The 56,679-nt window shown below is 66.9% G+C and carries 46 protein-coding genes and 2 pseudogenes (2 of these 48 running past the window's edge); 19 read left to right on the forward strand and 29 right to left on the reverse strand.

Going from position 1 to position 56,679, the window contains the following annotated elements:
* The 5 genes from V6W80_RS05540 to V6W80_RS05560 all read right to left on the reverse strand — a co-directional run.
* Window positions 1–822 carry the 5' portion of a sigma-54-dependent transcriptional regulator gene (locus V6W80_RS05540; RefSeq protein ID WP_160923668.1) on the reverse strand. Its footprint begins 516 nt before the window's first position, so 822 of the gene's 1,338 nt are visible here — the first part of the coding sequence; the start codon lies at window positions 820–822; the stop codon falls past the left edge of the window.
* Window positions 807–2,252: a sensor histidine kinase gene (locus V6W80_RS05545; protein ID WP_338546118.1), complete on the reverse strand. Its 1,446-nt coding sequence runs from the start codon at window positions 2,250–2,252 to the stop codon at window positions 807–809. Before V6W80_RS05545 ends, V6W80_RS05540 begins: the two co-directional genes overlap by 16 nt.
* Window positions 2,253–2,325: 73 nt before the next feature.
* Window positions 2,326–3,477 carry an L-talarate/galactarate dehydratase gene (locus V6W80_RS05550; RefSeq protein WP_338546120.1) on the reverse strand — a complete coding sequence of 384 codons (1,152 nt, stop codon included), beginning with the start codon at window positions 3,475–3,477 and terminating at the stop codon, window positions 2,326–2,328.
* Window positions 3,478–3,500: 23 nt separating this feature from the next.
* Window positions 3,501–4,856: an MFS transporter gene (locus V6W80_RS05555; protein WP_338546122.1), complete on the reverse strand. Its 1,356-nt coding sequence runs from the start codon at window positions 4,854–4,856 to the stop codon at window positions 3,501–3,503.
* A gap of 87 nt (window positions 4,857–4,943) precedes the next feature.
* The gene (locus V6W80_RS05560; protein WP_338546124.1) at window positions 4,944–5,978 is read right to left on the reverse strand and encodes a LacI family DNA-binding transcriptional regulator; all 1,035 of its coding nucleotides are present in this window, start codon (window positions 5,976–5,978) and stop codon (window positions 4,944–4,946) included.
* Between the two features lie 145 nt (window positions 5,979–6,123).
* Between V6W80_RS05560 and V6W80_RS05565 the strand changes: the two genes are divergently transcribed.
* The 3 genes from V6W80_RS05565 to V6W80_RS05575 all read left to right on the forward strand — a co-directional run bounded on the left by V6W80_RS05565 (window position 6,124) and on the right by V6W80_RS05575 (window position 9,701).
* Complete coding sequence (locus V6W80_RS05565) at window positions 6,124–6,729, forward strand: LysE family translocator (RefSeq protein ID WP_338546126.1); 606 nt, start codon at window positions 6,124–6,126, stop codon at window positions 6,727–6,729.
* A gap of 21 nt (window positions 6,730–6,750) precedes the next feature.
* On the forward strand, window positions 6,751–7,608 hold the full coding sequence (locus V6W80_RS05570; protein WP_231356664.1) for an AraC family transcriptional regulator: 858 nt from the start codon (window positions 6,751–6,753) through the stop codon (window positions 7,606–7,608).
* Between the two features lie 119 nt (window positions 7,609–7,727).
* Window positions 7,728–9,701 carry a BCCT family transporter gene (locus tag V6W80_RS05575; RefSeq protein ID WP_184291614.1) on the forward strand — a complete coding sequence of 658 codons (1,974 nt, stop codon included), beginning with the start codon at window positions 7,728–7,730 and terminating at the stop codon, window positions 9,699–9,701.
* 71 nt (window positions 9,702–9,772) lie between these two features.
* Here V6W80_RS05575 and V6W80_RS23960 read toward each other — a convergent pair whose 3' ends face one another.
* From V6W80_RS23960 to V6W80_RS05595, 5 genes and pseudogenes are all read right to left on the reverse strand, one after another.
* Entirely contained in the window at window positions 9,773–10,480 is a 708-nt protein-coding gene (locus tag V6W80_RS23960) for a methyl-accepting chemotaxis protein (protein ID WP_430707801.1), read from the reverse strand.
* Between the two features lie 201 nt (window positions 10,481–10,681).
* A pseudogene (locus tag V6W80_RS23965) lies at window positions 10,682–11,773 on the reverse strand (cache domain-containing protein); the annotation flags it as partial.
* Window positions 11,774–11,970: 197 nt separating this feature from the next.
* Entirely contained in the window at window positions 11,971–12,726 is a 756-nt protein-coding gene (locus tag V6W80_RS05585; protein WP_338546129.1) for a carbon-nitrogen hydrolase family protein, read from the reverse strand.
* A gap of 230 nt (window positions 12,727–12,956) precedes the next feature.
* Complete coding sequence (gene bglX, locus V6W80_RS05590; RefSeq protein ID WP_338546131.1) at window positions 12,957–15,236, reverse strand: beta-glucosidase BglX; 2,280 nt, start codon at window positions 15,234–15,236, stop codon at window positions 12,957–12,959.
* Between the two features lie 148 nt (window positions 15,237–15,384).
* Window positions 15,385–16,662: a glucarate dehydratase family protein gene (locus tag V6W80_RS05595; protein WP_338546133.1), complete on the reverse strand. Its 1,278-nt coding sequence runs from the start codon at window positions 16,660–16,662 to the stop codon at window positions 15,385–15,387.
* Window positions 16,663–16,848: 186 nt separating this feature from the next.
* Here V6W80_RS05595 and V6W80_RS05600 point away from each other — a divergent pair, with 186 nt between their 5' ends.
* Window positions 16,849–18,510 carry a VRR-NUC domain-containing protein gene (locus V6W80_RS05600; RefSeq protein ID WP_338546135.1) on the forward strand — a complete coding sequence of 554 codons (1,662 nt, stop codon included), beginning with the start codon at window positions 16,849–16,851 and terminating at the stop codon, window positions 18,508–18,510.
* Window positions 18,507–20,780: an ATP-dependent DNA helicase gene (locus V6W80_RS05605; protein WP_338546136.1), complete on the forward strand. Its 2,274-nt coding sequence runs from the start codon at window positions 18,507–18,509 to the stop codon at window positions 20,778–20,780. The genes V6W80_RS05600 and V6W80_RS05605 overlap by 4 nt, the downstream gene beginning before the upstream one ends.
* 317 nt (window positions 20,781–21,097) lie before the next feature.
* On the opposite strand, the gene V6W80_RS05610 is transcribed toward V6W80_RS05605, so the two are convergent.
* Window positions 21,098–21,481, reverse strand: coding sequence for a glyoxalase superfamily protein (locus V6W80_RS05610; RefSeq protein WP_338546137.1), 384 nt, complete (start codon window positions 21,479–21,481; stop codon window positions 21,098–21,100).
* A gap of 242 nt (window positions 21,482–21,723) precedes the next feature.
* Between V6W80_RS05610 and V6W80_RS05615 the strand changes: the two genes are divergently transcribed.
* A complete protein-coding gene (locus tag V6W80_RS05615) occupies window positions 21,724–23,358 on the forward strand; it encodes a glucan biosynthesis protein D (RefSeq protein WP_017642457.1) in 1,635 nt (544 codons plus the stop codon).
* 90 nt (window positions 23,359–23,448) lie between these two features.
* Here the strand turns inward: V6W80_RS05615 and V6W80_RS05620 are convergent, their stop codons facing one another.
* The 5 genes from V6W80_RS05620 to V6W80_RS05640 form a co-directional block, all read right to left on the reverse strand.
* Window positions 23,449–24,183: a GGDEF domain-containing protein gene (locus tag V6W80_RS05620; RefSeq protein ID WP_184291600.1), complete on the reverse strand. Its 735-nt coding sequence runs from the start codon at window positions 24,181–24,183 to the stop codon at window positions 23,449–23,451.
* Entirely contained in the window at window positions 24,180–24,569 is a 390-nt protein-coding gene (locus V6W80_RS05625) for a DUF1987 domain-containing protein (RefSeq protein ID WP_307773948.1), read from the reverse strand. The genes V6W80_RS05620 and V6W80_RS05625 overlap by 4 nt, the downstream gene beginning before the upstream one ends.
* A gap of 19 nt (window positions 24,570–24,588) precedes the next feature.
* On the reverse strand, window positions 24,589–25,152 hold the full coding sequence (locus V6W80_RS05630; RefSeq protein WP_026084006.1) for a SiaB family protein kinase: 564 nt from the start codon (window positions 25,150–25,152) through the stop codon (window positions 24,589–24,591).
* A 5-nt stretch (window positions 25,153–25,157) separates the two neighbouring features.
* Window positions 25,158–26,384, reverse strand: a complete 1,227-nt coding sequence (locus tag V6W80_RS05635) for a SpoIIE family protein phosphatase (protein WP_017642453.1) — start codon at window positions 26,382–26,384, stop codon at window positions 25,158–25,160.
* Between the two features lie 112 nt (window positions 26,385–26,496).
* Window positions 26,497–28,641 carry a polysaccharide biosynthesis tyrosine autokinase gene (locus V6W80_RS05640; RefSeq protein WP_338546138.1) on the reverse strand — a complete coding sequence of 715 codons (2,145 nt, stop codon included), beginning with the start codon at window positions 28,639–28,641 and terminating at the stop codon, window positions 26,497–26,499.
* A gap of 560 nt (window positions 28,642–29,201) precedes the next feature.
* Between V6W80_RS05640 and V6W80_RS05645 the strand changes: the two genes are divergently transcribed.
* Complete coding sequence (locus V6W80_RS05645) at window positions 29,202–30,779, forward strand: hypothetical protein (protein ID WP_338546139.1); 1,578 nt, start codon at window positions 29,202–29,204, stop codon at window positions 30,777–30,779.
* Between the two features lie 37 nt (window positions 30,780–30,816).
* Window positions 30,817–32,088, forward strand: a complete 1,272-nt coding sequence (locus V6W80_RS05650) for a hypothetical protein (protein ID WP_338546141.1) — start codon at window positions 30,817–30,819, stop codon at window positions 32,086–32,088.
* On the opposite strand, the gene V6W80_RS05655 is transcribed toward V6W80_RS05650, so the two are convergent.
* On the reverse strand, window positions 32,085–33,296 hold the full coding sequence (locus tag V6W80_RS05655; protein ID WP_338546143.1) for a YeeE/YedE family protein: 1,212 nt from the start codon (window positions 33,294–33,296) through the stop codon (window positions 32,085–32,087). The genes V6W80_RS05650 and V6W80_RS05655 overlap by 4 nt on opposite strands.
* Before the next feature lie 188 nt (window positions 33,297–33,484).
* Between V6W80_RS05655 and V6W80_RS05660 the strand changes: the two genes are divergently transcribed.
* Together V6W80_RS05660 and V6W80_RS05665 are read left to right on the forward strand one after the other, a co-directional pair.
* Entirely contained in the window at window positions 33,485–34,621 is a 1,137-nt protein-coding gene (locus tag V6W80_RS05660) for a DUF1615 domain-containing protein (protein ID WP_338546145.1), read from the forward strand.
* Window positions 34,622–34,761: 140 nt separating this feature from the next.
* Window positions 34,762–35,115, forward strand: coding sequence for a hypothetical protein (locus V6W80_RS05665; RefSeq protein WP_017642447.1), 354 nt, complete (start codon window positions 34,762–34,764; stop codon window positions 35,113–35,115).
* A gap of 3 nt (window positions 35,116–35,118) precedes the next feature.
* Here the strand turns inward: V6W80_RS05665 and V6W80_RS05670 are convergent, their stop codons facing one another.
* From V6W80_RS05670 to V6W80_RS05685, 4 genes are all read right to left on the reverse strand, one after another.
* Entirely contained in the window at window positions 35,119–36,198 is a 1,080-nt protein-coding gene (locus V6W80_RS05670) for an SMP-30/gluconolactonase/LRE family protein (protein ID WP_160923688.1), read from the reverse strand.
* A 120-nt stretch (window positions 36,199–36,318) separates the two neighbouring features.
* Window positions 36,319–37,566, reverse strand: a complete 1,248-nt coding sequence (locus V6W80_RS05675; protein WP_338546146.1) for a GGDEF domain-containing response regulator — start codon at window positions 37,564–37,566, stop codon at window positions 36,319–36,321.
* Window positions 37,567–37,687: 121 nt separating this feature from the next.
* Window positions 37,688–38,941, reverse strand: coding sequence for a sensor domain-containing phosphodiesterase (locus tag V6W80_RS05680; RefSeq protein WP_064307309.1), 1,254 nt, complete (start codon window positions 38,939–38,941; stop codon window positions 37,688–37,690).
* A gap of 83 nt (window positions 38,942–39,024) precedes the next feature.
* Entirely contained in the window at window positions 39,025–40,782 is a 1,758-nt protein-coding gene (locus V6W80_RS05685) for a putative bifunctional diguanylate cyclase/phosphodiesterase (RefSeq protein ID WP_338546148.1), read from the reverse strand.
* Between the two features lie 235 nt (window positions 40,783–41,017).
* Between V6W80_RS05685 and V6W80_RS05690 the strand changes: the two genes are divergently transcribed.
* Both V6W80_RS05690 and V6W80_RS05695 read left to right on the forward strand, forming a co-directional pair.
* Window positions 41,018–41,695, forward strand: a complete 678-nt coding sequence (locus tag V6W80_RS05690; RefSeq protein WP_064307307.1) for a haloacid dehalogenase type II — start codon at window positions 41,018–41,020, stop codon at window positions 41,693–41,695.
* A 77-nt stretch (window positions 41,696–41,772) separates the two neighbouring features.
* Window positions 41,773–43,074: a leucine-rich repeat-containing protein kinase family protein gene (locus V6W80_RS05695; RefSeq protein ID WP_242455137.1), complete on the forward strand. Its 1,302-nt coding sequence runs from the start codon at window positions 41,773–41,775 to the stop codon at window positions 43,072–43,074.
* On the opposite strand, the gene V6W80_RS05700 is transcribed toward V6W80_RS05695, so the two are convergent.
* Complete coding sequence (locus tag V6W80_RS05700; protein WP_093250421.1) at window positions 43,071–43,763, reverse strand: aspartate/glutamate racemase family protein; 693 nt, start codon at window positions 43,761–43,763, stop codon at window positions 43,071–43,073. The two genes, V6W80_RS05695 and V6W80_RS05700, sit on opposite strands and share 4 nt — an antisense overlap.
* A gap of 183 nt (window positions 43,764–43,946) precedes the next feature.
* Here V6W80_RS05700 and V6W80_RS05705 point away from each other — a divergent pair, with 183 nt between their 5' ends.
* Entirely contained in the window at window positions 43,947–44,138 is a 192-nt protein-coding gene (locus V6W80_RS05705; protein ID WP_338546151.1) for a hypothetical protein, read from the forward strand.
* A 91-nt stretch (window positions 44,139–44,229) separates the two neighbouring features.
* On the opposite strand, the gene V6W80_RS05710 is transcribed toward V6W80_RS05705, so the two are convergent.
* Window positions 44,230–45,036 carry an SDR family NAD(P)-dependent oxidoreductase gene (locus V6W80_RS05710; protein ID WP_017642438.1) on the reverse strand — a complete coding sequence of 269 codons (807 nt, stop codon included), beginning with the start codon at window positions 45,034–45,036 and terminating at the stop codon, window positions 44,230–44,232.
* 122 nt (window positions 45,037–45,158) lie between these two features.
* Here V6W80_RS05710 and V6W80_RS05715 point away from each other — a divergent pair, with 122 nt between their 5' ends.
* Complete coding sequence (locus V6W80_RS05715; protein WP_173148479.1) at window positions 45,159–45,374, forward strand: DUF3820 family protein; 216 nt, start codon at window positions 45,159–45,161, stop codon at window positions 45,372–45,374.
* Here the strand turns inward: V6W80_RS05715 and V6W80_RS05720 are convergent.
* Both V6W80_RS05720 and V6W80_RS05725 read right to left on the reverse strand, forming a co-directional pair.
* Window positions 45,371–45,823 carry a GNAT family N-acetyltransferase gene (locus tag V6W80_RS05720; protein ID WP_017642436.1) on the reverse strand — a complete coding sequence of 151 codons (453 nt, stop codon included), beginning with the start codon at window positions 45,821–45,823 and terminating at the stop codon, window positions 45,371–45,373. The two genes, V6W80_RS05715 and V6W80_RS05720, sit on opposite strands and share 4 nt — an antisense overlap.
* 2 nt (window positions 45,824–45,825) lie before the next feature.
* Window positions 45,826–46,047 carry a hypothetical protein gene (locus V6W80_RS05725; RefSeq protein WP_017642435.1) on the reverse strand — a complete coding sequence of 74 codons (222 nt, stop codon included), beginning with the start codon at window positions 46,045–46,047 and terminating at the stop codon, window positions 45,826–45,828.
* A gap of 1,462 nt (window positions 46,048–47,509) precedes the next feature.
* Here V6W80_RS05725 and V6W80_RS23970 point away from each other — a divergent pair.
* The 3 genes and pseudogenes from V6W80_RS23970 to V6W80_RS05735 form a co-directional block, all read left to right on the forward strand.
* Window positions 47,510–47,569, forward strand: a pseudogene (locus V6W80_RS23970) (hypothetical protein); the annotation flags it as partial.
* Between the two features lie 186 nt (window positions 47,570–47,755).
* Window positions 47,756–48,454: a methyl-accepting chemotaxis protein gene (locus V6W80_RS23975; RefSeq protein WP_430707802.1), complete on the forward strand. Its 699-nt coding sequence runs from the start codon at window positions 47,756–47,758 to the stop codon at window positions 48,452–48,454.
* A 69-nt stretch (window positions 48,455–48,523) separates the two neighbouring features.
* Window positions 48,524–48,937 carry a VOC family protein gene (locus tag V6W80_RS05735; protein ID WP_017642433.1) on the forward strand — a complete coding sequence of 138 codons (414 nt, stop codon included), beginning with the start codon at window positions 48,524–48,526 and terminating at the stop codon, window positions 48,935–48,937.
* Between the two features lie 13 nt (window positions 48,938–48,950).
* On the opposite strand, the gene V6W80_RS05740 is transcribed toward V6W80_RS05735, so the two are convergent.
* Window positions 48,951–49,301: a 4a-hydroxytetrahydrobiopterin dehydratase gene (locus tag V6W80_RS05740; protein ID WP_173148483.1), complete on the reverse strand. Its 351-nt coding sequence runs from the start codon at window positions 49,299–49,301 to the stop codon at window positions 48,951–48,953.
* Window positions 49,302–49,464: 163 nt separating this feature from the next.
* Here V6W80_RS05740 and acs point away from each other — a divergent pair, with 163 nt between their 5' ends.
* Both acs and V6W80_RS05750 read left to right on the forward strand, forming a co-directional pair.
* Window positions 49,465–51,423 carry an acetate--CoA ligase gene (gene acs / locus V6W80_RS05745; RefSeq protein WP_017642431.1) on the forward strand — a complete coding sequence of 653 codons (1,959 nt, stop codon included), beginning with the start codon at window positions 49,465–49,467 and terminating at the stop codon, window positions 51,421–51,423.
* Window positions 51,424–51,706: 283 nt separating this feature from the next.
* Window positions 51,707–52,669, forward strand: a complete 963-nt coding sequence (locus V6W80_RS05750; protein ID WP_338546156.1) for a GlxA family transcriptional regulator — start codon at window positions 51,707–51,709, stop codon at window positions 52,667–52,669.
* 23 nt (window positions 52,670–52,692) lie between these two features.
* On the opposite strand, the gene V6W80_RS05755 is transcribed toward V6W80_RS05750, so the two are convergent.
* The 3 genes from V6W80_RS05755 to V6W80_RS05765 form a co-directional block, all read right to left on the reverse strand.
* Window positions 52,693–55,254 (reverse strand): bifunctional diguanylate cyclase/phosphodiesterase, encoded by a 2,562-nt coding sequence (locus V6W80_RS05755; protein WP_338546158.1) that lies wholly within the window; start codon window positions 55,252–55,254, stop codon window positions 52,693–52,695.
* Between the two features lie 176 nt (window positions 55,255–55,430).
* Window positions 55,431–56,111 (reverse strand): hypothetical protein, encoded by a 681-nt coding sequence (locus V6W80_RS05760; protein WP_338546159.1) that lies wholly within the window; start codon window positions 56,109–56,111, stop codon window positions 55,431–55,433.
* A 60-nt stretch (window positions 56,112–56,171) separates the two neighbouring features.
* Window positions 56,172–56,679 carry the 3' portion of a short chain dehydrogenase gene (locus tag V6W80_RS05765; protein WP_017642427.1) on the reverse strand. 92 nt of this gene lie beyond the right edge of the window, so the window shows 508 of its 600 coding nt (coding positions 93–600); its start codon lies beyond the right edge, outside the window; the stop codon is at window positions 56,172–56,174.

A 56,679-nucleotide genomic window follows, 5' to 3' on the forward strand; every position in this document is an offset into this window, starting at 1 on the left:
GGTGGCCGCTACCAGCCGCACGTCCAGGCGCACCGGCGCGCCGCCCACCGGGGTCACCTCGCGTTCTTGCAGGGCGCGGAGGATCTTGGCCTGCATCGGCAGCGGCATGTCGCCTATCTCGTCGAGAAAGAGGGTGCCGCCCTGGGCTTCGCGAAAGGCACCGAGGCGATTGGCGGTGGCCCCGCTGAAGGCGCCGCGCACATGACCAAAGAGTTCGCTTTCCAGCAGGTCCGGCGGGATGGCCGCGCAGTTGACCGCGACGAAGGGCGCCCCGCGTCGCTTGCCGTGCTCGTGGATGGCGCGGGCCACCAGCTCCTTGCCGGTGCCGGTCTCACCGGTGACCAGCACCGTGGCCTCGCTGTCCACCAGACGGCCGATGGTCTTCTGCACCTGACGCAGGGCATCGCTGCCGCCCACCAGGGTGTGGCCTTCGACCGTGGCCGGCGGCGCCGCAGCGGGACCGCGCTGGGCGGTCATGCCGGCCAGCACCCGGATCAGGTCATCGCGACCGATGGGCTTGGTGAGGTGGTCGAAGGCGCCCAGGCGCATGGCCTCGATGGTGTTGCCGGCGCTGGCGAAGGCGGTCAGCACCGTGACCGCCGGCGGCTCGGGCAGGGCGCGGATGCGCGCCAGTACCTCCAGGCCATCCAGCCCGGGCATGCGCAGGTCGAGCAGCACGGCGTCCACCGTCTCCTGCGCCAGGAGCCGCAAGCCCGCTTCGCCTTCTTCGGCCTGCAGCACCCGGTAGCCCTGGTCCGCGGCGGTTTCCGCCAGGGCGTCGCGCAGACCGGCGTCGTCGTCGATGATCAGCAGGGTTGGCATGGCAGGAGGATCTCGAAGCGGGTGGGGACGGAAGGTTCGATCAGGCGCGCCTCGCCGCCGTGGGCGCGGGCGGTCTCGCGGACCAGGGCCAGGCCCAGGCCGGTGCCTTCGGGGCGACCGGTAACGAAGGGCTCGAAGAGCTGGGCGCGCAACTCGGCAGGCGGGCCCTGGCCTGCGTCTTCCACCGCCAGCACCAGCCAGTCGCCGCGCCGGCTGGCGTCGAGGCGGATCTCGCTGGCGGCCGGGGCGGCCTGCAGGGCGTTGAGCAGCAGGTTGTCCAGGGCACGACCCAGGGCGTCGCGGTCGAAATAGCCCTGCTCGACGGCCACCCTGGCGGTCAGGTGGATACCACGTTGGACCGCCTGGTCTTCGTGACCGGCCAGCACCTCGCGGCAAAAGGCCGGGAGCTCGACGGTGGTCGGTTGCAGTTGTAGCGGCTGGGTGAGGTCCAGCAGGCGACGCAGCAGGCTGTCGAGGCGGGTGACCTGCAGCAGGATGGCGTCCAGCGCGCGCTGCTGACGGCCGCTGTCGCCGACCAGGGCGTTCTCGGCCTTGAGGCGCATGGCGGCCAGCGGATTGCGGATCTCGTGGGCGACCCCGGCGGCCACCCGACCGAGGACCGCCAGCCGCTCACTGGCATGCACCTGGGTGGTCAGCCGCTGGGCTTCGCTGCGGGCCTGGGCCAGGCGCTGGCCGGCCTGGTTGAGCGCCGTCAGCACCTGATCCAGCTCGCGTTCGCCGGTGAGGGCGAGGGTGGGCAGGTCGTGGCTGGCGCTGGCTCCCAGATCGCGCTCGACTCGCGCGACATGCCGCGACCACTGCCAGGTGAGTCGACCGAGCAGCAGGGTGGCGGCGAGCATGGCCAGCAGCAGCAGACCTAGGCCCAGTTTCAGCTGGCGCTGACCGCTGCCCTCGGCGAAGGTCAGGCGGGTCAGGGTCCAGGCGGCGAGATCGGGGATGGGGCCGGACAGCGGGCAGGCGGCGACCAGCACCGTGGCGCCGTCCGCGCTGAAGCTGTCGCTCAGGCTGCGCGCCTCGGCCAGGGTCGCGGCGGAGAGATCGGCCAGGTGCTGGCGTTCGGCAGCGGTCAGAGTGAAGGGACTGGCATCGGCCAGGATCCCGGCCTGTTCCTGCCAAAGGCCACCGGCCATGCCGCGATAGCGCAGCAGGGCGACACTGGCCACGCCGGCGAGACTGCGCTGCAGTGTCGGATCGGCGAGCCCGGCGGTGGGTCCGGACCAGCCGTTGCTGTAGAAGCGGTAGCTGCTGGCGATGGCCTGGCAGGCCTGCTCGGCTTCCACCGTGGCCTGGCCGAGCTGGGCGCTTTCCGACTGGCGCAGCAGCAGGATCATCAGCCAGCCGACCCCGACGGCCATGCCGCCGAGCATCAGCAGCAGGGCAATCAGACGACTGCGCAGCGATCCGAACATGGGCGTTCTCTATCCAGGCCTTGGCCTGGATAGAGTGCCACACCCCGGCGGAGTTCGAGTGCCAGAGCGGGTATCAAGCGCGCCGGCCGAATTCCGCTTCCTGCGCCGTCCAGTCGGGTACCCGCTCGCTCAGGGACAGCCCGAGCCCCGGACGGGTCGGCACCTGCATCCGCCCGTCACGGGTTTCCAGGCGTTCGTTGAACAGCGGCTCCAGCCATTCGAAGTGTTCCACCCAGGGCTCGGTGGGATAGGTGGCGGCCAGGTGCACGTGCAATTCCATGGCGAAGTGCGGCGCCAGCATCACACCGGCCTGCTCGGCCAGGGCAGCCACCTTGAGGAAGGGCGTGATGCCACCGACCCGTGGCGCGTCGGGCATCAGGAAGTCGGCGCCGCGCAGGCGGATGAATTCCTGGTGCTCGGCGATGCTGGTGAGCATCTCGCCGGTGGCGATGGGGGTGTCGAAGGCCGCGGCCAGGGCGGCGTGACCTTCGGCGTCGTAGCAGTCCAGCGGCTCCTCGATCCAGATCAGGTTGAATTCTTCGAAGCGCCGGCACATCCGCTGGGCGGTGGGTCGGTCCCATTGCTGATTGGCGTCGACCATCAGCGGGAAGCTGTCGCCCAGGTGGTGGCGCACGCGGGCGACGCGCTCCAGGTCCAGGGCGCAATCGGGCTGGCCGACCTTGAGCTTGATGCCGCCAATGCCTTTCTCGCGGGAGCGATCGGTATTCACCAACAACTGCTCCAGCGGCGTATGCAGGAAGCCGCCGGAGGTGTTGTAGCAGCGCACCGAGTCGCGCTGGGCACCCAGCAGGCGTGCCAGGGAGAGGTTGGCGCGACGGGCCTTGAGGTCCCAGAGGGCCACGTCGAAGGCACCGATGGCCTGGGTGGCGAGACCGCTGCGACCCACCGAGGCGCCGGCCCAGCAGAGCTTGGTCCAGAGTTTCTGGATGTCGCTGGGGTTCTCGTCGAGCAGCACCGGGGCGATTTCCCGGGCGTGGGCGAACTGGCCGGGGCCACCGGCGCGCTTGGAATAGCTGAAGCCCAGGCCGCGCTGGCCGTCGCGGGTTTCGATCTCGACGAAGAGGATGGCGATCTCGGTCATCGGCTTCTGCCGGCCGGTGAGCACCTTGGCGTCGCTGATGGGGGTGGCCAGCGGCAGGAACACGGAAGCCAGGCGGACCCAGGCGATGCGGTCCTGGTCGGCGCTGTAGGCGATATCGGTCATGGGGAAGTCTCCGGGGTGAGGGATCAGGGACGGGTTGCAGGCAGGGCGTCGGCGGTGGCGGCTGGCTCGTCGTTGAGTTCGCCGAGGTCCAGGCGCTTGAGCGGGCCGACGATGACCAGGTAGGAGAAGGCGCCGAGCAGGCCCATGGCGGCGACGTAGGTGAGGGCCACGTCGAAGGAGCCGAGCTGGTTGATCATCAGGCCAATCGCCAGTGGGGTGACGATGCTGGCGATGTTGCCGCAGAAGTTGAAGAGCGCGCCGCTCACGCCCATGGCGCGCTTGGGCGAGACGTCGCCGACGATGCACCAGCCGAGGTTGCCCACGCCCTTGGCGAAGAAGGCGATGGACATCACCAGGGTGACCAGGGCGATGGACTGGGTGTAGTTGGCCACCACGATGCTGCTGGAGAGCAACAGGCCGACGATGATCGGCGTCTTGCGCGCGGCGGTCAGGCTGTAGCCGCGGCGCAGCATGCCGTCCGACCAGAGTCCGCCGAGAACGCCGCCCAGGCAGCCGGCCACCGGCGGGATGGCGGCGATCAGACCGACCTTGAGCATGGTCAGCCCCTTAGCCTCGACCAGGTAGGTGGGAAACCAGGTGAGAAAGAACCAGGTGATGGTGGTCAGGCAGAATTGCCCCAGGTAGATGCCCAGCATCATGCGATTGCCGCTGATGGCCTTGAAGGTGCGCCAGCTGAAGGGCGCCCGGGTGTCGCCCAGGTCGGGCAGGCCGCCGCCAGCCTCGATATGGTCCAGCTCGCTCTGGCTGACGCGTCTGTCATGCCGGGGCTCCTGCACGGTGGCGAACCACAGCAGGCCGATGAGGATGCCGGCGCCGCCGGTCCAGAAGAACACGTGCTCCCAGCCGAACTGGTTGAGCAGGATCACCATCAGTGGCGTGAACACCGCCAGGGCGAAATACTGCGCCGACTGGAAGATGGCGGTGGCCAGGCCGCGCTCCTGGCACGGGAACCACATCACCGTGAGGCGGTTGTTGGCCGGAAAGGCCGGCGACTCGGCCACGCCCATGAGAAAGCGCAGCACGAACAGCGCCAGCAGGGCCGAGGAGAAGAGGCCGACGTAGCCCTGCAGGAAGGTCAGCGCCGACCAGAGGATCAGGCTGGCGCCCAGCACCAGTCGGGAGCCGAAGCGATCGAGCACGATGCCGCCGGGAATCTGCATGGCGGTGTAGGCCCAGCCGAAGGCCGAGAAGGCGAGCCCCATGGCCACGGCGTCGAAACCGAGGTCGTGACGCATGGCCGGTGCAGCGATGGAGAGGGTGGCGCGGTCGACGTAGTTGAATACCGTCACCAGAAAGATCATCGCCAGGACGAGATAGCGGACGCGAGTGCGCCGCGACGGCTCAGGGGAAGTGCGCATTGTTATTGTCCTTTTCAGCGGGCAAAGCCGGCGGCGAGGCCGGCACCTGCAGGAGGACGCTAAGCTGATTACGCAATCATTCAAGCGTCAGCGAGTGCTCTCGCGCATGACCAGTTCGAAGCCGGTATCCCGTTTTCGCGGGGCCTCCGCACCCGCCAGGCGGGCAAGCAACACCGCGGCGGCATGGGTGCCCATTTCGGCACCGCGGACATCGACGGTGCTCAGCGCTGGGAGCAGATGGGCGGCGCTGGCCAGGTTGCCAAAGCCCATCACGGCCAGCTCCGCCGGTACGCGCAGGCTGCGGGCATGGGCTTCGGCGAGTACCCCGTGGGCGAGGGTGTCGGAGCTGCAGACCACCACTTCGGGACGGGCGCCGATCTCGAGCAGGCGGGCCAAGCCCTGGCGACCCAGTGCCGGGGTGGCCGGCGGTGGTAGGCTGACATCGGCTGGCGCGGCCAGTCCCTGGCGGGCCAGTTCGGCACGAAAGGCATCGCGGCGCAGCCGCCCCCGGGGATCGTCCAGGGTCAGGCTGGCGAAGTGGCGATAGCCGCGCGTCAGTAGCTGTCGGGCGATGGCCTGGCCCACCGCCTCATGGGAAAAGCCCACCAGCATGTCCAGCGGTCGCTCGCCCTGGTCCCAGCACTCCACCAGCGGAATGCCGGCCTGGGACAGGCGCAGCCGGCTGGCGGCGGTGTGCAGGGTGCCCGTGAGCACCATGGCGTCGGGACGGCGGCGCAGCAGGGCGGCCACTAGCTGCTCTTCGCGTTCGGCGGAATAGTCAGTCAGGCCCAGCAGGGTCTGGTGGCCGGCCTTGGTCAGGGTCTGCATGAGCGCCTGCACGGTGTCGGCGAAGATGGAGTTGACGATGGTGGGTACCAGGATGGCGATCAGCCGGCTCTCTTGGGGCGCGCTGCCGGCGATGAGCATGGCCGGCTGGTAGCCGCTCTCGCGTACCGCGCGAAAGACCTTTTCGCGCAGTGCCGGACGGACGATCTCCGGCTGGTTGAGGGTACGCGAAACGGTGATCGGCGAGACCCCGGCCAGGCGAGCCACGTCCTTGAGGGTCGGCGGCTTGCCATCGGGACGGCCCCGCCAGAGCAGGGTGCTGCGATCGCTGGACAAGGGAGATCTCCACGACAGGCGAGGGAAAGCGGGATTCTGCCGAGTCATACGATGACTCTCAAGGCGGAAGAGCCACAAACGTACAAGCCAGGGCAGGGCGCGCTGGCTAGCCTGGGCCTCTCCCTAGAACTCCGGCAGGTGCCCCTTGGAAATCGTCCTCTATGCCCTGAGTGTCATGTACAGCCCCGGCCCGGTCAACGCCCTGGGCCTAAACGCCGGTCTGCAGGGCCAGGCCCGGCGCGCCCTGGGTTTCCATCTCGGCGTTGGCTGCGCCATGCTGCTGCTGTTTCTCGGCCTGGGTTATGGCGGTGCTGCCCTGGTGTCTGCCCGGATGCTGCCGTGGCTGGCCCTGGCCGGCGGCGCCTACAGCCTGTACCTGGGCTATCGTCTCGCCAGGGCGACGCCGACGGTCGCGACCGACGCCGAGGGGACACAGGATGCGCGGCTGAGCTTTCTGGGCGGACTGCTGATGCAGGGACTCAATCCCAAGGGTTGGCTGGCCGTGCTGCCCATCGCCACGGTGATGTTTCCGGCGGCCCAGGTGACCGGCGCCAAGATCGCCCTCTGCTCGCTGCCGCTGGCCATCGCCGCTGGCGGGGCGCCGGCCTGCTATGCGCTGCTGGGCAGCCTGCTGGGTCGCACCCTGCTGCGCGGACGGGGCCTGCGCTGGGTGAATCGGCTGCTGGGGTTGAGCCTGGTAGGCTGTGCCCTGTTGCTGTTCCACGATGCCTACCGCGACCTGCTCAGCTGATCGCCGCCCGGGAGGTTGGCCATGACTTCGACATCCGCCCTGCCTTCGCCCCGCGACTGGGTCCGGCATACCCCGCTGGATGACCGCCTGGAATCCATCGAGGCCTTTTTCAGCGGTCATGCCTTCGATCCCCATCGCCATGCGACCTATGCCATCGGGCGTACCCTGGCCGGGGTGCAGAGCTTTTCCTATCGCGGTGCCAAGGCCAGCAGCCTGCCGGGCGAGACCATGGTCTTTCACCCGGACGAGGTCCACGATGGCCGCGCCGGTGCCGCCTGCGGCTTTCGCTATCGGATGCTCTATGTACCGCCGGCCCTGGTGCAGGACATCCTCGGCGGACGGCCCTTGCCCTTCCACCGCGAGGGCGTTTCCCTGGATCCACGGCTGGCGCGGGCCACCGATGCGGTGTTCGCCACCCTTGACGAGCATGCCGATGCCCTGGGGCGCGACGATGCCCTCTATGGCCTGGTCGCCACTCTCGCCGAGGTCTGCCAGACCTGGCCCAGTCGCGGGCGGGTGGATTTCGCCGCCGCGCTGCGGGCGCGTGAATACCTGGAGGACCATTTCGACCAGGCCGTCTCCCTGGATGATCTGGCCCGCTGCGCTGGCCGAGATCGCTGGAGTCTGACGCGGGATTTCCGCGCCTACTTCGGCACCAGTCCCCATCGCTACCTGACCCTGCGGCGCCTCGATCGGGTACGGCTGCAGGTACGTCTGGGTCGAGGGCTGGCCGAGGCCGCCGTGGCGGCGGGCTTCTACGACCAGAGTCACATGACGAAACATTTCCGTCAGGCCTTCGGAATGGCTCCAGCCCGTTGGTTTCGTGAGCTGGCCAGACCGCCCGTCGCGTCTGCTACGGATAGTGCACCCGGCCATTAGCGCCGCAACGATCACGACGGTCTCGTTCAGCGGCATGCACTGTTCAATGGGCGCCGCCAGCGAAACGATCAGGGCCGAGGACAGTCAACCTGTGCGCACTTCATAAACAGGAGCCCTCTATGACCGGCCAGGGAGAATCTGCCGCTCGTCCCACCTTCAGTCCTCCGGTCTTCTGGACCTCGACGCTGCTGCTACTGGTGCTGGTGCTCTATGCCAGTCTGTTCCAGGCCAATGCCCAATGGCTGTTCGCCGCCATCCAGGGCTGGATCATCACCAACCTCAGCTGGTTCTACATCCTCGCCGTGGCCATCATCCTCGGCACCGTGGTGTTTCTCGGCATGAGTCGCTATGGCGACATCAAGCTCGGCCCGGACCACAGCGAACCGGACTACGCCAACACCACCTGGTTCGCCATGCTGTTTTCCGCCGGCATGGGTATCGGCCTGATGTTCTTCGGCGTCGCCGAGCCGGTGATGCACTTTCTCAATCCGCCCTATGCCGATGGCCAGACGGTGGACGCCGCCCGCCAGGCCATGCGCATCACCTTCTTTCACTGGGGCCTGCACGCCTGGTCGATCTACGCCATCGTCGCCCTGATCCTGGCCTACTTCAGCTACCGTCACGGCCTGCCGCTGACCCTGAGATCGGCGCTCTATCCCCTGATCGGCGAGCGCATCTACGGACCTATCGGCCACGCCGTGGACATCTTCGCTATCATCGGCACCGTGCTGGGCGTCGCCACCTCCCTGGGCTTTGGCGTGTCGCAGATCAACACCGGCCTGAACGTGCTGTTCGGCGTACCGGTGTCCACCCCGGTGCAGATCGGTCTGATCGTGATCACCACGGCGCTGGCCACCCTGTCGGTGGTCTCCGGCCTGGACAAGGGCGTACGGCGCCTGTCGGAACTCAACCTGGGCCTGGCGGTGCTGTTGATGCTCACCGTGATCATCCTCGGCCCCACGGTGCTGATCCTGCAGACCTTCGTCGAGAACACCGGCGGCTACCTCAGCGAGATCGTCAGCCGCACCCTCAACCTCAACGCCTATCGACCCACCGACTGGATCGGCGGCTGGACGCTGTTCTACTGGGGCTGGTGGCTGGCCTGGTCGCCCTTCGTCGGGCTGTTCATCGCGCGCATCTCCCGCGGGCGGACCATCCGCGAATTCGTCTCCGGCGTGCTGCTGGTACCGGCCGGTTTCACCCTGCTGTGGATGACGGTGTTCGGCAACACGGCGATCCACATGATCCTCACCGAAGGCATCACCGATCTGGCCGCCGCGGTATCCCAGGACAGCTCCCTGGCGCTGTTCGCCTTTCTCGAACACTTCCCCTTCGCCAGCGTGATTTCCATGGTGGCCATCGTCATGGTGGTGGTGTTCTTCGTCACCTCGGCCGATTCCGGCGCCATGGTGGTGGACATGCTGGCTTCCGGTGGCCAGGACCAGACCCCGGTCTGGCAGCGGGTGTTCTGGGGTGCCAGCATGGGCCTGGTGGCCATCGCGCTGCTGCTGGCCGATGGCCTGAAAGCCTTGCAGACCGCCACCATCGCCAGTGCGCTGCCATTCACCATCGCCCTGCTGTTCAGCATGCACGGCCTGCTAAAGGCTCTCAAGCTGGACGCCACCAAGCGTGGCCTGCGCCATCAGTCGCTGAGTCTCACTCCGCCCACCACCCGCACGCCGGGTGGCTGGCAGCGGCGCCTGCGCGGCCTGGCGATGTTTCCCCGGCGCAGCCACGTGGTGCGCTTCATCGGCGAGGTCGCCAAGCCGGCCTGCCTGGCGGTGGCCGAGGAATGGCGCAAGCAGGGCTACGTCTGCGGTGTGGAAGACCGTGACGATGGTGGGGTGCGGCTGTACATCGGTCCGGCCGAGCAGCCCGAGTTCGTCTATCAGGTAAGACCCCATGCCTATGCCATGCCCAGTTTCGTCATGGGCAGCGAGCCGGGGGAGGAGCGCAAGTACTTCCGCGCCCAGGTCTATCTGCGCGAAGGCGGTCAGGACCATGACGTCATGGGCTGGTCGCGCGAGGACGTCATCGGCGACATCCTCGACCAGTACGAACGCCACATGCACTTCCTGCATCTGGTGGGCTGAAACGCGAACCGGGCCTTGCGCCCGGTCCGCCGATACCCGAAGACCGCTGCCGACCCGGCAGCGGTCTTTTTCTATTTCACCCGGAAACGCCGGACCACGGCGATCAACTGCTCGTTGGACGACTGCACCGCCGCGGTGCTCTCGGCGGTGCGCTGACCGCTGGTGACCAGGTCGTCGACCATGTGGCGCACGGCGACCATGTTCTGGTTGATCTCGCCGGCCACCACGCTCTGCTCTTCGGCCGCCGCAGCGATCTGGGTCGACAGGTCGCTGATGCGCACCACCGAGCCGTTCATCTCGTCCAGGCCAGCAGTGACCTCGCGGGTCTTCTCGGCGGTGCTCTGGCAGCTGCTCTTGGTCACTTCCATGGCCGCCACGGCGGAGCTCACGCCCTGCTGCAGCCGGCCGAGCATCTCGTTGATCTCGGCGGTGCTCTGCTGGGTACGGCCGGCCAGGGCGCGCACCTCGTCGGCCACCACCGCGAAGCCCCGACCCTGCTCGCCGGCCCGGGCCGCCTCGATGGCGGCGTTGAGCGCCAGCAGATTGGTCTGGCCGGCGATCTCGCCGATCACCCCGAGGACATCGTTGATGCGCTGGGCATCGCTCTGCATGGCCTGCACCTTGAGGGTGGCGTCTTCCACCTGATCCACCAGGGCCAGGACGCTGGCCGAGGCCTGCTGGACCACCGCGCGGGAACGCTCGGCCTGGCCATTGGCGGCCTGGGTGAGGGTGGCGGTGTCGCTGGCGCTGCGTGCCACGGAATCGGAGGTGGCGCTCATCTCGGTGATGGCGGTCACCGCCTGGTCGGTCTCGCTGGCATGCCGGGCCAGGATGGCGCCGTTCTGCTGGGCCTGGCCATGAAGTTGCTTGAGGCCGGTGTCGATGCGGTCGGTGGCGTCGCCCACCTCGCCGATCAGCCGCTGCAGATAACCGATGAAGCCGTTGACCGCGCCCGCCACCGCATCCACTTCATCGTGGCCGTGCACTGGAATGCGTCGGGTCAGGTCGGCATCACCGGCGGACAGGGATTCGATGTTGCGTTGCAGCAGGCCCAGGCGCCCCATCAGCTTGCCGAGCGCCAGCACCATGATGCCCACCAGCAGCAGGACCAGCGGCAACTGGATCGCCGCCAGGGTCTTGAGGATGCCGGTGTTGGTCGCCGCGATAAGCGAGGTGGGCAGCGCCGTGGCCAGCAGCCAGGGCGTGCCGGCCAGCGGGCGCAGGAAGAAGGTGTGGGGCGTGCCGTGCTCGTCGACATAGGTGTCGCGCACCACCGCCTCACCCTTGAGCTTGCCGAGGTTCTGCTGGATGGCGGCGACGAAGGGCGAACGGGCGGCATAGGCCGAGACGTTGTTCAGAATCTGCGAATCGCCGAGTTCGCTGAGGTTGCTTAGGATCTTGCCATCGGCTTCGACGATCATCATGTCGGTGTCGTCGAGTTCCTTGCGCAGCTGCTCCACTAGCGGGTTGAAGAAGCCCAGGGTCAGGTCGACGGTCGAGACGCCAAAGGCCTTGCCGTCGCGCTGGATGGCCATGGCGCAGTTGGTGCGCGGCTCGGCGCTGGCGGCGTCCTTGTAGGCGGCGGCCCAGACGCACTGGCCGGCGGGGCCCTTGAGGCCGGCCTGGAACCAGGGCTGCTCCCAGTAGTTGAGCGACTCGGGCGAATTCCAGTGGGTGTTGACGATCAGCTTGCCGCTGGCATCGCGGTGATAGAAGGTGCTGAACTTGTCGCGGCCCTGTTCGCGCTGGTTGGGCAGCGGCCAGATGCCGCCGCCGAACACCTTGGCATCGCCATACTGGTCCACCAGGCCAGGCAGTACCCGGTCGATGGCGGCGCTGTCCAGCAGCGGTATCGTCTGGGTGATGGAGCGCTGCTGCGCCTGGATCTGATTGAGTTCGCGATAGATGCGGGTACCCACCTCGTTGACCCGGGTGAGCACGGCGGACTCGCCGGCGGCGACCAGGTCCGGGGTCACCCAGAGGCGGATGCCGATGATGGTGGCCGCGAGGGTCGCGCCGATGAAGCCGAGAAAGATCAGAGTGTAGCGGGTCCGAATGGTGGTCAAGGCCATGATGTCGCTCCTGCGGTTACAGCGTCGTTCACGCTGCGAAAGGCATCCTTGGCGGTGTTCTGGACGAGGATGTCAGAGCCTTATCGGCGTCTGATGTGTGACCTTTAGCCGCAGGAAGGGACGAGATATCAAATCGCTACCAGGGTCGCAACGTGACCCGCCAGCCGCTTTGCAGTCAGCGGATCTTCCTGCACGGATCAGGCCGGCAAGGCGCAGACTTCACCCTGCCAGTCGTCCGCTACCCGCCGAACGAGCACCAGGCAGGCGCCGTCTCCCGGCGCTGCGATCAGGCACTGGCCGTCGGCCTGCCAGAAGGCACTGCGGCCCACGCAGGCATAGCCACCGGTGGGTGCGCCATGATTGGCCATGAGCACCGGCATGCCCAGCCGCCGGGCATGGCCAGCCAAGAGGGCGCTGTCGCTGGAATAACCGGTCGGGCCGATCACCGCCGAGGCCAGATAGAGATCGGCGCCCCGGGCGCGGGCGGCATCGGCATGGGCCGGATGGTTGCTGTCGGCGCAGATGGCCAGGGCGGCTTGCAGGCCCTGCACCGCCAGCAACTCCCCGCCGTTGCCGGGCACGAAAGGCGGTGCCTCGCCCGGATGCAGGTATTGCTTGGTATGGACGCGACAGCTACCGTCCGCGCCCAGGATCAAGGCGCCTATCTGCAATCCTGCCGCACCCTGGACCGGCGCCCCGACCACGGCCGTGAGCCCGGCCTTGCTGCAGGCTTCGCGCAGCGGCAGCAGCTGCGTATCGTCGGGTTCCAGCGCCAAACCCGTCGCCAGCGCCGGTTCATAGCCGGTCAGAGATAACTCGGGAAACAGCAGGAGATCCGCCCCAGCCGCTGCGGCCGCGGCGACGAACGCCAGATGGGTGCGCAGATTGGCGGCGAGATCGCCGGCGACTGACGCGGATTGGGCAGCGGCGAGGGTCAGGCTGAGCGCATTCACCGGGACTCCGAAGGCGTGTGGAAATCATTATTCATGTCACTAATCAACGCTATAGCGGAGATCCGCTTCGGGGCCGGCTACGCGGTTGAGCTCGGCGCGGTGCTCGATGACCAGTCGGTGTAGATAGCGCTTCGTAGCTAGGGTCGAGCGTAGCCAAGCCCAACAGGCTAGATTCAAGGCGCTCGCCCTCACCCCAATCCTCTCCAGGGGGAGAGGGAGGAAAGCGGTGCTTACAACAGTGTGAAACTCCCCTCGCGCACCCGCTCCGAATCAAGGCCGACCATCACCTTGAATTCGCCCGGTTCCGAGACCAGCTTGAGGTCATTGTTGTAGAAGCGCAGGTCCGCCTCGGTGATGGGGAAGTCCAGCTCGCGGCTCTCGCCCGGTTGCAGCATCACCTTCTGGAAGCCCTTGAGCTCCTTGACCGGTCGCGCCAGGGAGGCGGTCACGTCGTGCAGATAGAGCTGCACCACGGTGGCGCCGGCGCGGTCGCCGGTGTTCTTGACCGTGACCCTAGCAGTCAGGGTGTCGCCCTGCTTCAGGGTGGCACTGGACAGCTGCGGCGCCGAGACGTCGAAGGTGGTGTAGCTCAGGCCGTAGCCGAAGGGGTAGAGCGGACCGTTGACGATGTCGAAGTAGCGCGAGGTGTACTTGTTCGGCTTGGCCGCGTCGAAGGGCCGGCCGCTGCTCAGGTGGTTGTAGTACAGCGGCACCTGGCCCACTTCGCGGGGAAAGGTCATGGTCAGCTTGCCGGACGGGTTCTGGTCGCCGAACAGCACATCGGCCACGGCGTTGCCGCCCTCGGTGCCGGGGAACCAGGCTTCCAGCAGGGCGTTGGCCTGCTCCTGTTCCCATTCCAGGGCCAGCGGGCGGCCGTTCATCAGCACCAGCACCAGCGGCTTGCCGGTGGCCTTGAGCGCCTTGATCAGCTCACGCTGGGTGTCGGGCACGCTGATGCGGGCGCGGCTGGAGGCCTCGTGGGCCATGCCCTGGGACTCACCGACCACGGCCACCACCACCTCGGCCTGGCGTGCCGCGGCCACGGCTTCGGCGATCATCTCGCCGGCGCTGCGCGGATCCACCGCGACCGCGGGTTCATAGGAGTTCAGATAGGCCAGCACATCGCGGTCGTCCAGCAGGTTGGCGCCCTTGGCATAGAGCACCTTGCCCTGACCGGCCACGGCGTTTTCCAGGCCGCGGCGGATGGAGACGGCCTGGGCGGCCACGCCGGCGGCGGACCAGTTGCCCATGACGTCGCGCGGACTGTCGGCCAGCGGACCGACCACCGCCAGGGTGGCGCCCTTGCGCAGCGGCAGCACGGCCTTTTCGTTCTTCAGCAGCACCAGGCTCTCGCGCGCCACCTGGCGCGCCTCGGCGCGGTGTAGGCGCGATTCGGCGTTGGTGTCGACCGGATCCTGACCCTGCAGGCGGCGATAGGGATCGTCGAACAGGCCCAGGCGGTACTTGGTCAGCAGCATGTCGCGCACGGCCTGGTCGATCTCGGCCTGGGTCACCTTGCCGGCCGCCAGCAGGGCGGGCAGCTGCTTGCCGTAGACGTCGTCGTGCATGTTCAGCTCGACGCCGGCCTTGAGCGCCTGCTCGGCGGCGTCGCGGGTGTCCTTGGCCACCCCGTGCAGGACCAATTCGTTGATGGCGCCGTGATCGCTGATCAACAGGCCCTGGTAATTCCAGTCCTTGCGCAGCAGGTCCTGCAGCAGCCAGCGATTGGCCGTGGCAGGAACGCCATTGATGCTGTTCAGGGCCACCATCACCGCGCCGGCACCGGCCTCGGCGGCGGCGCGATAGGGCGGCAGGTAGTCCTGCATGAGCCGCTGCGGACTCATGTCGACGTTGCTGTAGTCGCGCCCGGCTTCCACCGCGCCGTAGCCGCCGAAGTGCTTGATGCTGGCCATGAGGCTGTCGGGGGCGCGCAGGTCGTTGCCCTGGTAGGCGTGCACCAGGGTGGCGCCGATGCGTGAGGTCAGCCAGGTGTCTTCGCCGAAGGTTTCCGAGGCACGGCCCCAGCGCGGTTCGCGGGTGACGTCGACGGTGGGGGAAAAGGTCAGGTCGAGGCCGTCGGCGGCCGCCTCGATGGCGGAGATGCGTCCGCTGGTGGCGATGGCGTCGAGATTCCAGGTGCTGGCCAGGCCCAGGTTGATGGGGAAGATGGTGCGCATGCCATGGATGACGTCATAGGCGTAGAACAGCGGGATCTTCAGCCGGCTGTGCACGACCTGGTCCTGCATCTGGCGGATGTCGGGACGGGTCACGGTGTTGAACATGGCGCCCACCTTGCCGGCGCGGATGTCCGCCATGATGGCTTCCTTGGGATAGTCCGGCCCGACGCTCACCAGATTGAGCTGACCGATCTTTTCCTCCAGGGTCATCTTCGCCAGCAGGGCGTCGACGTAGGCGCGTGCCGGATCGGCGTCTTGCGCCGGGGCGAGGGTGGCGCCGATGGCCAGGCCCAGGCCGAGCATGAGTGCGGTGAGGCGTGGTGCGTTCGACATCTTCCCCGGATTCCCTGTGCGTACTTTCTCGTTGTTCTTGAGCACCCTTGTGCCGAGGGGATTGTACAGCCGGGAAGCGGGGATGCGGAGCCGTTGACGGCCGGCGGGGGAGCCGGTCGTCAGGGGCGGAGGGGAGGGCGGACGGGGCCTAAAAACGCGGTTTGCGGGTTTCCCAGTCCGGCTGGTACTTGCGCATCTGGCGCACGTCGTCGCGGCTGCGGATGTCGATGGCGAGAAACTGCTCGTGCAGCTTGGCCAACTGGTCCTGATCCAGCTCCACGCCCAGGCCGGGGGCGTCGGTGATCGCCACGCAGCCGTTGCGGATCGGCAGCTTGCCGCCCTGGATGACCTCTTCGTCCTCTTCCTGCCAGGGGTAGTGGGTGTCGCAGGCATAGGCGAGATTGGGAACGGCGGCGGCCACATGGGTCATGGCCATGAGGCTGATGCCCAGGTGCGAGTTGGAGTGCATGGAGACGCCCAGACCGAAGGTGTCGCACATCCGCGCGAGGATCTGGGTATCTCGCAGGCCGCCCCAGTAGTGGTGGTCGGCGAGCACGATCTGCACGCTGTTCTGGGCCACGCTGCGGCGGAATTCGTCGAAGTCGGTGACCACCATGTTGGTGGCCAAGGGAATGCCGGTGCGCCGATGCAGTTCGGCCATGCCGTCCAGACCCGGGGTCGGGTCCTCGTAGTACTGGAGGTCGCCCGCCAGGACCTCGGCGATGCGCAGGGAGGTTTCCAGCGACCAGTTGCCGTTGGGGTCGATGCGCAGCGGTGCCTCGGGAAAGGCCTGGCGCAGCGCCTTGATGCAGGCCGCTTCGTGATCCGGGCCAAGCAGGGTGCCGGCCTTGAGCTTGATGCTCTGGAAGCCGTTCTCCTCGATCATCCGCGCGGCCTGGGCCACCACCTGCTCGGGGCTGATGGCCTCGCCCCAGCGATCGGGCTTGTAGGTCGCGTCGATGTGCTCGGCGTACTTGAGGAACAGGTAGGCGCTGAAGGGGACTTCGCGGCGCACCGCGCCACCGAGCAGCTCCACCAGCGGAATGCCCAGGGAACGTGCCTGGAGATCGAGGAAGGCCACTTCGAAGGCGGAATAGGCATTGGCCACCTGCTTGCTCGGATGGGAGCCAGGCGCCAGCTCCGCACCGGCCACCACGCCGTCGGCGAGACTGGCGACGGTTTCCACCACCCGCGCGCGCAGGCCGTTGAGGTCCCAGGCGGAAAGGCCGACCAGGCTGCCTTCCATGGCCTTGAGCACTGCCAGCACCGGGGCGTCGCCGTAGCTTTCGCCGAGGCCGATGTGGCCGTTGTCGCCCTCCACCTCGATGATGGATCTCAGCGCATAGGGTTCATGGATGCCGCTGGCGTTGAGCAGCGGGGCATCGCGAAAGGCGATGGGGGTGACTTTGATGCGTTTGATCTTCACGCTCAGACTCCTGGACTTGTAATTATGAGGACTGTCTTTGTCAGTCATCGTATGACTACTGGTCGGGTTCTTCAACCTTGACGTCGCACGACTACCTGGGATGAACGACCGCGCATCGCTTGAGGGTTGCCCGCTCCGGTCGGGGCTGGATAAATAGCCAGCCGCTTGCCTATTGCCCGTGTCGTCATGAACGCTCCGCTCGAAGATCCCCTCTACTATCTGCACAACTTCCAGCGGGTACTGGACTGGGTCGCCCTGCGCTATCCCGATCTGCTCGACGACCACGAGCAGGGTTTCATCGCGGCCTTCGCCGACTTGCCACAGCCCTCGCGGGCATTGCTGGTGCGCCTGGTGATGCGCAAGGGCGAGGTGTTCCGCGCCAGCAAGCTGGTCTACGGCGAGATCGGCTGCCCGCGTGCCGCCGCCTTGCCGCTGGTGGAGCTTGGCTGGCTGCTTTCCGATCCCGAATTGCACCTGATCGAACTCTTCGCCCTGCTGCGCAAGGAAGAACTGCTCGGCTGTTTCGGCAGCCGCCTGCCCAAGGCCGGCCGCAAGGAAGACTGGCTGGCCCGCCTGGAAGCCGAACAGGCCACGCCCCTGGCCTTCAGCGGCTGGGCCGGCACCGTGCCCGAGCTGGTGGAGGAGGGCGTCTGGCGGCTGACGCTGATGGATCTCTGCGATCGCCTGCGTCTGCTGTTCTTTGGCAATCTGCACCAGGACTGGACCGACTTCGTGCTGGCCGACCTGGGCATCTTCCAGTACGAGACGGTGGCCTTCAGCGCCGAATCCCGCGCCTTCGGCCAGCGCCAAGAGGTGGACGCCTATCTGCACATCCAGCGCTGTCGCCAGGCCCTGCGCGACGGGCTACCGGCCGCCGAGCTGCTGCCGCTGCTGCCCGCCGAGCGCTTTGCCAACACCTGGCTGGAGTTGCGCCGCGGCAAGCTGCTCCACGAACTGGCGCAGCACCACGAACGCCTTGGCGAGCTGGCCCAGGCGCAGGCGCTCTATGCCGCCTCGGCGCATCCCGAGTCGCGTATCCGCGCCCTGCGCATGCTCGAACGCCTGGAGGACTGGCCCGCCGCCCAGGCTCTGGCGGAAGTCATCGTCGCCGCGCCGGCCCATGACGCCGAACGCCAGCAGGTGGCGCGCATCCTGCCGCGGCTGGTGCGCAAGCAGGGTGGCCCACCCAACAAGCGCCGCCCGGCCAGCCCGGTGGAGCGGCTCGACTTCGAGCTAGTCAACGACGGCCTGCGCCGGGTCGAGTGGCTGGTGCGCGAGCACCTGGGCCGCGACGAGGCGCCGGTGCACTATGTGGAAAACACCCTGCTCACCAGCCTGTTCGGCCTGCTGTGCTGGGACGCCATCTTCCTGGCCATCCCCGGCGCCTTCTTCCACCCCTATCAGCGCGAACCGGCCGACCTGCGCCTGCCGGGCTTTCGCGAACGCCGGGCCGAGGCCTTCGCCGCCTGCCTGGCGCGGCTGGACGACGGCTCCTACGCGGCGGTGATCCGCGAGCGTTTCGCCGCCAAGCGCGGTCTGGCCTCGCCCTTCGTCGCCTGGGGCATCCTCGGCAGCGACTTGCTCGACCAGGCCCTGGCCTGCCTGCCAGCGCGGCACCTGCGCCTGTGCTTCGAGCGACTGCTGGAAGATCCGGACAACAACCGTACCGGCTTGCCCGACCTGATACAGTTCTGGCCGGCGGAAGGCCGCTACCGGATGATCGAGGTCAAGGGCCCGGGCGACCGCCTGCAGGACAACCAGCGCCGCTGGCTGGACTTCTTCGCCGCCCATGACATCCCGGTCAGCGTCTGCCACGTGCAATGGCAGGTGGCCGCGACCTCCGCATGAGCTATCGCATCGCCGTTCGCGCCCTCTGCGAATTTACCGCCAAGGCCGGCGACCTGGACCTCAGGTTCACCCCGTCGCCCACCGCCCTGGAAGGTATCGAAGGCCACCAGCGGGTGGCGGCGCGGCGCGGTCCCGGCTATGAGCGCGAGGTCAGCCTGCAGGGCGACTTCGAGGACCTGCAGGTGCGTGGTCGCGCGGACGGTTTCGATGCCGCCGCCAATCGCCTGGAGGAGATCAAGACCCACAGGGGTAGCCTGGAACGCCAGCCGGGCAACCATCGCCACCTGCACTGGGCCCAGGCCAAGGTCTATGGCCATCTGCTCTGCCAGGCCCGCGAGCTGCCGGGGCTGACCCTGGCGCTGGTCTATTTCGACATCGGCAGTGGCGCGGAGACCGTCTTCACCGAAGCCTGGACGGCGGCCGATCTGGCCGAGCACTTCGCCTTGCAGTGCTCGCGCTTTCTCGCCTGGGCGCGCCAGGAGCTGACCCATCGTGCCAAGCGGGATGAGGCGTTGGCGACCCTGGCCTTTCCGCATGCCGACTTTCGCCATGGCCAGCGGCCGCTGGCGGAAGCCGTCTACAAGGCCGCCAGCGTCGGCTGTTGCCTGCTGGCCCAAGCGCCCACCGGCATCGGCAAGACGGTGGGCACCCTGTTCCCGCTGCTCAAGGCCATGCCGCGGCAGAACCTGGACCGGCTGTTCTTTCTCGCCGCCAAGACCCCCGGCCGCGCCCTGGCCCTGCATGGGCTGGAGTCCCTGGCCGCACCGGTGCGGGTGCTGGAACTGGTGGCGCGGGACAAGGCTTGCGAGCACCCGGAACTGGCCTGCCATGGCGAGTCCTGTCCGCTGGCACGAGGCTTCTACGACCGACTGCCGGCCGCCCGCGCCGACGCCCTGGCCGAACCCATGCAGTTGACCCGGGCGCGGGTGCGGGAGACCGCCCTGGCCCATGAGGTCTGCCCCTACTACCTGGCCCAGGAACTGGCGCGCTGGAGCGACGTGGTGGTGGGCGACTACAACTACTATTTCGACGGCAGCGCCATGCTCCATGCCCTGGCCCAGACCCAGGAGTGGCGAGTCGGCGTGCTGGTGGACGAAGCCCACAACCTGCTCGACCGCGCCCGCGGCATGTACAGCGCCAGCCTCGACCAGCGCCGCCTGGCCGCCGGCAAGAGCGTGGCACCACCGGCAATCGCCAAGGGCCTGCAGGCGCTCAATCGCGAATGGAACCGCCTGCACAAGGAGCAGCAGGTCGACTACCAGGTGCAGGCGGAATTGCCCGCCGCCTTCCTCACCGCCCTGCAACGGGTGGTGGGTCTGCTCACCGAGCATTTCGGCGAACCCGGCCAGCCCCCGGCGCCGGAGTTGCAGACGCTGTTCTTCGACCTGTTGCAATTCATGCGCCTGGGCGAGACCTTTGGCGATCACTCGCTGTTCGATGTCACCCTGCTCAAGGGCCGCGGCAAGGCCCAGTCGCAACTCAACCTGCGCAACCTGGTGCCGGCACCCTTCGTCGGTCCGCGGCTGGCGGCGGCCCACAGCTGCACCCTGTTCTCGGCCACCCTGATCCCCCAGCACTTCCACCGCGACCTGCTCGGGGTGCCGGTCGGCAGCGCCTGGGTGGACGTGGCCTCGCCCTTCGCCGCCGAGCAGCTGGAGGTGCGCCTGGTACGGCTTTCCACCCGCTACGCCGATCGCGCCGCCTCCCGCGCGCCCATCGCCGCCCTGATCGCCAGCCGTTATCGCCAGCGACCGGGCAACTACCTGGCCTTCTTCAGCAGCTTCGACTACCTCGACCAGGTCGCCGAGGCCCTCGCCGAACTGGCGCCCGACGTGCCCCAGTGGCGGCAGTCCCGCGGCATGGACGAAGCTGCCCGCCAAGCCTTTCTCGACCGCTTCCAGGCCGATGGCCGTGGTATCGGTTTCGCCGTGCTGGGTGGCAGTTTCGGCGAGGGCATCGACCTGCCCGGCGACCGCTTGATCGGCGCCTTCGTCGCCACCCTTGGCCTGCCCCAGCTCAATCCGGTCAACGAACAGCTGCGCCAGCGCCTGCAACGGCGCTTTGGCGATGGCTATCGCTACGCCTACCTCTATCCGGGCCTGCAAAAAGTCATCCAGGCCGCCGGCCGGGTGATCCGCACCGTGCAGGACCGCGGCTGCCTCTATCTCATCGACGATAGATTCACCCAACCCGAGGTCAGAGCGCTGCTGCCGAGTTGGTGGCAAGTGGAGGAGGGGGCGGTGCCCACGGGCGAACCTGCGCCCGCTTGAAGGCTACCGAGGTCATGGCCGCCCGCCGATGCAACTGATCCTATGGCACTCCGGTGTTTTGTTGATCGCGGGCATGGGCCGCTCCTACGATTACATCGAGCCTGTAGGAGCAACTGCCTTAGCCGTTATTGGGGTGCACCAGTTGTAGAGCCGTAGCGTGGAAAACGGCGCAGCCTTTTCCACTGGGGACTTCGTGGCGAGGGCGCCCTCACCCCAACTCTCTCCCGAGGGGAGAGGGAGCCATCCGCGCAGGCGGTCATCTCCATCATCGAGCCTGTAGGAGCGGCCCATGGCCGCGATCACCGTACAGCCGTTGCTTAGGCCTCCGGCGTCTCCTCGCAAAACCTCAATCGATTACCAAAGGGATCGGCGATCTCCATCACCAGACCCCAGGGCAATTCCTGGATGTCTGGCCGGGCGAATCCGTAGTCCTTGGCCAGCAACTCGGCCTGGAAGGCGCGGATGCCGGTCATGCGGACGAAGACCGTCGAACCCGGACAGGCGTCGCCATGGTGGCCGGATAGGTGCAGGCGTAGGCCGGCGCGCTCGACTTCGGCATAGAGCGGCAATCCCGGCTCGAAGCGATGCTCCCAGACCAGGCGGAAGCCCAGGAAGCTGCAGTAGAATTCACGCGCCTTTTCGTCATCGAAGCTGCGCAGGATGGGGCTGGGTTGCCCGAAGGCGACGGTATCGATGGACATGGCGGTACTCGACAGGCGCAGAAAGCGCGGTGGGGCTGAGCGCCGGGGTACACCTTTGGCGCTGCCCGGCAACCCGAACTGTGATCCGGAAAGCTTTGGTAACCCCTCTGGCAGGCCAGAGCGTGCGCTAGGCTGCAGTTCACCGGTGCGATGGCGAACCTATCCGGGTATCGTGCATTCTTTTTCTCTCTGGCGGTTCGGCTGGGCCGAATCTTTTCATCCTTAGTGACCAAGGTTGATCCATGCAGCGTCGACACCTGCTCAAAGCGTCCCTGGCCCTGGCGGCCTACACCGGCATTCCCTCCACCGGGCTGTTCGCCCTTCAGGCCTTCGCCAATCCGGCCAATGGCGACGGCCAGGCCTTCGATTTCGACTGGCTCAAGCAGCACGCCAAGGAACTGGCCGGTAAGGCCTATCAGCCCACCGCCCAGCAACTGCCCGACACCCTGGCGAAGATGACACCCCAGCAGTTCAATGCCATCGGCTACGATGCCCAGCATTCGCTCTGGCATGACCTCAAGGGCCAGCTGGACGTGCAGTTCTTCCACGTCGGCATGGGCTTCAAGACCCCGGTGCACATGTATTCGGTGGACCCCAAGACCAACGAGGCCAAGGAAGTCCACTTCCGCCCCGAGTTGTTCAACTACAACGACAGCGGCGTCGACAAGAGCCAGCTCAAGGGCGACCTGGGCTTTGCCGGCTTCAAGCTGTTCAAGGCGCCGCACCTGGCCCAGTACGACATCGTCTCCTTCCTCGGCGCCAGCTATTTCCGCGCCGTGGACAAGACCCGCCAGTACGGCCTTTCGGCTCGCGGCCTGGCCATCGACACCTATGCCGAGCGGCCCGAGGAATTCCCCGACTTCACCAAGTTCTGGTTCGTCACCCCGAACAAGAACAGCACCCGCTTCGTGGTCTATGCGCTGCTGGATTCGCCCAGCGCCACCGGCGCCTATCGCTTCGACATCGACTGCCTGAACGACCGGGTGGTGATGGACGTGGACGCCAACGTCAATGCCCGCCGCGACATCAAGCAACTGGGCATCGCGCCCATGACCAGCATGTTCGGCTGCGGCACCCACGAGCGCCAGACCTGCAACACCTACCACCCGCAGATCCACGACTCCGACCGCCTGGCCATGTGGAAGGGCAACGGCGAGTGGATCTGCCGCCCGCTGAACAATCCGCCCAAGCTGCAGTTCAACGCCTTCAAGGACGACAGCCCCAAGGGCTTCGGCCTGGTACAGACCGACCACGAATTCGAAAGCTACCAGGACGTCATGGTCCGCTACGACCGCCGGCCGAGCCTGTGGGTCGAGCCCACTTCCGCCTGGGGCGAGGGCGCCATCCAGCTGCTGGAGATTCCCACCACCGGCGAGACCCTGGACAACATCGTGGCCTTCTGGGCCCCGGCCGAGACCATCACCGCCGGCAAGTCGCTGCACTATGGCTACAAGCTGCACTGGAGCGCGCTGCCGCCGGTGAGCACGCCGCTGGCGCGGGTCAACGCCACCCGTTCCGGGATCGGCGGCTTCCCCGAGGGCTGGGCGCCCGGTGAGCATTGGCCCAAGGTCTGGGCACGGCGCTTCGCCATCGATTTCAATGGCGGCGGCCTGTCGTTCCTGCCCGAAGGCACCGGCATCGAGCCGGTGGTGACCGTCACCGACGGCAAGGTGCAGGATTTCCACGTGCTCAAGATCGACGAGATCGGCGGCTACCGGGTGATCTTCGATTGGTACCCCACCAGCGACAAGGCCGATCCGGTGCAGATGCGCGCCTTCATCCGCACCCAGGATCGCGCTCTGAGCGAGACCTGGTTGTACCAGTACTTCCCGCCGGCCGCCGACCAGCGCCGTTATCCGGACTGGAAGCAGTCCTAAGCGACCGCTATGAAAAAGCCGCTGCGCCCTTTCGGCGCAGCGGCTTTTTTGTGTCCGGGAGCCGGACGGCTGGCGAGACGGCGGAGCTCGTCAGTCAGCCAGCACCACCTGATTACGGCCGCCGCGCTTGGCCCGGTAGAGCGCCGCGTCGGCCAGCCCATAGGCGAGCTCGAATTCGGTACCCGGTGGATTGAGACTGAGGCCGAAGCTGGCCGTCACCGGCGCCGGGCCGGTCGCCTCCTGGGCGATGCGCTGGCGCAGCCGCTCGGTCATGGTCAGGGCCTCGTCCCGTGCCAGGGTCGGCAGCAGCACGGTGAATTCCTCGCCACCCACCCGGCCGACGATGGCCGGCGCCTGGACGAGCTCCTGCAGGCAGCGGGCGATGGCCTGGATCACCCGATCGCCCGCGGGATGGCCGAATTCGTCGTTGATGCGTTTGAAGTGGTCGATGTCCAGCACGATCATGGCGCCGCCGTTCCGCCGCAGGGCCTGACCGGCCTGGTCGATGACCGCGCCGCGATTGAGCACTCCGGTGAGGGCGTCATGCGTGGCCCGGTATTCCAGTTGCTGGGTGAGGGTCTGCAACTGCTGGTTGAGGGCGTTCATCTCGCGTTCGGCGCGGTCGCTGCGGGCGATCAGCCGGCGCGTCTCGCGCATCAGGCGTTCGAAATGCAGCGTCAGGTCGCCCAGCGCCGCCCGGTAGCGCTCGGCGTCGGCATCGTCGGCCACATAGAGGGCGCGCGCGGCCTGCAGCACTCCGGCCTCCTGCTCGAACAGATCGGGTCCGGGGTCGGCCGGGCTGTAGCGCCTGACGCTGGCGGTCATGCCGGCAGCTCGGGATGCTCGACGAAGGTCAGCGCCTGGAAGTCCAGTCGCAACTCTTCGCCGAATTCCTGGATGGTCTCGTCCTCGGCGTCGTAGTACCAGTGCAGCTCCACCCGATTGCCGGCCTGGGCCGCCTGGTCCAGGGCGTCGAACAGGGTGAACAGCATCTTGGTGCTGGAGCTGTTGAAGTAGGCGAGGGCGACATGCACTCGGATGCTGACGCCCTGGCGCTGGTCGAGATAGGCCCGCAGGGATTCGATCACCGGCAGGTAGAAGGCCGCGGCGTTTTCCGGAAAGGATTCGCCCTTGAGCCAGAGTTCGTCCTCGGTAAAACGGAAATCCACCTCTGGAGAGGTGGGCGTGGGAGCGATGAACATGGTGTCCATACGAAGTTGGAGCCCCTGATCAGATGATGGCTTTCAGGCAGAACAGGGTGGTGCCCGGCGTCTGCGTGGAGGGATGGAAGGCGAACTCCAGGGGCGCGCTGGCATCGCGCGCCATGGTCAGGAAGCCGAGGCCGGCACCCTTGCTGTCGACCGGGGTCTCGGCGCGCAGGGATTCGCGATAGGCCTGCTTGATCTGTTCCAGCGACATGCTGCACAGCGGCTCGAGCCGTGCGCGCAGGGCGTCGACTTTGTCGCTGGCGATGGGATTGGCACAGAGCATCTGGTAGTTGCCGTCCTGGCGGGTGATACAGACCGAACCCTGACCCAGCTTGGCGTCCGCCAGGGCGTCCGGGGGCAGGGCATCGGCGGAATAGTGCAGGACGTTCTGTGACAGTTCGATGAAAGAGGAAAACAGCTTGCGCCGGGTGGCGCCGCTGATCCCTTCGAATTCCAGTTGCAGCTTCACCACCTCGGCCATGGCGGCGACGATGCCATGGGAGAAATAGCCGTGGTGATAGAAGATCACGTGCTGCTGTTGGGCGATTTCGAGAAAGGCGCCGTTCGCGGTAAAGGAGGCGGTCATGTCGGTCAGGCCACGCGAATGCAAAGGAAGGTGAGGTCGTCGCGGCGGAGTTCGTCGCCTTGCCAGCGGGCGAGGTCCGCGCTGAGTTGCTCGCAGAAGACGGCGGTGGGCGCCGTGCGCGATTCGGTCAACCGGGCCAGGGCGCGGCGCTTGCCAAAGGAGGTGCGCCGCGGGCCGCCGATCTGGTCGATCAGGCCATCGGTGGTGGCGAACAGCAGGCTGCCCGGCTGCAATGGCAGGGTGGTGGCGGGCCAGCACTGCTCCAGTGGGCTGTCGGCGTAGCCGATGCCCAGGCGCAGCGGCGCCAGGGTCAGTACCTCGGCGGCGTCGGGCGCCAGCAGGTAGAGCGGCATGCGGGCGCCGGCGTAGGTCAGGCTATGGCTGCGGCTATCCACCCAGAAGCAGGCCAGATCCAGGCCATCGTTGGACTCGGAGATGCCGCCGGACTGCCCCAGCATCGCCTTGACGCTGCCGTTGATCGCCGCCAGCAGCGCCGAGGGATCGCGCGGCCCCAGCTGTTGCAGGGCCTGGGTCAGGGACGCCGAGGCGATCAGGGTCATGAAGGCGCCCGGCACGCCGTGGCCGGTGCAGTCGGCGATGGCGCCGAACCAGCCGTCCTCATGCTGGGCGAAGTGATAGAAGTCGCCGCCGACCACGTCGCGCGGTTCCCAGACCAGGGTGGCGTCCTGCTCCATCACCGCCAGGGCCTCGCGCGAGCTGCGCAGCATGGCCCGCTGGATGACGCTGGCGTACTCGATGCTGTGCATGATCTGGCGATTCTTCTCGGCCTGCAGGTCCGAGACGATGCGCATCAGCTGCACGCCCAGGCCGAGGCCGACGAAACGGCCCTCGCGGGTGACGATGAAGCCGTCGGCCAGCACCTTTTCGCCCACCTCGACGGTCCGGCGGGTCAGCTCCTCGATGGACAGGCCGGCGTCCACCACCAGCGGCTCCTTGTCCATGAAGGCGATGCAGCTCTTGCGATCATAGACTTCGCGGTGATACGGCTTGCTCATCTGCGAGAGGAAGATGTCGCGATTGATGAGCCCGATCGGCCGGTCGTGCTCGACCACCGCGAGACTGGTGATCTCGCGGCGTTCGTTGAACAGGTCCATGACCATGGCGTTGGTGTGCTCGGCCTCGACCGCGGGCCATTGGGTGCAGAGGTCGAGGGCGCAGCGTTGGCCGGGGCGGGTGGCGGAGCGCGCGGAGGGCAGGGGAGCGGACGACATCGATACGAATCCGTTCTCGGGAGGTCGATGCAGCCTAGGGGCTCCGTGTTGAGCTTTGATGACAGGAGGTGGCCAGGCGCCAGCATCGCGCTGGGCCTGGCCAGGGGGTGGGTCAGCCGGTCAGCACGCCCAGAGCTGCGCGCGTGAACGGCGGTGGCGGGACGGCATTGAGCACCGCGCCCTGCAACGCCAGACCGCTATGGGCGAACTGGCGCTGGGTCGCCTCGATCTCCTTGGCAGTGTTGCAGCCGTGGCGTGACACCAGCAGGCAGGTGCCGGCCTGAGCGGCCAGTAGCACAGCGTCGGTCACCGCCAGCACCGGCGGGGTGTCGAGGATGATCAGCTCGTAGTCCTGCTGCAGGCCGCGCAGCAGCTCGGTGCAGCGTGCGCTCATCAGCAACTCGGCCGGGTTCGGCGGGCGGATGCCGCCCACCAGGCAATCCAGGCCAGGTATCGCCGTGGGCTGAATCGCCTGCTCGGGGGTCGCCAGGCCGGCCAGCACCTCGGCGAGGCCCGGGCGGCGAGCCAGCTGCAGACGGCGGTGCAGGCGCCCACGGCGCAGGTCGGCATCCACCAGCAGCACTCGCGTTCCACCTTCGGCCAGCACCCGGGCCAGTTGTACGGCCACCGACGATTTGCCGGCGGCGGGACTGGCACTGGTGATCAGCAGCAGGTCGTTGCGCGCCTCGGTGCGAGCGAAGGCCAGGCTGGTGCGCAGGATCCGCAGGGCTTCCTGGTAGCCGCTGTCGAGCGGCGTCTGCAACGGTCCGCCGAGCTGGCGGCCTGGCGCCAGGGGCAGTTGCGCCAGCACCGGCAGGCCCAGATTCTCCAGGCCCTCGGCGTCCTCGATACCGCGCTCCAGGCTGGCGCGCAGGTATACCCAGGCGGCGCCGGCCAGGCAGCCGAACAGCAGGGCGCTAAGGATCAGCAGGGGCTTCTTCGGGTAGACCGGCGCAATCTGGGTGTAGGCGCTGTCGATGATGCGCACGTCGCTCACCGTACCCGCCCGCACCACCGACAACTCTTGGATGCGCTTGCTGATCAGTGCATAGACCTTGTCCGCCGCCTCCACTTCGCGCTGCAGGCGCAGCACCTCCTGCTGGGTCTGCGGCAGCTGGCCCAGGCGCCGCTGCAGGACCTGGCGCTCGCGATTCAACACCTGGCGGCGCGCCAGCAGGGTCTGGTACAGCGGATGGGTAGTGGTGAAGCGCAGCGCCAATCCGAGGCGCTCCATCTCCAGGGCCGACAGCTGACCGTCGAGCTCCACCGCCTGACGCAGCAGGCTGCGCCCCTCCGCGCCGATGGCGATGGAGCCCCGTTGCCGCTGGTAGCCGTCCAGGGCCTGGCGACCGGCACTCAGGCGCTGGTTCACCCGTGGCAGCTCCTGGCTCAGAAAGGCCAGTTGCTGGGTCGACTCGTCGGCATTACGGGTCACGTCCTGGCGCACATAGGCCTCGGTGATGCCGCGCAGGATACGTTGCGCCTGCTGCGCATCAGTACCCTGCAGCTTGATCGACAGGATCCCCGAGCGCTTGCCGCGTTCGCTGACCATGAGGCGCTCCTGCAGCGCCTGGATGGCGACCCCACGGCGCTGCTTGACCAGGATGAATTCGGTGCCCGGATAGGCGTGCAGCTGGGCGATGTCCAGCTGTAGCTCGCCGGCGCTGGCCGGCTGGCCCAGGCGGCCCTCCAGCAGGCGTTTGCCCTGGGCATCGCTCAGCAGGAAGCGATCCGGGGCTTCGGCGGTGAGGATTAGCGGCTGGCCATAGAGTGCAGCGGGTACGTTCAGGCTGGCGATGGCCAACTGCTCACCGCCCCAGCCGAACCGGGCGAGGCCGAAGCGCGGCGGGGCCACCGCGTCGCTGGTCCTTTCGTGGCGGCGAGCCAGCCAGTCGCCCAGCAGCGGCAGGCGCCGCGGGGTGACGCTCAGGTCCAGGCCCTCGGCGTCCACCACCTCGCCGACCACCCGCCGCGAGGTGAGCAGCTGCATCTCGGTGATGGCTTCCGGCGGCGGCAGGGGGCGGCCATTGTCGGACTCGTCCAGGCGCACGATGCCGCGCTGGTATTCGATCTGCACGGTCGCCACCGCCTGATAACGCGGCGCGGCGAGTTGGGTATAGGCCACACCGAGCAGGGTGCAGAGGGCCACGCAAGCCAGCAGGCTGCGGCGATGGCGCCAAAGGGCGGCGCAATAGCGGGCGAAACCGATGTCCGCGGCCTGGGCGGCGGCGGGTGGAGACTGATGCGACTGGTCCATGCAGGAGCGGGCCTTGGGCAGGTACGGAAGAGGACAGCCGTCGCGGCCGATGCCTGTCCAGAAAGACAGCGATCGGCGAACCGGGGTCAGGATCTTCACACCAGGCTGGGCACAGCTGGAAACGCCAGGCGCTGGATCGGGGATCCGCGCCTTGTCGGCTGGAGTGCTGCGTCGACTCTAAGCGAAAGCAAAAGCCAAAAATGTGACACCCCGTGCAGAACGCGACGGATGCCGGCTTGGCAGCGTCAAGGTGCTAAGGCAGTCTTCTTTGCGACCTGTCATGCCTGCCGACGACGCACCCTGGCAGGTCCTGTTCGTCGTCCCCACGCGGGGTCGTCGAGCCAGTCTTCGTGTTGAGCGGCGTCGCCCCTTGCGACGCCGTGTTCCTGACGGCTTCTTGAATGTAGTCAGCGGTTGAAGCCCGGTTACCCGCCCGCGCGGCCTCCTTGGTCTGCGTGGGCGGTCTTGCACCGGTTGTACCAGGCCTGCGGAAGAGGGCGCCTGGTTCTTCACTGCCCTGGACGGCGTTCTCGACTGCATGGCTGTCAGGAGACAGGACAATGAGCGTGGTATCTGACGTTACCCATCCCGGAGTCGGGGTGGGACGGTGGCCGTTCTGGCTGGGCGGTCTGGCGGTCGGCCTGCTGTTGCTGATGGCCCTGCTGTGGCGCCTGCCGGATTTCCGTGACGGCACCGGGGCGCAGAATCTCGAAGCCAGCTACCACGTCCTGCTCAGCCTCAATGCCCTGGACGAATCCGGCGTGGCCCGGCACTGGTGGTTGCCCACGGTGACCCTCGGCGGCAGTCACGACCGGCAGGTGTCCTGGGGCGCGACCATCCCTACCCATAGCGGCGACTACGTCTACACCAGCTTCAGCAGCTACGGCTTCCTGGCGGCCTATCTCGGCCTCAAGGCCGCGGGCCTCTCGCCTTCGCTGCACAGTCTCGCGCTGTTCAACGCCGCCCTCGGCGCCCTGACGGCGCTGCTGTTATTTCGCCTGCTCTATCTGGTGCTGCGCAGCCACGGCGCCACCCGCGCCCTGGCCGCCACCGGCTCGGTGTTGAGCTGCCTGATCGCGATATTCAGCCGCGAGGCGCTGTTGTCCCAGGGCCTGCTCTACTGGGTGCAGAGTTTCTACCAGGTGCTGCTGCTGGCCAGCCTGCTGACGCTCTTCCACTACCTGCAGGCGCCGGCGCGCCAGCGCAGCCGGCTGGGCTGGCTGCTGGCCGGGCTGGTGTGCTTTGGCGCCCTGACCGAATGGACCGGCTATGTCTTCGGCGGCGGGCTGGTCGCGCTGTTCTGGCTGCAGCGCCGGCAGCTGCCGGAAGGCCAGCGCCTGGCCTGGCGCCTGGCCTTCGCCACGGCGCTGGCCGGGCTGCTGGTGCTGCTGCACTACAGCCTGGCGGCGGGCCTGTTGCCGACGCTCAAGGCCTTTGCCCGACGTTTTCTCGCCCGCAGTCCGAACAATGCCCACCTGACTGACTTTCTTGCCGGCTATGGCCTGTCCTTCGGCCTGTTCCTGGCGGCCGTGGCCATTGCCCTGGGGGTGCTGGTCTGGAAGCGCCGGAGCCTGAGCTGGCCACGCAGCACCGTCCTGCTGCTGGCGGCCGCCAGCGTGCCGCTGCTGGAAAATCTGCTGCTGCTGCAGCACGCCACCCAGTTTTCCTTCGACCGCCTCAAGTTCATCTTTCCCGCCGCGCTGCTGCTGGGGCTGGCCTTTGTTGCCCTCAAGACTCCGGGGCGCGCCCTGCTTGCGGTGCTGCTGGTGGCGGCCGCTCTGCAGAATGGCCAGACCTATCGCCAGGATCTCGCCGGCTATGCCGGTTGGAGCGCCATCGACCGGCAGAACCAGGCGCTGGTCGGTCTGGTGCAGGGGCAGGTCGCATTGGATTGCACCCTCATCTCCACCGACATGTCGGTGCGCGGCTACGCCAACCTGCTGTTCCACCGCAGCATCCACGAATTGCAGCGCCAGCCGTTGGACTACCACGGCGAGCCGGGGGCCTGTGGCGGACTCTATCTGGAAGGCCGGGATTTTCGCGTCGACCTGCCCGAATACACCCGCGCCCGCCTGAGTCTGGCGGACGGCCGCCAATTGACCTACGCCAAGGTCGAGGGTGACTGGCGCCTGCAATGAATGCCTTATCCATGAACACGCTGCGAGGAAACCGGGCATGCCGGGTACGCTGATCAATCGACTGAGTTTTCTGGCCCTGGGTGGCCTGATGGTCCTGCAGTTCGGCGTCTTCGAACAGAGCCCGACCAATCCGGTGGGCATCCGCTACGTGGGCGAAATGTACCTGGCGATCTGCCTGGGCTTCTTCGCGCTCTTCACCCTGAGCACCTGGCACCGGCCCCAGCGCGACTATCGCCTGCTGATGGGCTTCTGCCTGTTTTCCACGGCGGTGTTCGTCGGCCTCCCGGCGGTGTTCGCCCAGCTGTTCTGGGGGCAGCCGCTGGTCTATGGCCTCATCGAGGAGCGGCGCGTGCTCTACTGCTTCAGCGCCTTTCTGGTGCTCTACCTGGCCAAGCGGCTGAACGCCACCCAGTTCGAGAATCTGATCATCCTGGTGGGGCTGCTCTCGGCGCTGCTGTGCTGGCTGTCCTACTTCAAGATGCTGCCCGATCTACGCGAGGAGGTGAAGGATCTCAGCCGCCCCGGACGGGCGTCCACGGGCGCGGGCGCCATCTTCTTCGGCTACTTCATCTGCATCTACTTCGCCGGTCGCGGGCGTTCCTTCATCGACGGCCAGTTGCGGCCCAAGCTGCGTCACGGCCTGCTGGCGCTGTTCTTTCTGGCGACCATCGTGGTGGTGCTGCAGACCCGCCAGCTGATCGTGGTCTGCCTGGTGTTCACCATCCTCGCCCTGCGCGCGCGCCTGGTGGGACCGGCACTGTTCGGCGCCATCATCATCGCGCCGCTGATCCTCTATCCGCACCTGCTGGAAACCCTCGGCTTCAACCTGGATTTCTATGCGCGCTCGGTGCAGGAAGGCCCCACCGACAACGTCCGGGAAAACACCATTTCCCAGATCATCAACCACCTGCAGCTGTACAACGGCCTGCCCAGCGGCAGCCTCAGCCTGATGTGGAACGATGGCTTCAAGCCGATCTTCGGCGATTACTTCTTCCTCTCCGACGTCGGCATCTTCGGCACCGTGTTCCGCTTCGGCTTCCTGTCCATCCTGGTCATTCCCATCGGCCTGGCGATCCACTACCTGGTGGCGCGCAAACTGAGCCGTGACCTGGAATTCACTCTGGCGGTGTTTCTCGCCTTCATGACCATCTGGCCGCTGCAGGGCCTGTTCGAATACCAGGGCACCGCGGCCCTGCTCTTCGTCATGCAGGCGCTGAAGACCTACCACGGTGCGCCCCAGTATGGGGTGGTGATTCTGCCGGAGCGACCGGGGGCGCTGCCGCCCGGTCGCCAGGTCTTGCCGGTCTAGCAGCCGGTCAGGCGCTCCACCCGACGCTCGCCGGGAAAGAAGAAGGGGCGCAGGCGCACGCCCAGGCTGTTGCCGAAGAAGGCCGCCACCAGCCACAGCCAGCCATGCAGGCTGCCCGAGGCGATGCCGCTGAAATAGGCGCCGATGTTGCAGCCATAGGCCAGGCGCGCGCCATAGCCCAGCAGCAGGCCACCCAACACTGCCGCCACCAGCGACCGCGCGGGGATGCGCAGGCTCGGGGCGAAGCGCCCGGCGAGGCCCGCCGCGGCCAGGGCGCCCAGCATGATGCCAAGGTTCATCACGCTGGTGACGTCGAACCAGAAGGGCTCGGCTAGGGCTCGGGCATTGGCCGGTTGCTGCCAGAAGGCCCAGCCGGAGACGTCCAGCCCGAGCAGGCCGGCACCCTTGGCACCCCAGAGGGCGAAGGCCGAGGTGACGCCCCAGGGGCGACCGGCCAGGGCCAGGGTGACGAAGTTGAGCACGGCCAGGGCGATGGCGCCCCAGACCAGCGGCCAGTTGCCGCGTAGTAGGCGCGCCGCGCCCTGGTGTTCACCGGGTACCGTGACTTCCAGGCGGCCATGGCGACGGCGCTCCAGCACCACCGTGGCCGCGGCGATCAGGGCGAACAGCGCCAGGCTGACCAGGATGCCGGGCAGCACGCCCAGGCGGGTCACCAGGGAAGTGGGTGGCAGGCTGGGCAGGGCGAACCACCAGCCCAGGTGCTGGGTGGCGATCAGCGAACCGATGACGAAGAATAGCAGGGTCACCAGCATCCGCGCATTGCCGCCGCCGGCGGTGAACAGGGTGCCGGAGGCGCAGCCACCGCCCAGTTGCATGCCGATGCCGAACAGGAAGGCGCCGATCACCACCGAGGTGGACAGCGGCGAGACGTTGCCACGGACCGCCTCACCGAACAGGCTGCCGGCACCGAGGACGGGAAAGAACAGCAGCACCGCCAGGGCCAGCATCACCATCTGCGCCCGCAGACCGGCGCCGCGACGGTCGAGGATGAACACTCGCCAGGCCGAGGTGAAGCCAAAGGCGGCGTGATAGAGGGTCAGGCCCAGGGCGCCGCCGAGCAGCAGCAGCAGGGCCTGACGACCGCCCACGGCCTGGTTAAGAAAGACCATGCCCACGGCGAGCAGGCCGGTGGCCCAGAGCGCCGCCCAGGGCAGCTGAGGAGAGGAGAGCGTGGAAGTCTGCTGCATTAGGGTTCCGGTATATTCGAACTAAAGTCCGACAATTTTAGTAGGACTTGTTGGGGAATCCCAGCGACTACCCTGCTTTGGTTGAATGAAAAGGTTACATCGATATAGCTAGAAGTTATTGATGGTTTAGGGCAGCCGTTTGCCCTGGGATGTGGTCAAAGCGGCCAAAGGAATCCTCTGGAGTCGCCGTGTCCGCTGCTGTCGCCCTGTCCGTTCCCGTTTTGCCCAGGCTGTCGCGACTACGCGGCTGGACCGCCCTCGCCGCTGCGCTGGTCCTGGCCGGTTGCAGCCTGACGCCCACCTCCCAGGGACCCACCCGCTCGCCAGCCGAGGTGCGTGCCGAGCTCCTGCGCCTGCTGCCCGCCAAGGTGGTGGACCGTCAGGGCTGGGCCAGTGACATCCAGACCGCCTTCAGCGCCCAGGGCCTCGAGCCCTCGACGGATAACCTCTGCGCCGTGCTGGCCGTGGCGGAGCAGGAGTCCACCTACCAGGTCGATCCGCCGGTGCCGGGGCTGGGACGCATCGCCCGGGAGGAGATCGACAGACGCGCGGCGCGGGCCTATGTGCCCCAGCTGCTGGTGCGCACCGCGCTCAACCTCGACTCACCGACCGGCAAGACCTACGCTCAGCGCCTGGACAGTGCCCTTACCGAGCGCGAGCTGAGTCTGATCTTCGAAGACTTCATCGCCATGGTGCCCCTGGGCGGCCAGCTGTTCGGGCGCTTCAATCCGGTACGCACCGGCGGCCCCATGCAGGTCAGCATCGACTTCGCCGAGGCCCATGCCCGCGGCTATCCCTATGACCGCGACGGGTCCATCCGCCACGAGGTGTTCAGCCGCCGGGGCGGTCTCTATTTCGGCACCGCGCATCTGCTGGGCTATCCAGCGGACTATTCCACGCCGCTGTATCGCTTCGCCGATTTCAACGCTGGCTGGTACGCCAGTCGCAACGCGGCCTTCCAGAGTGCGGTGAGTCGGGCTACCGGGATGAAGCTGGCGCTGGACGGCGATCTGGTGGTGCCCGGCTCGCGCACCCAAGGCGAGACCGAGCGGGCGGTGAATCGCCTGGCGCCGGCCCTGGGCATGAGCGACATCGCCATCCGCCATGACCTGGAGGCGGGGGAGTCCGAAGACTTCGCCAAGACTGATCTCTATGCCAAGGTCTATGCGCTGGCCGAGCGCAAGGCCGGACGCAGCCTGCCGCGCGCCATGCTGCCGGGCATCACCCTGGAAAGCCCCAAGATCACCCGCACCCTGACCACCGCCTGGTTCGCCCAGCGAGTGGAAGAGCGCTGGCAGCGCTGCCGGGGCCGCGCCGCCCGCTGAGCGGGGCAGGGGGCCGAACGGCGCTTTCCGGACGATGAGGGCCGGGGCGACCTATGGCAATTGGCCAGACTATTGCCCTACCATGAGGAGATGAAGCGGCCTCGTGCCGTACGGTTCTGGTGTAGTCCCTAGAGGTCCAGATGACCGATATCCCCGGCTCCCGGTTGACGCTCGTCGTCGACCAGCCCACCCCCTCGGCCCGCCATCGGCTGCCACCCCGCGAACAGGCCAAGGCCCTGCGCCTGCTGCGCACCCTGGGCCTCGAGGCCGATACCCCGCCCGAGCTGGTGCTGGCCTGGCTGGAACGCCGCGACGGCGGCTGCTCGCTGCCGGAAGCGGCGCGCCAGATCGGCCTGGGCAACTGGCTGGGGATCACCACCAGCCTGGCCGACCTCACCCAGAATCTGGCGCGCTTCGAAGCGGCCTATGCCCTGGACAGTGTGCTCGACTCCCTGACCACCCTGGTCGAGCAGTCGCCGCCCGAGTCCCGCTAGCGGCTAGAGCCCGGCACCGCGGATATTGACGTAGAGGCTATACAGCGAGTGGGAGCCGGCCATGAACAGCCGGTTACCCTCAGGTCCTCCAAAGCACAGGTTGGGGCAGCGCTCCGGCAGGTGGATATGCCCCAGCGCCTTGCCGCTGGGATCGAACACCCGCACGCCATCGAGCACCTCGGGCTTGGCCGCCGGGGCGCCACTGCTGCCCCAGCCGCACCAGAGATTGCCCGCCACGTCGCACTTGATGCCATCCAGGGCGCCATACTCCAGCGCCTCGATATGCTTGCGGCGTTCGCCCAGGCTACCGTCGTCCTTGACGGTATAGGCCCACACCAGGCGATTGGGCTTGGCGCGGCCCTCGACCACATAGAGCAGTTTCTCGTCCGGTGAGAAGGCCAGGCCATTGGGACCGTTGAGATCGCCAATGACCCGCGTCACCGCCAGGCTTTCGCCGTCGATGCGATAGACCGCATCGGGCTGCTCGGTCTTGACCCTGTGGCCCTCGTAGTCGCTGTTGGCCTGGAACGGCGGATCGCTGAACCAGATGGAGCCGTCGCGCTTGACCACCACGTCATTGGGCGAATTGAACGGCTTGCCTTCGAAGTTATCGGCCAGCACCGTGAGGCGGCCATCGTGCTCGGTGCGGGTGACCCGCCGACCGAGACCGTGGGTGGTGGAGCCTTCGCAGGCGATCAGTCGGCCCTGACGGTCGCGGGTCAGGCCGTTGGAGAAATTCGACTGGGCGCGATAGGTGTCCAGCCGGCCGCTGACTTCATCCCAGCGGATGATGCGGTTGTTGGGGATGTCGCTCATCAGCAGGTAGTTGCCGTCGCCGATCCACACCGGTCCTTCGGCCCAGCGCAGACCGGTGGCCAGGCGTTCGACGCTGGCATTGAACAGGCGCAATTCCAGAAAGCGATCGTCGAGGATCTCGATGAGCGGATCGGGATAGCGTTGGCTCAGGGGTTCGGCGGCGCGGGCGAGACCGGGCAGCGTGAGGGCGGCGCCGCAGACCAGGCCGCCCTGGAGCAGCCGGCGACGCGACAATGGCCGGGCGAGACCCGGGTAGGAGTCGTGCATGGGTAGGTCCTTGATTGTTTTTGTTGGACGAGACAAGACGATACGCATCAGCCCACTGAGACAGGCTAATCGTATGACATCATATGTCTTGTGGTGGGTCGCGCCAACCCGAATGCTGGCCTAGTCGGCGTCCAGCACCAGGCAGGTACGGCCACGTCCCTGACGCTTGGCCTGATAGAGGCGGCGATCGGCTTCGTGCAGGAACCCTTCGAGGTCGTTGGCGAGGCCGCTGAAGACCCCCGCGCTGAACGACAGCGGCGGCGCGCCCGGGGCATAGGCCTGGGACTGGCAGTAACGTCGCAACAGGTCCAGCGCCTGCAGCAACTGCTCTGGCGGCATGCGGCTGACCAGGGCGAATTCCTCGCCGCCCAGGCGCCCGGTCAGGTCCTGGGGCAGGGTGCGGGCCAGCGCCTGGGCGAAGACCACCAGGGCGCTGTCGCCACTGGCATGGCCGTGTTCGTCGTTGATGCGCTTGAAGTGATCCAGGTCGAGCATGGCCACGCTCAGGGTGTGACCCTCGCGCTCGGCCTGGCGAAACCACTCCTGGGCCTGATCCTGGAAGGCACGCCGATTGCGCAGCCCGGTGAGGGAGTCGTACTGGGCGGCATGGGTGAGGGCGCGCATGAGATCCCGCCGCTCCAGGGTCGAGACCACCCGGCAGTTGAGCTCCTCGGGGCAGAAGGGCTTGCGCAGGAAGTCGTCGGCGCCCTGCTTGATGAACTTGGCGCTGAGCGAGCCCTTTTCGTCGGCCGACAGGCCGATGATGCTGAGGTCGTGGCGGCGCAGCTTCTGCCGCAGCAGCTGCACCAGTTCGAAACCGCTCAGGCCGGGCATGCTGTGGTCCACCACCAGCAGGTCGATATCCGGCTGCTGCTCCAGCAGGCGCAGGGCTTCGTTGCCGTCGCAGGCATCCAGCAACTGGTAGCGGTGGGGCGTCAGCACGTGGCGGATGTAGTTGCGGGTGGCGTCGGAGTCCTCGGCGATCAGAATCTTCACCGCGGTATTGCTGTCCAGCCGGCGCAGCAGGCGGAAGGCGAATTCGTAGGAGTACTGACTTTCCTTGAGCACGTAGTCGACCACGCCCTTGGTCAGCAGGTCATCGCGCCGGCGTTCGTCGTAGGAGCCGCTGAGGACGATGCAGGGCAGGCGATAGCGCAGCACCAGGTCGACGCTTTCGCCATTGGGCGCATCGGGCAGGTTGAGATCCACCAGGGCGGCAAAGAACAGATTGGCCGAGGTGTCCAGCATCAGCTCGGCTTCGGCCAGGGTGGCGCAGAACACCGGCTCGAAGTCGCGCTGCTGACGAAAGAGGTGCGCCAGAATCTTGAGGACCATGGGGCTGTCTTCGATGACCAGGATGGAGCGCACCGGTAACTCCTGCAGGACAAAGATCAGCCGAGAACTTGTCTGGCGTCAGATGAAGCGATCATTCGCCTCTGCGTATCGGCCAAAGGATCGACGACTTGAATGGTCGCCGATCCTTTCTGGATCAGATGTCCTGCCGGCCTTCCAGCTGACGATGTCGGGGCAGGCGCAGGGCGTCGTCGCGCGGCAATGGGCGGCTCAACAGGTTGCCCTGCACCTTGTCCACCTGCAGGGCCTTGAGCGTCTGCAGTTCGGCAAGGGTCTCCACGCCCTCGGCGATCACTTCCTTACGTGTCTCGCGGGCAAAGGCGATGATCGCCGAGGCCAGCGCCCGGCGCTCGGCGTCGCTGTCGATGTCACGGACCAGGCTCATGTCCAGCTTGATCATGTCCGGACGCAGCCTAAGGATGTGCCTCAGGCTCGAATAGCCGGCGCCGGCGTCGTCGATGGCCAGGCGCACGCCCTGGGCCCGCAGCGGTCGCAGCTGGGCGTGGAGGGCGTCGTAGTCGTCGACTTCGGCGTGCTCGGTGATCTCCAGTACCAGCCGGCCCGGCGGATTGCCCGCCAGCAGCACGGGCAGGCGGCCGGCCAGGATGGTCTGCGGTGAACAATTCATGGTCAGGTAGCTGTCGTCGGGCAGACTCTGCAGCCCCTGCAGGGCAAAGCGCATGGCGCATTCTTCGAGCTCGTCGCCCAGACCGATGGCGCTGGCTTCGGAAAACCACAGGTCCGGGCTGCGCTGCGGCGGGCAGTGGAAACGCGACAGCGACTCCCAGCCAGCGATGCGCAGATCGGCGAGATGATAGATCGGCTGGTAGACGATGCTGGGTTGGTGCGCAGCTACCGCGCCCTGGATGCGCTGACGCATCTCGACCTGGCCGCGGCGACTGGAGACGTCCAGGCTGAGGCGATCGGCCACCAGTTCGGCGAAGGTCCGCACCAGTTCCAGGTCACGGGGACTCAAGGTTGGATCAGGCTGGTACTTGAAGCAGCAGAAGGTGCCATAGAGCTCGCCATCGTTGAGCCGGACGGGCACGCTCAGGTGCGCGCCGATGGGCACGGCGCGGGTTTCCGGAATCAAGCGGGTGGCGCCGACGGCGCGGGTGTCGGGGATGAGTTCAGGCAGATGGCCGGTCACCACCTGCTGGCAATAGCCCTGGCTGAGCGGCAGGGCGTCGCCCGCCTTGATCGGTGCATCAGGCGCGGCATCGACGTTGCGAAAGACCCGATCCTGCTGACGAAATTCGGCCAGAAAGGCCACGTCCATATCCAGATGGGTGCGCAGCGCGTGCAGCACCTTGTCGATGCAGCCCTGGCTGCTCAGGGTGCCGGTATCCAGGCCAACGACATCCAACAACTCGGTACCTGATTCCCTCATGTCCTCACTCCCGGGAAACTACGACCTGAACCAGTGTAGAGCCTGGAATGAATTTGTCAGTCAAATGACCTCATCTGTATGGCTTAAGCCTGTTCGGCGTACCAGGCCTCGAAGGCGGGCAGGGCCATGGGGCGGGCCAGCAGATAGCCCTGGACCTCATCGCAGCCGGCTTCCTGCAGGAAGGCCAGCACCTCGGGGGTCTCTATCCCTTCGGCGACGCTGCGATAGCCCAGCTTGCCGATCAGTGCCAGCAGCGCCCGGACCACCTCCTGCTTGCGTGGATCCTGGGGCAGGTCGTGGATCAGCGAGCGATCGAGCTTGACGCTGGTGACCGGCAATTCGTAGAGGTAGGCGAAGTTGCTGTAGCCACTGCCGAAGTCGTCGATGGCGATTTCCAGGCCCAGCTCGCGCAGGGCATGCAGCTGGGCGATGGCCTCCGGATTACGTCTCAGCCATTCGCCTTCGGTGATCTCCACCTCCAGCCGTCGTGGATCGACGCCCTGGCGCTGGCAGGTCTCGCGCAACAACTCGACCAGATCGCCTTCGTCGAAATCCCGCGGTGACAGGTTGAGCGACAGCCGTCCCTGGTAGCGGCTGTCCCAGCGCGCCAGCTGGGTGACGGCGGTTCGGATCACCCAGCGGGTGACGCTGTGGATCAGTGCGGTCTTTTCGATGGCCGGAATGAAATCGCCGGGCGCGATGGGCCCGAGTTGCGGATGCGTCCAGCGCAACAGGGCTTCGGCGCTGCATAGCCGGCGCCCGGGCAGTGCCAGGCGCGGCTGGAAGGCCAGGCTGAAGTCGCCGCGTTCGAGGGCCTCGGGAAGCTGCCGGACCAGTTGGAAGATCCGCTGGAAGGCTTCGTCCAGGGGGCGCTCGTAGAGTCCCCAGTGGCGGGGACTCAGGGCGGCCTGGTTGACGGCTACCATGGCCTTGCGCAGCAGGTCGCGCACCTCGCCCGGTTTGAGCTCGAAGGGCACCACGCCGGCCTTTACCGGCGGATCGATGGGAATCCGGTCGGCCTGGACCGGGGTCCGCAACTGGGCGATCAGTGCTTCCAGCAGCGGCGGGTAGTCGTAGTTCGCGGGCAACAGAAAGGCGAATCTCTTGGTGTCCACGTGATAGACCTTGGCCCGCTCGCTCAGGGCGTCGCACAGGCGCAGGGCCAGGCTGCGCAGAAAGGTCTCGAAGGGCCACATACCCTGGGCCAGGACCAGCTGCTCCTTCCAGTGGGTTTCCAGCGGATCCACCAGCACCAGCAGGCGCGCCTCGCCGGGATGGAGTTCGGTCAAATGGGCCACATCGGCTTGGAACTGCTGCCGATTGGGCAGGCCGCTGACCGGATCGCGCCGGCGTAGGTGCTGACGCAGGACGATGAGTCTCATCACCTGGGCGGCGAAATCGTCCAGGCGCTTGCGTTCCGTCGCCGTCAGTTCGCGCGGCTGGCTATCGAGGATGCAGAGGCTGCCGATGGCATAGCCGGCCTCGGTGACCAGGGCCGAGCCGGCATAGAAGCGCACATGGGGCGCGCGGACCACCAGGGGGTTATGGCTGAAGCGGGTATCGCAGCGGGCATCGTTGATCTCCATCCGGCCATCCGCGGCCTGGATGGTGTGAGCGCAGAAGGCGTCCTCGATGGGCATCTGCGCCAGGTCGAAGCCGACGCGGGCCTTGAACCACTGGCGATCGCGATCCACCAGGCTGATCAGCGCGGTCGGCACATTGAAGCTGCTGGCGACCAGTTCGCAAAGGCGATCGAATTCCTCCGCCGGCGCCGAATCCAGCAGCTCCAAGGCGTGCAGGGCGTTGAGGCGGTCATCTTCGTACTTCAAGGGATCGGCCATCGGACTAGCTCAAGAGAATCGACAGGCCTGGCAGGAGACCCAGGCACAGCTTGGAAGACCGGAGCGCCAGTCGAGCCGGACGAGCGGCTGACAAGAGGCGGGCTGACTGAGGGTATCGGCTGCAAATCATAAGACTTTAGCTGTTTCTCGCGTCTGCACGTCCTGCAAACCTTAGCGCGGCTGCACGTCGATCGCGAGTCCTGGTCGAACGCACAACCTCCGCCGAGTAGCGACCATGACCCTGACCTGCCTGTTCGACATCAACGAGACCGTGCTGGACCTGTCCGCGCTTGACGGCCTGTTCACCGAGCTGTTCGGCGACCCCCAGAGCCGCACGCTGTGGTTCGCCCAGACCCTGCAGAACGCCATGACCGCCGAGCTCTGCGGCCGGCACGCGCCCTTCGAGGCCCAGGGCCAGGCGGCGCTGGACATGATCGCGGCGCGGCTCGGCCGTACGCTGGCCGCAGCGGACAAGCAACGTGTCGCCGATGCGCTCAAACGGCTGCCCGCCCATGCCGATGTCCGCGCGGGCCTCGATTTTGCTCGGGCGCAGGGCGTGCGCTGCATCGCCTTCTCCAACAACGCCCGCGCCGCCACCCAGGCGCAGCTGGAATACGCCGGCCTGAGCGATGCTTTCGCCGACATCCTCTCGGCCGAGGACGCCGGCGCCAGCAAGCCGGTCACGGCCACCTATCGCCAGGCCGCCGCCAGCCTGGGTCAACCCACCGAGGGCCTGTGGCTGATCGCCGTCCATGCCTGGGACATCGCCGGCGCCCAGGCTGCCGGGTTCAGGGGTGCCCTGCTGCAGCGGCGTCCCGAGCAGGTGGCCAATCCTCTGGCGCCGCCCCTGGTGACCGCCGGCACGCTGCAAGAGGCAGTGGCGCGCATTCTGGCGCACGAGGGCCGCAGCTAGCGGCCTGGCATGCTAACGTCCGCGCCATCACCGGCCGGATGCCGGTTTTTCCAGACCGTGAGAGTCGCTTTGCCATGATGGATACCCTAGCCCGGCTGCGTGCCGGCGAACTGGCCGGGGCCACGCGCCTGACCCTGCGCGCCGACCTGACCGAATTCCCCGAAGAGCTCTATAGCCTGGCCGACAGCCTGGAAATCCTCGACCTGTCGGGCAATCGGCTGACCCGCCTGCCCGCCGACCTGGGCCGACTGCACCGGCTGCGCATTCTCTTCTGCTCGGGCAATCCCTTCACCGAGTTGCCGGAGGTGCTGGGTACGCTACCCAACCTGGAGATGATCGGCTTCAAGGCCTGCCAGCTGGAGCGGGTGAGTGCTGCGGCCCTGCCACCGCGCCTGCGCTGGCTGATCCTGACCGACAACCGCATCGCCGAGGTGCCCGCTGCCCTGGGTGAACGACCGGCGCTGCAAAAACTGATGTTGGCCGGCAACCGGCTGGAGGCTTTGCCGGCGAGCATGGCCGACCTGCACCAACTGGAGCTGCTGCGGCTGTCGGCGAATCGCTTCGCGACGCTGCCCCCGGCCATTCTCGCGCTGCCCCGGCTGACCTGGCTGGCCTATGGCGACAATCCCCTGGGGGCCGAGCGCGAGCGCGCGGTGCGCACCCAGGCGGCGCGGCAACAACGCATCGCCTGGAGCGACCTGGCGCTGGGCGAGCGGCTGGGGGAGGGCGCCTCCGGCATCATCCACCAGGCGCGCTGGCAGTCGCCCACGGGGCCGCGCGAGGTCGCCGTCAAGCTGTTCAAGGGCAGCATGACCAGCGATGGCACCCCGGAAAGCGAAAGCGCCGCCAGCCTCAGCGCCGGCACCCATCCCTGGCTGATCGGGGCCCTCGGCGATCTGGCCGAGCATCCCGAGCAGCGCAGCGGCCTGGTGCTGGAACTGGTGGAGCCGGCCTTCGGCAACCTGGCCGGACCGCCCAGCTTCACTACGTGCAGCCGTGACGTCTATCCGGAAGACACCCGCTTTACCGCCGCCGCCGTACGTGAGATGGCCGGCGGCATGGCCAGCGCCCTGGCGCACCTGCATGGCCACGGCTTGGTCCATGGTGACTTCTATGCCCACAACATCCTCTGGGACGGTGGCGCGCGCTGCCTGCTGGGCGACTTCGGGGGCGCCTCGCTGCTCCCTGAGGACGCTGCGCAAGCCGCGCGCCTGCAGCGCTTCGAGAGTCGTGCCTTCGGCATCCTGCTGGAAGAGTGGTTGACGCGGTGCAGCGAGCCGGTCGATCCAGCGTTGGCGGCCCTGGCCGCGGAGTGCCAGCAACCCGATCTCGATGCGCGCCCCCTGCTGGCCGAGGTGGCGCAGCGGCTGCAGGGCTAGTCCAGCGCCCAGTCCACGGCGGCCAGGGCGTGCAGTCGCGTGGTGTCGAACAGCGGCACCGCGCTGTCGCCCTGGTCCACCAGCAGCATGATCTCGGTGCAACCGAGCACGATGCCTTCGGCCCCCTGGGCGACCAGCTCGGCGATGATCGCGCGATAGGCTGTCCGCGACTCGGGGCGCACCTCGCCACGTACCAGCTCGTCATAGATGACGTGATGCACGGTCTGGCGCGCGGTCGCTTCGGGCACCAGGACCTCCAGACCGAAGTGTGCCGTCAGCCGCTCGCGATAGAAGGCCTGTTCCATGGTGAAGGCGGTGCCCAGCAGGCCGACAGTCCGCAGGCCCCGGGCGCGGATCGCCGCACCCGTGGGGTCGGCAATGTGCAGCAACGGCAGCGCCGTGGCTGCCTCGATCTCCGTTGCCAGGCAGTGCATGGTGTTGGTACAGAGCACCAGCGCCTCGGCGCCGCCGGCAGCCAGTTGCCGCGCATGGCCTTGTAGACGCTGACCAAGCGCCGTCCAGTCGCCGGCATGCTGCAGCGCGGCGATCTCGGCGAAATCCACCGACAGCAGCAGGCAGGCTGCCGAATGACTGCCGCCCAGCCGGCGCCGGACTTCTTCATTGAGGATGCGATAGTAGTGAGCCGAGCTTTCCCAGCTCATGCCGCCCAGCAGGCCAAGGGTGCGCATGGCGTGTCTCCCGTTATTCGCGAGGGCTTATCTTGCCTGGCAGGCAGGGCCTCTGAAGAGACGCAGTCGCGACCGGATCTAGGCATACAGTGGTCCTGGCCGCGGCTTTGGCCGGGCAGGTGGCGACTGCACTGGCTTCCGCTACGCTTCAAGGGGCCACTCCCGGCCCTGAAGGTGATCGTCATGCTCAAAGCGTTGCTCACCACGGTAGCCCTGACCCTCTTCGCCGCCGCCAGCGTCCAGGCGGCGCCCTGCCGCGACGCTCACGGCAAGTTCGTCAAATGCGACACAGCCAAGACCAAGGCGGCGCAATGCAAGGACAGCCAGGGCAGGTTCGCCAAGTGCGGCACACCTGGGGCCACGCCGGTCAACTAGAGGCGGCTATCTGGATATCAGGCGGGGCCTTGGCCGTGACGCCTCGCCTGACGTCACCAGCGGCGTCTGCCAGCGCCTGGCATGAGGGCCGCTAGTCCTTTTCCGCCGAGCCCGGCTCCGACCAGGCGCGATGACGCTCGGCCTTCTGGGCTTCGCTTTCCACCCGATTGAGCACCTCGCCCTCGTGCTGCACCTCGGGGCCGCCGCCATAGACATGGTCGAGGCCCTGCATCAGGGCGGCGTAGCCCTGGGCGGCCACCTGGACCGGATCGTTCTTGGGCCCGGCACCCACACTGGTGTCGTCCTCGCCGGCGCGGTGGAAGAAGTTGGTATCGGTCTGGCCGGGCATGAGCACCGTGAGGGTCACGCCGCTGTCCTTGAGTTCGTTGCGCAGGGCGAAGGCGAAGGAATTGATGAAGGCCTTGGAAGCGCCGTAGACGGCCTCGAAGGGAATCGGCGCGGTGGCCGAGATGGACGAGGTGAAGAGCACCCGGCCGCGACCGGCGGCGACCATGTCCGGCAACACCAGCTTGGCCAGGTGCACGGTGGACATCACATTGAGCTGGATCAGCGCCATCTCGTCTTCCAGCCGCGTCTGGCCAACGAAGGCGCCGCCCAGGCCGACGCCGGCGTTGAGCACCACGACGTCCAGCGGACGGCCCTGGCGGCGCAGGAATCTATAGGTCTCTTCCACGCCTACGGCGGTGCGCAGATCGGCCGCATGGCTCCAGACCTTGACCCCCAGGGCACGCAATTCGCGCTCGGCGGCGTCCAGCCCATCACCGCGGGAGACCAGCAGCAGATCGTGGCCATGGCGGGCCAGCTGCTTGGCCAGTTCGAAGCCGATGCCACTGGAGGCACCGGTGACGGCGGCCAGTGGCCGGGTAACATTGCTCATGCGGAAATCCTCTGCAGACCTGGTGTAGCTGGGATCGTCGCGGAGGCGCAGTGCTCCCCGCGGCCGACGGTTGACCCCTGACGGCATGGCATAATCGCCAGGCCGTCTGGAGGAGACAAGCGATGCAACCCGCTGACCTGGAAGCCCTGGTGACCTGGGCCATGCCCTATGGCAAGTACGCCGGCCGCCTGCTGGTCGACCTGCCGGGCCACTACCTCAACTGGTTCGCCCGCAGCGGCTTTCCGCCCGGTGAACTGGGCCGGCTGCTGGCGCTGATGCAGGAGATCGACCACAACGGCCTCAAGCCGCTGCTCGATCCGCTGCGCCGTCGCCGTTAGTCCGCCGCGCGATGCATGTCGACATGGGGGATGCCGTCCTCGTCGTACACCCCTGAACAGGGCGTGAAGCCATAGCGGCCATAGTAGGCCTGCAGATGAGCCTGGGCGGAGAGGAACAACGAACGTCCGGGCCAGCGCTCGGCGCAGACGCGCAAGGCTTCCGCCAGCAATAGATGGCCCAGACCGCTGCCGCGGCCCTCGGGGGCGACGATCACCCGACCGATCACCACTTCATCGCGTACGGAGCCCAGCAGGCGCAGGTAGGCGTGCAACTGGTCGTCGCGCCAACCGAACAGGTGCCAGACGTCGTCCGCCAGATCCAGGCCGTCGGGATCGGGATAGACGCACTGCTGCTCCACCACGAAGACCCGGGCGCGCAGGACCAGGGCGGCGTAGAGCTCGGCGGTAGTCAGCGCCGGGGCGGCGCGGCAGATCCACTGGATGGCCATGCTCAGTCCTTGCGCCGGCCGAACATGAAGCGGAAGCGATTGCGATTGAGCAGCACGTAGCCGGTCAACTGCAGCCCCGCTGCGAACAGCAGGCTGCGGATCGCGCCGGGGTCGGCAGGGCGGGGCCCCTGGTAGAGACCGTAAAGGGCGAAGGCCACGCCTAGCAGGCCGAGGATGAAGAAGACCAGACCTATCTTGGTCAGGCGACTTAGCTTTTTATCCATCACGGAGAGGAGGACTCCAGTAGTGGCCGTTCAGGCTTGGAAAGGCTCTATATCAAGGGTTTAAGAGGTTTTTTGTGCATCGATGTAGGTCTCATTTCACCGTGGAAATCTCGATTCGCACCACTTTGGCACCCAAGACGCCTTGCGGATCCTACACATCCAGGCTGAGCGGATTCAAACAGGAGACAGGCGGTTTCGATTGATGGCCTTTTGATTGCACTGCATCTCGCGATGATGTCCCACTCGAGGAGGTGTCTGTATGCATAGCTCCACGCAATATTCCAAACCCATGGCGCTGACACCCGAGGAGCGCGCCTGGTTGCCCTGGCTGGGTACCAATAGCAAGCTTGTGCGCAGGTGGGCCGCTTGCTTGAACCGGGATCGCCAATCTGAATTGGAGGCCACATTCGTCAGCTTCGCCAACACTCGTCGCGATCTACTGCAGACCTGGGCGGAAAGCATCTGGGAACATTTACGGACCTTGAAGGCGGCCATCACAGACCTGTCTGGGGAAGAGGTACCCGCCCTGCTGGCGGCCAAGCAACAGGTTATCCGGGACGCGAGCGAGATAGCGTTCATCGATGCCCAAGGCGAGGTGATAGTTTCCACCAAGACCAGCCGCATTGGTAGTTGCGATCTGCACAAGGATGCGGTACGCAACGGACTGACCCAGCGGTTCCTCCATGGCCCTTATGTGGATCCGGTGACGGAGGCGTTAGGGCGGACGTCCTCGAAGTTTCACGATGCGGTCACCCTAATGTTCTACGAGCCGGCCCGCTGTGGAGATCAGCAGGGTGCATTGATCGTGCGTATTCCCAATGATGTGCTCGGTGATCTGATCCAGCGCGAAGCGGGGCATATCTATCAGGATTCAGGCGACAACTATCTCTTCATGGTCGAATCGCGGTTCGATCCTAACCTGAAGCCGGGTATCGCCTTGTCGCGTTCGCGGTTCGAGGATTCGACCTTTTCCAAGGGGGAAAATCTGAAGAGTGGGGTCCGCACTGCCTTCGGTGACGTCCGGATCCGCAACCATACCGAATTCGAGATCGTCTTCAACGATCCCGCCACGGGTCAGCTCCATCCCGGCATTCGCGAGACCATCCGCCACGGTGAAAACCTCTTCGTCGACTATCCGGGGTATGCCGATTACCGTCATGTGCCCGTGGTCGGACGAGGCATCACCTTTTCACTGCCAGGATCGCCTGATCGTTGGGGCATGATGTGCGAAGCGGATCTGGAGGAAGTCTTTCGCTATCGCAGCCTGAGATACCGCCTCAACCTGCACTTCTTGGTGACCTCGCTCTGCTGCAGTCTGCTACCGCTGCTGACTTGTTCCAAACTGAACCTGGGGCTGGTCGCGCAGTGTGCAGCCGTAGTCACGAGCGCGATGGCGGGTACGGTCCTGTTCAGTGCGCGCGTCAGCAGACCGCTGATAAACAGACTCAGGAAGACCAGCCAAATGCTGCGAACCATCGCCGAAGGCGGCGGCGATCTCACCGAGCGGTTGCCGGCCCAAAACGAGCGGCCCGACGAAATCTCGTTGGTGGCCCAGTGGATCAACAGCCTGATCGACAGCCTTGGCCAAATGGTGGGGCAGGTGGTCATGACCAGTAGTGACATCGAACAGGCCAACAGCCAGCTGCAGGGAACCAGCCAGCGTTCATTGAATGAGTCTCAGCGGCTGCGCTCGTCACTCGAGTTGGGCATGCAGACGCTCGGCAGTCAGGTGAAGGAATTGGAAGAGGCGGGGACGGAGGTGGAGGTCATGCGCGCCCAGGTACGAACAGCTGCACAGGAGGCGCGTAAGCAGTTTCAGGAGGTCCAGAGCAGCAGCAGCGATATCCAGCGTTCGGTACAGGAGGCCACCGTCACCATCAAGCAGGTGAAAGACAGCGCCAGTGAAGTCGGCCGGGTCGTGACGGTAATCAACGCCATCGCCAATCAGACGAACCTGCTTGCCCTCAACGCCGCCATCGAGGCGGCGCGTGCGGGCGAAAGTGGCCGGGGCTTCGCCGTGGTTGCCGATGAAGTCCGGCAATTGGCTGATCGCACCTCACGTTCCACGGGAGAGATCGCCGACATGATCAGCAACATGCAGCGTCGAACCGAGGACGCCGTGGCCATCATGGACAGCAGCATTGAACAGCTGAAATCGGGCCTGCAATTGGCCTTGGCCGCTGCAGAAGACAGGCAGGAGGTTCAACAGGTGTTGCAACAACTGTTCATCACCATCGACAAGCTCACCGCTGGAACTCTGGAGAACGGGCAGCGATTCAGGGTCATGGGCAGCCTGGCGGCCAGTGTTCATCAGTCCAGTACCGCGGCGCATCAGAGTGCGCAGTTGACCGGTGGGGCAGTGTGCACACTGGAGCGGCTCGCCAACAGGTTCAAGGTGAGCGCTTGATCGCCGTAGCTTGACGGACTCGCAAGAGCGGTATGGTGTTGGCGGATGGGAAGTCAACGGGTACCGCTCATGTTCAGTCACATCCAGCTAGGTGCACGCGACCTGGAACGCTTGGTCGATTTTTACGATGCCGTTCTGCGTGAATTTGGTTTCGTGCGGATGCCCGTCGAGGACGACGGCGGTCCTCCTGGCTGCGGCTGGCAGCGGCAGGGTCGCCCCTGGCCGCAATTCTATGTGCAGATTCCCTTCAACGGCCTGCCCGCGTCCTGGGGCAATGGCGTGCAGGTGAGCTTCGCCGCGCCGTCGCGCCAGGCCGTGGAGGCCGCCTGGCACCGGGCATTGCAATCGGGCGGTAGCGACGAAGGCGCACCCGGGGTGCGCCCTGGCTACGGTGCGGACTTCTACGCCGCCTATTGCCGGGATCCGGAAGGCAACAAGCTGTGCTTCGTGCACGCCGAAGGACTGGTCGAGGCCAGCGCCTGAGGCGCTGGCCGGTCTAGCCTTGGGCGGCCAGGGCGACCGCGTCGGTACGGGCGGCCATGATGAAGTCGTTGCGGTGCAGGCCGCCGATGTTGTGGGTCCACCAGCTCACCGTCACCGCGCCCCATTCGGTGAGCAGGGCCGGGTGATGGTCTTCGTCCTGCGCCTCGCGGCCGACCCGGTTGGTGAAGTCCAGGGCTTCGAGAAAGTTGCCGAAGGCATAGCGGCGTTCCAGGCGCGCAATCCCTTCGCGTTCTACCAGCGTCCAGCCGGGGACCGCCTTAAGCAGCTCGGTGCTGGCGGCCGCGCTCAGGGCCGGCTCGCTGGAGCGGCAGGGGACGCAATGGGAATGGGCGAGATCGGCCATGGGGCGCTCCTTGGGGGAAGAAAGTCATGAAGGGGCAAGGGTAACAGACCCGTCGGTCAGCTCCCGGCGCCCCGTCCGACCATGGTCGAATGGTTCGAAACCGGTGCGCGCCGTACAACGGAAGGCAACAAGAACAACAGTTTCCCGCCGAGGAGATCGTCCCATGAGTGCCGCCTTCTACCCGGTCCGCGCGGAAGTCGCTTCCCGGACCCTGACCGATGAAGTCACCTATCGTCGCCTGTACCAGCAGTCCATCCTCAACCCGGATGGCTTCTGGCGCGAACAGGCCCAGCGCCTGGACTGGATCAAGCCCTTCAGCCGGGTCAAGCAGACCTCCTTCGACGATCATCGCGTCGACATCCAGTGGTTTGCCGACGGCACCCTGAACGCCTCCTACAACTGCCTGGATCGCCACCTGGAAACCCGTGGCGACCAGACCGCCATCATCTGGGAAGGCGACGATCCGGCCGACAGCCGTCACATCACCTACCGCGAACTGCATCGCGAGGTCTGCCAGCTGGCCAACGCCCTGCGCGGCCAGGACATCCACCGCGGCGACGTGGTGACCATCTACATGCCGATGATCCCCGAGGCCGTGGTCGCCATGCTGGCCTGCGCCCGCATCGGCGCGGTGCACTCGGTGGTGTTCGGCGGCTTCTCCCCCGAATCCCTGGCCGGCCGCATCAGCGACTGCCAGTCCAAGCTGGTGATCACCGCCGACGAAGGCGTGCGCGGCGGTCGCAAGATCCCGCTCAAGGCCAATGTCGACGAAGCCCTGACCAATCCGGCCACCCATTCGGTGCACAAGGTGATCGTCTGCAAGCGCACCGGTGCCGACATCGCCTGGCACCGCCACCGCGACGTCTGGTACGAAGAGATCACCTCGGTGGCCCCGGAACACTGCGAGCCCAAGGAGATGTCCGCCGAGGCGCCGCTGTTCATCCTCTATACCTCCGGCTCCACCGGCAAGCCCAAGGGCATCCTGCACACCACCGGTGGCTACCTGACCTATGCCGCCCTGACCCACGAGCGGGTCTTCGACTATCGCCCCGGCGAGGTCTACTGGTGCACGGCCGACGTCGGCTGGATCACCGGTCACAGCTATATCGTCTACGGCCCCCTGGCCAATGGCGCCACCACCCTGCTGTTCGAGGGCGTGCCCAACTACCCGGACGTCACCCGCATGGGCCAGGTGGTGGACAAGCACCAGGTCAACGTCCTCTACACCGCGCCCACCGCCATCCGCGCCATGATGGCCCAGGGCGATGCCGCCATGCAGGGCGTCGACGGCAGCAGCCTGCGCCTGCTCGGTTCGGTGGGCGAGCCCATCAATCCCGAGGCCTGGCACTGGTACTACAAGACCGTGGGCCAGGAACGCTGCCCCATCGTCGACACCTGGTGGCAGACCGAGACCGGCGGCATCCTCATCAGCCCGCTGCCCGGCGCCATCGGCCAGAAGCCCGGTTCGGCGACCCGTCCCTTCTTTGGCATCCAGCCGGCGCTGGTGGACAACGAAGGCAACCTGCTCGACGGCGCCGTGGAAGGCAACCTGGTGATCCTCGATTCCTGGCCGGGCCAGTCGCGTTCCATCTATGGCGACCACGACCGCTTCGTCGACACCTACTTCAAGACCTTCAAGGGCATGTACTTCACCGGTGACGGCGCCCGCCGCGACGAAGACGGCTACTACTGGATCACCGGTCGCGTCGACGACGTGCTCAACGTCTCCGGCCATCGCATGGGCACCGCCGAGATCGAGAGCGCCCTGGTGGCCCATCCCAAGGTCGCCGAAGCCGCGGTGGTGGGCATGCCCCATGACCTCAAGGGCCAGGGCATCTATGTCTACGTCACCCTCAACCAGGGCGAGGAGGGCAACGAGGCCCTGCGTCAAGAACTCAAGCAGTGGGTGCGCAAGGAGATCGGCCCCATCGCCACGCCCGACGTCATCCAGTGGGCGCCGGGGCTGCCCAAGACCCGTTCCGGCAAGATCATGAGACGCATCCTGCGCAAGATCGCCGTGGGTGAATACGACTCCCTCGGCGACATCTCCACCCTGGCCGATCCGGGGGTGGTGCAGCATCTGGTCGGGACTCACCAGCAGATGAGCCAGGCCGTCGCCTGATCATCGTCCACCAGCAGCCGCCCGCGTCCGTCTCCGGTCGCGGGCGGTTCGTTTTTGGCATCCCTGTAAAGACTTGTCGCCAGGGCAGAAGCCCTGGCCAGCCAGGCGGGGCTAGAATCGCGCCAGCCGGCGGACCGGAGGGCGCATCGGTCCGCTACCCGGGCAAAGGCTGGGACAGGGGCACTACTCCGGCGTACCATGCGTGCCACCCCACAAGGGTTTCATGGCGCGCGGTCCCGGATCGGTCCGCCCCCGCCGCTCTCGACAGGAAGCCAGACGTTAGATGACCATCCGCATCGCCTTTCTGCTATGGCCCGACGTTCGTCCGCTGACCGTGGGCCTGGTCGAGGAAGCGCTGGAACTCGCCGCTCGCCATTCGAGCGATACACCCTACGAGGTGCGCTTTCTGCAGGCCGGCAGCGAGTTGCAGCCGCGCCTGCCGGGTGGCCACTGGGAAGGGCAGCTGGAACGCCTGGATCGCCTTTTCGTGCTGGCCGACGAACCTTCGCTGACGCTGCCGCTACCCCTGGCCGCGGCTCTGCGTCAGACCGCCCGGGCCGGAGTGGTGCTGGGAGGCTTTTCCGCCGGGGTGCACATCCTCGCCCAGCTCGGTCTGCTCGACGGTCATCGCGCCGCCGTGCACTGGCGCTGGCTGGAGGAATTCAGCGAGCAGTTTCCCAAGGTCATCGCCACTCACCACCTCTATGAGTGGGACCGCGATCGCCTGACCGCCTGTGGCGGCCTGGCCATCCTCGATCTGCTGCTGGCGATGATCGGCCGCGATCGCGACGCGGAGCAGGCCGGCACCATCGCCGAGGAGCTGATCGTCGAGCGCCTGCGCGAAGGCAGCGAGCGGCAGCGCATTCCGCTGAAGAACCGGCTGGGGTCGAGTCATCCCAAGCTGACCCAGGCGGTCATGCTGATGGAGGCCAACATCGAAGAGCCGCTCACCACCGACGAGATCGCCCAGCACGTCTGCGTGTCCCGTCGGCAACTGGAGCGGATCTTCAAGCAGTACCTGGCGCGGGTGCCCAGCCAGTACTACCTGGAATTGCGCCTGAACCGGGCGCGCAAGATGCTCACCCAGACCAGCAAGTCCATCATCCAGATCGGCCTGTCCTGCGGCTTCTCGTCGGGACCGCATTTCTCCAGCGCCTATCGCAACTTCTTTGGTGTCACCCCCCGCGACGACCGCAACCAGCGCCGTGGCGCGGCGGGCGAGGGCAGCATGGTGGCCGAGCGCTAGGCGCCCGGCGCACCCCCTTCAGCTCACAGCGGCTCGGCCACCCCTTCGTCCAGCCAGGCGCCCAGCCGATCAGCCGGCAGGGGCGCGCCGCAATGGAATCCCTGGATCTCGTCCGCCGGCAGGTGCTGCAGCTGGCGCAGGTGCTCGGCGTCTTCCACGCCCTTGAGGGTCACCGTCAACCCCAGCGAGCGGCCGAGATCGATCATGGCGCGGACCAGGGCACTGTCTTCCGGCGCGTGGTTGCGCCGGGCGATCAGGCTGCGGTCCAGGCGGATGCCGTCCAGCGGATAGCGGCGCAGATAGGCCAGGGAGCAGAGGCCGGAACCGAAGTCGTCCAGGCACAGCCGTACGCCCAGGCCCTTGAGCGCGCTCAGGGTGTTGGCCACATCGGCCGCGGGGTCCAGCAGGGTGCGCTCGGTAAGTTCCAGTTCCAGGCGCGGGGCGGCCAGGCCACTCTGGTAGAGCGCCTCGGCCACGGTCTGCACCGGATCCTCGTTGGCGTGGAATTGCTGCGGCGACAGGTTGACCGACACCGAGAGCCGTTCCGGCCAGCCCTGGGCGTCGTGGCAGGCGGTCTCCAGCACCCAGCGGCCGAGGCGCTGGGCGAGTCCGGCGTCTTCGGCCAAGGCCAAAAAGTCCAGCGGCTCCAACAAGCCCTGGGTCGGGTGTTCCCAGCGCACCAGCGCCTCGAAGCCGCGCAGGCTGCCGTCGGCGAGGCTGCGCCGCGGCTGGTAGTAGAGACTGAGACGGTCGTCGCGCAGGGCCTGGCGCAGGTCCTGTTCCAGTTGCCGGCGCAACAGCACCTGTTCGTTCATGGCCGGTTCGTGGAAGCGCCAGGTGCCACGGCCAGCGGCCTTGGCCTGGTAGAGGGCGATGTCGGCCAGGCGCAACAACTCGGCCGGGATGCTGGTATCCCGCGGCGCCAGGGCCACGCCCAGGCTGCTGCCGATGAAGATGCGCTGCTCGCCGAGGCGGAAGGGCTGCCGCAGCTGCTCCACCAGCCGTCGACAGAGGTCGGCGATGGCGCCCGGCTCGCGTTCGCCGCTGAGCACCACGCAGAATTCATCGCCGCCCAGACGCGCCACCAGATCGGTGGCGGTCACGTTCTGCCGCAGACGCTGCGCCGCCTCCTGCAGTACCTGATCGCCGGCGGCATGGCCGAGGGCGTCGTTGACCGTCTTGAACCTATCCAGGTCGAGACTGAGCAGGGCCAGGGGACGGGGCTCCGGGCCCTCCAGGTGGGTGGCGAGAAATTGGTGCAGGCGGTGGCGATTGGGCAGGCCGGTGAGGGGGTCGTGCCAGGACAGGTGCTGGACCTGGGCCAGGGCCTCGATCTCGTCGGTGAGGTCGGTGACGGTGCCACGATAGCCACCCTCGGGAATGGCCCGGGCGGCCACCCGGCAGGTGCGCTCGCGACCGCTGCCATCCAGGTAGTGGCAGACCAGCGGGGGTCTCGGTTTGCGGTCGTGGGCATGGCCGGCCAGCCAGTGCGCCAGGGTATCGGCGTGGGGTGTCAGGAGTTCGTTGAGCGGCCGTCCCAGCCAGCGGTCGGCGGCTTCCCCGGTGACCTCGGCGAAGCGCTCCGAGACATAGACCAGGCGCAGACCGGCATCGACCTCCCACAGCCAGTCCGAGGTGGCCTCGGCGATGTCGCGGAAGCGTCGCTCGCCAATGGCCAGTTCGCTGCGACTGGCCAGCAGGTCATCGTACTGGGTATCCAGCTGGCGCATCGACAGCAGCGCCTGGCGAAACAGCCAGATCAGTCCCAGCAGCAGGATCAACACCCCGCCGCCGAACAGCGGCAGGGTCTGCTGCATCAGCCACAGCCCCGGACGCGGCGGACGCCAGGTCAACTGATAGCTGGAGCCGGGCAGTTGCCAGCTGGCGCGACTCCCGACCGGATCGGTGGTGATGCCGAGCGGTGGCAGGTTGTTGGCTTCGCTCAGGGTCGCCAGCCGGGCGGGACTCAGCACATTGACGAAGACCAGTACCGAAGCCGGCGTATCCAGGGAACGGACGCCGGGCTGGTCACCCGGGGTGATGGCCGCGGCGGCCACCAGCGCCGGCGTGCCGGCCACGTTGAGGACGCCAGACACGCTGCCGGCGCGGGCATCGACGCTGCGCGCCGCCGCCAGCAGACCAGCGATGTCGCCCTGCAGCCAGGGCGTAGCGGGATCGGCCAGTTGCCCTTCGAGCAGGCGATAGCGGGGCCGATCCTGGCTGTCGAACACCAGCACCCCTTCGTAGCCATAGACCCGGTACAGCGATTCGCCGAGATTGCCCTGGTCGTAGGCCCAGTCGTGGTCCAGCTCCAGGTGAAGGCGGCGATAGGCCTCGTCCCATTTGCTGTAGTCGATCAGGTTGCGGGCCACCTCTTCGTCGAGGCGGGTGAAGGTGCGGCCGACGGCACGCTCGGTGTGCTGGGCGACGGTGGCATCCTGGCGCACGGCATTGTCGACCAGCAGGTAGCAGCCCAGGCCGATAAGGCCCAGGAGCAGTACGCAAAGCGCTGGGAACAGCCGCAGGAGGACGGTATGGCCCCGTCGGCGCGGAGAGGCGCTACGGGACGCTGGAGAGGTAGGCATGCCTGGACCCTGGCTAGATGAGCGTTCCTGTGCCTTCGCCTGATCGGACCCGGGGGCGGCCAAGCGAAGCGGGTGAATCCTTGCCGTCGCTAGACTAGCCCCTGAGGGCGCGCGACGCTAAACGTAAAGCGCGAGATGCTAAGGGGATCGCGCTAAGCAACGCGCGAACATCCGGGCTAGGTGGGGTTGCCGGCACCGCCGTAGAAGGCGCAGCCCTGCCAGGTCTGGCCATTGATGCGCAATTCGGCCTGCAGCGATTGCACGGTGCCGGTACGGCCGTCCACGCAGCGGCGCGGATTGATCCACAACTCGACCTTCTCGCCATTGGCCTCGGTGGACAGGGCGCGCATGCCGCCGGGCAATTCTTCCTGCACGAAGGGCAGGGCGCGGCGCTGTTGGCCGGCGGTACTGACCAGCATGCCCTGGTTGCTGACCTGGACGCTCCAGTCCGGTCCATGGCCACCGGCGTTCATGGCGGTGCGCTTGAAGTTGGGATCGCTGCAACCCGGACCGCTGTACTGCACGCGGTAGACGTCGGTGACGGCGAACACGCCCTGGGCGCCATCGCGACCGCCGGACTTGAGCTTGCCGCGCAGATCGGCGAACAGCGACGCGGCACCGCTGTCGGCGGCCAGTTCGTGGGCATCGCGCAGGATGGCGGTGTTGTTGGCGTCGGTGACGTCGAAGAAGCGCTGTTCCCGGCAGGGGCGGAACAGCAGCTGGTCACCGCTCCAGCGCAGATCGCCCTGCAGGCGTTCGCCGCCCGGTGCACGCGGGGTGTCGTCGCTCTGGAACAGACTGCAACCGCCGAGGAGGCCGAGCAGGGCAAGGGGAAAGATGGAACGCGGCGCTGGCATCGCGGGACTCCCGACTGAGGTGGGCACACGTTACTCAGACAACGTCGGGAGCTCAAGGACTTACCAGACGCGATAAGTCTTGCCGGTTTCTCGTCCTTCTACGCTGCGTTCGTAGGCGCGGGCGGCTTCGGCGACGGGAATGGCCTTGAAGCCGAGGAAGAAGTCGCCATAGTGCGCCAGGGACTCTTCTACCACGGTGGGGCTGACCACATTCAGGCGCTGGCCGCGTGGTAGCTCGATGGCGGCACCTCGGGCGAAACCTTCCAGCCCCGCGTTGACCATGGCCGCCGCGCTGCCCTGGTGGATGGGATGTTCGCTCACGATGCCGCTGGTGAGGGTAAAGGAGGCACCGTCGGACGCCTGGGCCTGGCCCAGCAACACCAGGTTGACCTGGCCCATGAGTTTACTGCTCAGGCCGACTTGGAAGTCGGCCTGGGTCAATTCGGTCACAGGTGCGAAGGCGAGGGCGCCGGTGGCACTGACCAGGGCATCGAAGCGGCCGACCTTGGCGAACAGGGCACGGATGGAGTCCGGCTGGGTGATGTCCGCCTGGAGATCGCCCGAGTGG

Source organism: Pseudomonas benzopyrenica, assembly GCF_036884265.1.
Taxonomy (GTDB): Bacteria; Pseudomonadota; Gammaproteobacteria; order Pseudomonadales; family Pseudomonadaceae; genus Chryseomonas; species Chryseomonas benzopyrenica.

Bases quoted from the DNA above. Each gene is read 5' to 3' on its own strand.
- V6W80_RS05710 (WP_017642438.1), bottom strand. From the start codon at position 45,036: ATGAGCAATGTTACCCGGCCACTGGCCGCCGTCACCGGTGCCTCCAGT.
- V6W80_RS05740 (WP_173148483.1), bottom strand. From the start codon at position 49,301: ATGGCCGATCTCGCCCATTCCCATTGCGTCCCCTGCCGCTCCAGCGAG.
- V6W80_RS05655 (WP_338546143.1), bottom strand. From the start codon at position 33,296: ATGCAGCAGACTTCCACGCTCTCCTCTCCTCAGCTGCCCTGGGCGGCG.
- V6W80_RS05690 (WP_064307307.1), top strand. From the start codon at position 41,018: ATGACCCTGACCTGCCTGTTCGACATCAACGAGACCGTGCTGGACCTG.
- V6W80_RS23960 (WP_430707801.1), bottom strand. From the start codon at position 10,480: ATGAGCGCCACCTCCGATTCCGTGGCACGCAGCGCCAGCGACACCGCC.
- V6W80_RS05610 (WP_338546137.1), bottom strand. From the start codon at position 21,481: ATGTCCATCGATACCGTCGCCTTCGGGCAACCCAGCCCCATCCTGCGC.
- V6W80_RS05570 (WP_231356664.1), top strand. From the start codon at position 6,751: ATGACTTCGACATCCGCCCTGCCTTCGCCCCGCGACTGGGTCCGGCAT.
- V6W80_RS05635 (WP_017642453.1), bottom strand. From the start codon at position 26,384: ATGTCGTCCGCTCCCCTGCCCTCCGCGCGCTCCGCCACCCGCCCCGGC.
- V6W80_RS05700 (WP_093250421.1), bottom strand. From the start codon at position 43,763: ATGCGCACCCTTGGCCTGCTGGGCGGCATGAGCTGGGAAAGCTCGGCT.
- V6W80_RS05670 (WP_160923688.1), bottom strand. From the start codon at position 36,198: ATGCACGACTCCTACCCGGGTCTCGCCCGGCCATTGTCGCGTCGCCGG.
- acs (WP_017642431.1), top strand. From the start codon at position 49,465: ATGAGTGCCGCCTTCTACCCGGTCCGCGCGGAAGTCGCTTCCCGGACC.
- V6W80_RS23975 (WP_430707802.1), top strand. From the start codon at position 47,756: ATGCAGACGCTCGGCAGTCAGGTGAAGGAATTGGAAGAGGCGGGGACG.
- V6W80_RS05550 (WP_338546120.1), bottom strand. From the start codon at position 3,477: ATGACCGATATCGCCTACAGCGCCGACCAGGACCGCATCGCCTGGGTC.
- V6W80_RS05545 (WP_338546118.1), bottom strand. From the start codon at position 2,252: ATGTTCGGATCGCTGCGCAGTCGTCTGATTGCCCTGCTGCTGATGCTC.
- V6W80_RS05640 (WP_338546138.1), bottom strand. From the start codon at position 28,641: ATGGACCAGTCGCATCAGTCTCCACCCGCCGCCGCCCAGGCCGCGGAC.
- V6W80_RS05625 (WP_307773948.1), bottom strand. From the start codon at position 24,569: ATGGACACCATGTTCATCGCTCCCACGCCCACCTCTCCAGAGGTGGAT.
- V6W80_RS05735 (WP_017642433.1), top strand. From the start codon at position 48,524: ATGTTCAGTCACATCCAGCTAGGTGCACGCGACCTGGAACGCTTGGTC.
- V6W80_RS05695 (WP_242455137.1), top strand. From the start codon at position 41,773: ATGGATACCCTAGCCCGGCTGCGTGCCGGCGAACTGGCCGGGGCCACG.
- V6W80_RS05725 (WP_017642435.1), bottom strand. From the start codon at position 46,047: ATGGATAAAAAGCTAAGTCGCCTGACCAAGATAGGTCTGGTCTTCTTC.
- V6W80_RS05600 (WP_338546135.1), top strand. From the start codon at position 16,849: ATGAACGCTCCGCTCGAAGATCCCCTCTACTATCTGCACAACTTCCAG.
- V6W80_RS05705 (WP_338546151.1), top strand. From the start codon at position 43,947: ATGCTCAAAGCGTTGCTCACCACGGTAGCCCTGACCCTCTTCGCCGCC.
- V6W80_RS05630 (WP_026084006.1), bottom strand. From the start codon at position 25,152: ATGACCGCCTCCTTTACCGCGAACGGCGCCTTTCTCGAAATCGCCCAA.
- V6W80_RS05620 (WP_184291600.1), bottom strand. From the start codon at position 24,183: ATGACCGCCAGCGTCAGGCGCTACAGCCCGGCCGACCCCGGACCCGAT.
- V6W80_RS05715 (WP_173148479.1), top strand. From the start codon at position 45,159: ATGCAACCCGCTGACCTGGAAGCCCTGGTGACCTGGGCCATGCCCTAT.
- V6W80_RS05605 (WP_338546136.1), top strand. From the start codon at position 18,507: ATGAGCTATCGCATCGCCGTTCGCGCCCTCTGCGAATTTACCGCCAAG.
- V6W80_RS05665 (WP_017642447.1), top strand. From the start codon at position 34,762: ATGACCGATATCCCCGGCTCCCGGTTGACGCTCGTCGTCGACCAGCCC.
- V6W80_RS05750 (WP_338546156.1), top strand. From the start codon at position 51,707: ATGACCATCCGCATCGCCTTTCTGCTATGGCCCGACGTTCGTCCGCTG.
- V6W80_RS05680 (WP_064307309.1), bottom strand. From the start codon at position 38,941: ATGAGGGAATCAGGTACCGAGTTGTTGGATGTCGTTGGCCTGGATACC.
- V6W80_RS05555 (WP_338546122.1), bottom strand. From the start codon at position 4,856: ATGCGCACTTCCCCTGAGCCGTCGCGGCGCACTCGCGTCCGCTATCTC.
- V6W80_RS05650 (WP_338546141.1), top strand. From the start codon at position 30,817: ATGCCGGGTACGCTGATCAATCGACTGAGTTTTCTGGCCCTGGGTGGC.
- V6W80_RS05615 (WP_017642457.1), top strand. From the start codon at position 21,724: ATGCAGCGTCGACACCTGCTCAAAGCGTCCCTGGCCCTGGCGGCCTAC.
- V6W80_RS05645 (WP_338546139.1), top strand. From the start codon at position 29,202: ATGAGCGTGGTATCTGACGTTACCCATCCCGGAGTCGGGGTGGGACGG.
- V6W80_RS05760 (WP_338546159.1), bottom strand. From the start codon at position 56,111: ATGCCAGCGCCGCGTTCCATCTTTCCCCTTGCCCTGCTCGGCCTCCTC.
- V6W80_RS05755 (WP_338546158.1), bottom strand. From the start codon at position 55,254: ATGCCTACCTCTCCAGCGTCCCGTAGCGCCTCTCCGCGCCGACGGGGC.
- bglX (WP_338546131.1), bottom strand. From the start codon at position 15,236: ATGTCGAACGCACCACGCCTCACCGCACTCATGCTCGGCCTGGGCCTG.
- V6W80_RS05720 (WP_017642436.1), bottom strand. From the start codon at position 45,823: ATGGCCATCCAGTGGATCTGCCGCGCCGCCCCGGCGCTGACTACCGCC.
- V6W80_RS05575 (WP_184291614.1), top strand. From the start codon at position 7,728: ATGACCGGCCAGGGAGAATCTGCCGCTCGTCCCACCTTCAGTCCTCCG.
- V6W80_RS05685 (WP_338546148.1), bottom strand. From the start codon at position 40,782: ATGGCCGATCCCTTGAAGTACGAAGATGACCGCCTCAACGCCCTGCAC.